Source organism: Corallococcus sp. RDP092CA, assembly GCF_041903675.1.
Taxonomy (GTDB): Bacteria; Myxococcota; Myxococcia; order Myxococcales; family Myxococcaceae; genus Corallococcus.
This window is the reverse complement of record NZ_JAYESI010000014.1, coordinates 114494-172164: the sequence shown is the minus strand read 5'-3', so window position 1 is coordinate 172164 and position 57671 is coordinate 114494. Positions and strand designations below refer to the sequence as shown.

Below are 57671 nucleotides of genomic sequence, written 5' to 3'. Positions count from 1 at the left end.
GCGTGGCCGACCCACGCACCACCGGGAGCCTCGCCATGCCACGCGACAGGCCGCCCACGAGCGCTCCGGGGACCAGGACCGCCGGCCCCGTCACGGCCGGATACACGCCGGCCACGGCGGGTGCACCGCGGACGTCCAGCACGCGAGCCCCCACAGCGGTGCCCACCACCAGCAGCTCTCCGAAGGCACCCGCGCTCACCGCGGGCGCGCCCATCGCCGTCTCCCCCCGAGCGACGAGCGCGTTGCCCGCGCCGAGCTCGAAGCACTTCACGCCAGCGCCCGCCGCGCACACGCCGCCGTCCGCCAGCGCTGCGACAGTCGTGAAGCCCGTGGTCCCCAGCGAGGAGCGGGACAGCTCCCTCGGCGCGTGAGGCTTCGAGACGTCCACCACGATGACGTCCGTGCCCGTGAGCGCGAAGAGCCGGTCCCCCTCAGCGGACACGCCCTTCACCGCGCCCAGGCGCAGACGGCCCGCCAGGCTGCCGTTGGCGCGACGCACCTCCACGCCCTCGTCCGTGCCCAGCGCGAGCCAGCCCCCCGCCTCATCCATCGCCAGCGGGGCGCGCACCAGCGACGTCGACTCCTGCGGCCGCGAGTCCAGCGTGGACAGCGAGAAGCGCTCCAGCGTCCCCGCGCCATTCCGGCTCACGGCCACCACCACCGCATCCCCCACGAAGGCCGCGCCCACCGGCGTTCCGAGGACGTCCTGCGTCGCGAGCTTCGCGCCCGTCTGCCGCGAGCGCAGCTCCACCACACCCGCGCCGCTGCCATCCGAGCGGACCACCAGCACCCGGTCGCCTCGCGACACCAGCGCCACCGGCGTCATCGAATCCGCCGAGTCGTCCACCCGCGCCACCTGACCACTGGACAGGACGGCCAGCGCTCCCGAGTGCTCCACCGACGCCGAAGCACCGCCCGCGACCGTCACCGAGGCCTGCGTCAGCACCTGCGCGCCCTCGGGCCCTTCCGGCAACTGCGCCTCGCCCTGGACTCCGCCGGCACCCAGCCGCACCGGCAGGCTCGCGCTCCCGACCTGCGCGGTCAGGACAGGCGAGACCCCGCCATCCGTGGCACCCGTCAGCACCAGCGTCGAGCCGCCCAGCAGCAACGTCCCGTCCGGCTCCTGCGCCAGCGACACGCCCACCGCCGTCTGGCCGTCGTCCACCACCGTGACCTGCCGGCGGATCACGGTGCTCGTGCCACCCTCGTTGTCCGTGACCTGCGCCTCCAGCGCCAACGGCGCCAAGCCCGCTTCCAGCACGGGCGCGACGAACGTCGTCCGCCAGGGCGCCTTCGTGAGGATCCGCTCCTCCATGCCCGCCCGCACCCGCACCGAGGCCACACCCGCCGAGGCCGCGGCGTCCACCCAGACCTCGAAGGGACGCCCTTCCTGCAATGACGCCCCTTGCGCGGGCACGTTCCACGCCACGTACGGACGGGCGGACGACGGCTCCACCGTGAAGTGGGCAACGGCCTCCGCCGCGTTGCCACGGGCGTCCTTCGCGACCACGGTCACCGCGTGCGATGTGCTGGACGTCACGACCGGCGCCTTCCAGGCCATCGTCCATGGGGCCTTCCGGGCCTCGCCCATCGAGGTGCCATCCACGAAGAACTCCACCGACACCACGCCGTTCGCGTCGGACGCGAGCGCCTCCAGCGCCAGCTCCGCACCACCCACCACCCGGCCTCCCTCCACCGGCGAGCGCAGCACCACCGTGGGCGCCTGCGCGTCGCGCGTCACCGTGATGACGCGCGGCTCCGAGGCCGATACCTGGCCCTCCGTGTCCGTCGCATAGGCGGTCAGCACGCGCTGCGCCTGCAGGTCCGTCCCCGGCACAGGGTCCAGCCTCAGCGTGCGCGTGAGCGTCGCGCTCGTGCCGCTCAAGCCGTCCAGCCGCGCGAAGGGCACGCCATCCAGGTGCAGCTCGACGGACGTCAGCCCGTGGTTGTCGGACGCCACGACGATGATGTCCTGGGTCTCGCCCTCGGTGCGCGTCCCGTCCGCCAGCGGCTGCTGGAAGGAGACGTCCGGAGGCGAGTCCTCCACCACCTCCACCGTCACCGTCAGCGGGTCGCTGACGTTGCCGCTCGCGTCCGTCGCCGTGGCCGTCAGCACGGAGGTCGACCCCTTCGCGGACAGCGGCCACGTGTAACGGTAGATGCCGTTCGTCGCCGTCACCGGCTGACCGTCCACCTTGAGGGTGGTCGTCGTGGAGCCGCCGCTGTCATCGGTGGCCACCACCTGGAACGACCAGGCGACCTCCACCGCGAAGCGCGCCTGATCCACCACCGCTGCGCCACCGGCACGGCGCAGTTGCAGGGTGGGCTTCACCGTGTCCACCGTACGGAACACCTGTGTGAAGGCGGGCGTGATGTTGCCCGCCACGTCCGCCACACCCGTGACGCTCACCGCGTACGACGTGGTGGACGTCAGCGAATCGCTCGGAGTGAAGCGCAGGGTGCGATTGTCGCTCAGCAGACTCGCGGTACCCGGCACGGCCACGCCGGAGGGATGGCGCAGCAACTTCAAGCCCTGCGGGCTGGTGCTCGCCAGCGCCTCGTCGAAGTGGACGTCGAAGACGGCGTCCAGCGGGACGTTCTGGTTGCCCACGGTGGCCATCGGCTCGACGCGCTCCACGGCGGGGGCACGCACGTCACCCCGGTAGACCGCCTGCGCCACCACCACCGGCGTCGCGCCCGCCTGGCTGAGCGTCAACGTCAGGTGTCGCTCGTCTCCACTCGGAACCAGCGCGTCCACGCGGCTGGGGGTCAGGTTCTGGGTGAACGCCTTCACGCCGTCGAAGCGCACCTCCAGGCCACGGTGGAAGCCCGCGCCCGCGATGCGCACCGCCCCTCCCACCAGGTCCACCGCGCGAGGCGTCACGCTCGCGAACGACAACGGCGCGACGTACAGGAAGCGCGAAGCCGCCACGGCCTCGACGCCATCCGAGGCGCGCCGCACGCGCACGTCCGCGGGCCCCGCGACGATGGCCTGCGGCAGGCTCACCTGCAGCTCGGTCTCCTCGAACGGAGCGACGAGCGGCGCGGCGATGCCGCCGATGAACACCTGAGTGCTCGCATCGAAGCCCGTCCCGTGCACGCTCACCGTCACGCCGCCCGCCACCGGGCCCGTGTCCGGGGTCACCGAGGAGATGCTCAGCGACACCGCCGGCCCTCCCGCGCGCAGCGGGTAGTCCCACGTTCCCAGCACCGTGCCGCCGACGACATCCGGCACCGCGCCCAGGCCCAGCCGCGCCGCATAGGAACGCGACGGGTCGAGCGCCGCCCCCGGCGTGAAGACGAGCGCATGGCCCGAGCGCGCGAGCGTGCCCTGCACCTGCAGCGCGCCATCCCACAGCGCCAGCGAGGACGCCAGGGTCACCGAGCTGGACAGCTCCGAGGCCAGGGCCACGGAGACGGACGCTCCCGGCGCCACCCTGTCACCGGGCAGCGGCGACATCCCGTCCACCGTCGGGTACGGCACCCTGAACACGTGCAGGCTGTTGGAGGAGGTGGCGGCCACGGCCACGCCGTTGATCACCGCCACGTCCGACACGAGGCCCAGGCCATCCGCGAACGTACGCTCCTGGAGCCCCTGCGTGGTGTCCAGCCACGACACCCGGCCACCCTGTGCGGCCAGGAGCCACGGGCCCGACAGCGACAGCGTGCCGGAGGTGCCCCCGCTGGGATCCAGCGCGGACGCCACGAAGACCGGCGCCTCCACGTCCGTCAGGTCGAAGAGGTGCAGCTGCCCGCCCACGGAGGCCGCCAGTCGCGCCCCCTCGTGCGTCAGGGCGCCGTCACCGCCGTAGCTCGTACCCGGCAGGGAGACCTCGCGCAGACGCGTGAGGCTCGCGCTCTCCGTGCTGCGCACCTCCAGGCGGGCGCCCATCCCGCCGTCCTGCACCAGCACCACCAGCGCCCCCCGCACCACGTCCAGGTCCAGCACCGTGCCCGAGTCGAGCAGCGTCCGCGCGACCACCGCGTACACGCCGTTCACGGGGGCCAGCAGCGCCAGCTCGTTGCCGCCGGCCACCGCCACGTACGCGCCGGCATCGCCCGCCGCGACCGCGCGGAGCGTGACGCCCGAGCTCGGCGCGAGCGCGACGCGGTCCTGCTCCAGAGGGCCACACGTCGCCAGCGGCTGGGGCGCGCACGCACCAGACGACACGTCGTAGCGGACGACCTCGCCCTGGCCCGCGAGGAACAGCGAGTCGCCATGGAGCGCGAGGTCCACGGGCTGCGTCACGCCCGTCACCGTCCCCACCACTGTCGGGCTCCCCGGGACGGAGAAGTCCAACGCCGTGAGGAACCCATCCCGGGCCACGAACAGCCGATGGTCCTTGCGCGCCACCACCTGGCCCTGTCCGTCCAGCTGGGTGCGCTTCGCCAGCGTGAAGGTAAAGCCTCCGGCGAGCGTGGCCTGCTGGGGCGGCGTGCCCGGCGTGAGGACCGTGAGGTCCACGCGGCCCGTCACGTCATCCGGGACCTCCACGAGCAGCGCCCCGGAATCGGTGAACGTCACCGAGCGGGCGGGCACCGAACCGAACGACACCTGCGAGCCAGGGAAGAGCCCCTGGCCGGTGAGCGTCACCACCTGCCGGCTGCTGTACGGCGCGCGCGCCGGCTGGACCGCCGCCAGCGACGGGGGCGACAGGTACCGGTAGGCGCCCAGCCGCACGTGCGACAGGCCACCCGGGTTGATGACCTCCACCGCCGCGGCGCCCGCCTTGCCCGGCGGCACCGTCACGCGGACGCGCTTGCCGTCCGTCGAGACCTGCGAGACCGCGGCCACCGCGCCGCCCACCTTCACGGTGCAGCTCTGCAGGAAACCCGTGCCCAGCACGTCCACTTCGTTTCCGCCCGCCTCCAGCCCATAGGCCGGCGACACGGAGGCCACCTCCGGCCGCTCTTGCGACGCATTGAGGCTCGTGCGGAAGCGGACGCGGGCCTCGGTGCCCAGCGCAGCGCCCCGGAGATCCTTCAACTCCGCGCCCACGCGGAGCTCATAGCGCGTGTCCAGCGCCAGCGGCGCGGACGGCGTCAGCACCACCTGGCCGCCCTGCGTGTCGGTCTCCACCGAGCGCGACACCGACACCGGCTCGCCGTCGCTCGCGCGCACCAGCGTCACCTGTCCGGCGCTCGCCACGTCGGGCAGGGAGCTCAAGAGGACGCGGACCTGCGCGCCCGGCGCGACGAGGTCCCCTTCCGACGGCTCCGTGCCGCGGATCTCCAGCGTGTCCAGCTCCACGGAGGCCAGCGCGCCCGCGAGCGGCAGCGATGCCTGGGCCGGCTCCGTCAGCGGCAGCTCCACGGCCGTGCCCGCGTCATCCAGCACCAGCGTGCCCACCAGGAGGTAGCGCCCCATGAGCGCCAGCGTGCGCGCGTCACCGACCACCGAGGCCTGGCTCAGCCGCACCGGCGCCATGCCCTCGCGCACGGAGAAGCGCTGCACCTTGCCGCCGCCGGCGGCCACGTACGCCACGCCCGCCGCGACTCGCGTCTGCTCGGCGGACACCCAGCCGAGGCCCAGCGGGTCCTCCACCACCAGAGTCCCCACGGGCGTGGGATTGGCGCTCGACAGCTCGTAGATGGCCACCTGCTTCGCCGCCCCGAGCGACAGGAAGGCTCGCGTCCCCTCGGCGGTGATGTGCACCGCCGGAGCCACGAGCTCCGTCACGCCCTGCTCCGCCAGGTCCCCGGTGCGCGCGTCCAGCACGTACAACTTCGCCGGAGCCTTCGCCGCGCTGGAGACCAGCAGGCGGCTGCCGTGCAACGCCAGGGAGCTCACCCCACCCGGGATGGCCCGCGCGCCGACGCGCAGGGGCTGCGCTTCGGCATTGGCATTGGCCACGTCGAACACCTTGACGCCTTCGGAATCACCGACGAACAGCAACGACCCGCCCAGCGCGATGTCCGCCGCGCCTCCGGAGACCGTGAGGGCCGTGTAGGCCATGGCCGCCCCCGGCTGAGCCACGTTCACCCGCTGCACGCCACCCAAACCCGCCGCGACGTAGACGGTGTTGCCCCGCTTGAGCACGCGGCGGCTGCCCCCCAGCCCGGGGAGGGGGACCTCCTTGATGGGGGTGACGTGCGTGGGCTCGCTGAGGCTGGCCAACAGCAGTCCGCCGTTCTGCGTCTTCCGGTCCGCGGACAGCAAGGTGCCATCCACGCCGTACACGTCGACGGTGGCGCCGAGCGCGGCATATGCCACGCCGTTGTCCACCAGCACGTCGCGCACCGGCGGCGTCGACAGCCGGGCCACCGCGCCCGAGCCATACAGGAACGAGGCCGGCAGCAGCGACGTGTCGCCCTCCAGCGCCACCGCCACGTCGACAACGCCCGCGCCATGGGTCGGCGCGACAGCCTCCGCGACCTGGGTGCTGAGCACCCGCACGCCGAAGGAATCCGTTCCGCCGAAGGACACCTTCATGCCCGGCGCGAAGCCCCGGCCGGACACCAGCACCTTCACCCCACCCTGCTGCGGCGCGCGGTCAGGCGACAGCGCAAGCAGCTTCAGCACGTCGCGGAACACGAAGCCGCCCAGCCTCACGGCGGACAGCCCGCTGGGATCCACCACCTCCACGGACGCCGAGCCCGACACCGGCAGGCCACTGCTGTCCAGCGGCGGCGGGGGGATGGTGAGGGAGAGCGTGTTCGCGTCCACCACCGCCACGGTGACCGGACGGCCGCCCACGCGGACGACGTCACCCGCGCGGAAGCCCGCGCCCGTGAGCTCCACCACCGTCGTGCGGTCCGCCCGGCCCGACGCAGGCTTCAGCGAGTCGATGCGCGGCTGCTGCGCCTGCGCGCCCACCACCGTGAACGTCCCGTGGAACGCCACGGCCTGGGGCTTCAGGCTCATCGACACGAGCCCCTCCACGTCCACCGACACGACGTCTCCGTCCTGGAACGGGGCGTCGGGCGTGAAAACGACGGACGAGCCGCGCACCGCGTACTCCACCTGCCGCGTCCCAGCCACCGACACGGTCGTCCCCGCGCGCAGCGCCTTCACCACGAACGACGACGCGGTGAGGGACTCCTCCTTCACCGGAAGGGTGAAGTCCACCTGCACGGAGGTCGTCGCCTCCGCGAGCGCCCCGGACGCGGGCGTCATGCCCACAGGCAGCAGCTCCACGGGCGGCACGGTCTGCACCGTGTTCGCGCCGTCGGTGGACACGAACAACGTCCCGCCCACCCAGCCCAGGCCGGCCAGGTCCGCGCCCAGGTCGGTGGACTGCAGCCGCTGCGGCGAGGACTCGTCCGTGAGGTCGAACACATGCAGCCGCTTGCCCGCGGTCACGTAGGCGCGCCGCGAGCGCACCACCACGCGGCTGCGCACCAGGTCCTCGAACTGCGTCAACGCGGAGTCCACGCTGATGTGTCCCTGGTGCTGGCCCGCGCGGTCGTAGATGGACAGGACGAGCCCATTGCCCTGCGCGCCCACCACGCTCGACGTCAGCACGTAGAAGCGGTCCGGCCCCAGGTCCAGGGCCAGCGCGTCCGCGGCCGGATTGAGCTCCACCGTCTCCAGGAGCTCCAGGCCGGGCGAAGCGGCGTCGAACACCTGCACCTTGCCGCCCGCCGCCGAGGGGTTCACGGTGGTGACGAAGGCCTGCGAGCCCTCCAGCCGCACGGCCGTGGCGATGCCATCCGTGGACACCCGCCGCACCACGAAGGGCGTCTCCGGGCGCGACACGTCCACCGCCGCGAGCCCCGCCACGTCATTGGCCAGGAGCGCCAGCGCGCCCGAAACGTCCAGCCCCCGCACCGGCGATGCGGTGCTCAAGCCCCCCAGTCGCAGGGGACGCTCTTCCAGGCGGACATCGAAGATCTCCAGGCCGGCCAGGGACGGCGTGGAGACACCCACGTAGAGCCGGTCTCCCGCCAGCTTGATGTCTGACGCCTCCCGCGGGGGGAAGCCGGGCAGGCTCAGCGTCGTGCCAACGGGCAGGTCATAGGAGAAGCTCCCCACGGTGACCGGCACGGAGGCATGCGTGTCCGAATCCTTGTCCTCCGGTCGCGTCAGCGTCACGAGCGCCAGGCCCGCGGCATCACTCATGGGCGTGGTGAACTCCAGCGTGGACAGGTCGAGGACGTCCACGTCCACGCCATCGACTCCGCCCACCTTGACCGTCGTTCCGGGCGCCACGGCCTTGCCGGCCACGCTCACCCGCACGCGCGTTCCGCCGCTCACCGGACCGTGGTTCGGGCTCAGGGTGACGGCCTTGCCGGCCAGCGGCTCCAGGGCGAGCAGGCCCGCCGGGAAGAGGGTCTCCGGCCCCCCCTCATCCACGAGCCGCACGTCCACCGGCCCCGCGGACAGCGCAGGCAGCGTCACGGTCAGCGCCGTGTCCGTCCTGTCGCCGACGGTCCCTTCCACGCCCGAGCCCAGGAACACGCGGGTCACGCCCGCGAGCCCACGGCCGTGCACCGTCACCACTCCGCCCCCGGCCGTGGAGACCGTGGACGGGGAGAACGACGCGATGACCGGCGCGCGCGCCCCGGCCTTCGCCGTCTGGAACGTCGTGCGCAGCGGCACCAGCAGCGCGCCACCCCGCTGATCCGTGACGGAGGTGCCGACCTCCAACGTGTAAGGCGATTCCGCCTGCAGCGGCTCCTGCGGCACCGCGACGATGGCGAAGTCGAGCTGCCCCGGGATGTCGCGCACGGAGAGCGTCAACGGCACGTCCGCGCCCTGCGGCCCCTTCAGCCGCACGTTGGCCGCGGTGACGCTCCCAGGCGATACGGGGCGGTTCATGCGGACCACCAGCTCCTGCAGGGACGGCGGCACGAGCTCGCCCCGCGCGGGCTGCGTTCCCGTCACCAGCATGAACGGCGTCTCCAGCTCGTACAGGCTCGAGCCCCCGGCCAGCATCAGCCGGTCGCTCACGGGCAGCACGTCCATGGCGGTCTCGACGTTGCCACCACTCAGCAGCTCCGGATGGTGGAGGTCGGAGACGTCCACCAGCACGACACCGCCCATGTTCGCCGCCACGAACAGCACGTCGCCCACCAGCCGGAGCCGCTGCGGTTCGCCAGGCGTGTTGGACAGGCCCTCGTCGAAGGGAATGCGGGTGATGACCGAGGGGGACTGCGGGTTCGACACGTCCACGAACGTGAGGCCGAACTCGGCCGAGGCGAGGATCGCCACGCCGTCGCGGACCACCACGTCCGTGAGGTTGCCGTTCTCATGCAGCGTCCCCACCACGGCCGCGTCCGCGCCCGCCGAGGAGTAGATGAGCAGCGCCCCCTTGGGGATGACGTTGTTCTTGTAGATCGTGCGCTGACCGCCCCGGGCACCGCCCTTGAGGGACAGTTCTGGCAGGGGAGGGAGCGGCTGACTCGGATCGCACCGGAAGTAGCGCTCTCCCTGGTGCTGGCCCGTCACCACGTACAGGCGGCCGTCCGCCACGGTCGCGCCGTAGGGCTCGAAGCCCTCGCCTCCCGACTGCGTCACGAGCAGCGGATCCGTCGGCGTGCGGGCATCCACCAGGTAGAGCTTGCCGTCCGTGCCCACCTGGTCCCGCTGGGGCTGGCACGTTCCACCCGGCTGAGAATCCGGAGGATCCATCAGGCCGTTGGCCAGCACCCAGGCGCCCACCGGCGTGGGGACGACGCGCGTAGAGAGCAGCTCCCCGGTGCCTGAAAGCTTCGCCCGGCCCAGCAGGCCCAGCGTCTCCAGCTCGCCGTTGCCGTTCACCTCGAGCGTGCCGGTCCCGTTCAGCACCGTGAGGCCGCTCAGGCCATTGGCCACGTACAGCCGCTGTCCCGACAGCGCGATGTCCAGCGAGTCGGGCATCAGCTCGATGTCCGGCATCGCCGTGCTGGCCGGCACGAAGTGGTTGAGGATGGCCAGCACCAGGTCCACGCTCGCATCCGGCGCGTGGACGATCTGATTTCCCGCGGCGCGCGGGCGGCCAGCGAGCTGCACGTCGTAGGCGACGGCGCGGTAGGACTGCGGCACCGTCCCCTGCCCCGTCAGCGGCCCCAGGTAGGACTGCGGGAACTTGTTGCCGGCCCCCGCCGCACCCGCCGCCGCATAGACATAGAAGGGAGACAGCGGGCTGGGCGACAGCGCCCGGGGCCTCACCGCCAGCGCCAGCTCCTCTCCCAGGAACGGCAGGCCATAGCCGGTGCGGCTGTCGTTCACCACGCTGCGCTCCACACCATCGGAGGACAGCACCATCACCGGCGCATCACCGAACGAGCCCGGTGGCGCGAGGGCCCGCAGCTTCGTGAGTGACAGCACCTCCACCTGCGTGGCGGGGATGCCGCGCACCCGGACCTGCGTGGAGAGGCCAAACGGATCCGCCCATGTCGGCAGGAAGCCCTCGCCCTCCACCTCGATCGTGCTGTGGCCGCGCGGATTCAGGAAGCGCGGCGTCGCGGACTTCGCCAACAGGGGCAGCGTGTAGAAGTAGCCGCCCGGGCGCCGCGCGCTCAGGCCCGTGACCTGGCTGCGCACCACCACGTCCGCGAGGCCCGGAGCCCCCCGGGGCGCAACCACGTCCAGCCGCGTGGACGACCGCGAGCTGACCGTCGCCGGAGCCCCTCCGATGAATACCTCACATGAAGCATCGAAGTTCGACCCCAGGAGCTGGAGCACGCCGCCACCCGCCACCGGGCCCACGCGGGGCACGAGCTGCGAGATCACCGGCGCCGGCCCTGCCGCGAAGGCGGTGCGGAAGTCCACCTGCAGCGGCGCGGCGAGCGACCGCCCGTCGCGGCTGTGCAGCGTGTCCGCGACCATGAGCCGCATCTGCGCATCGGGAGGCAGCGGAGCGGCCAGCGTGAACACCATCGTGCTGAGCGCCTGCTGCGAATCCCCGGCCTGCAGGGTTCCGGACACCGGCTCGCCGTCCGCAGTGAGCTGGAAGGCGGCTTGCGCGGACGCGGGGTCCACCGTCGAAGACAGCACCACCGTGATGGACGGCAGGTCGAGCCGGACGACTTCACCCGGCGCCACGCTGGCGCTGACCACGGACAGGTCCGTGCCGGGGCCGAAGTCCACCGACCACGCCCCCGAACCGTTGCGCTGGCGCAGGCTCACCACCCGGCCGCCAGGCGTCAGCACCGCGGCGTACGTGCTGCCAGGTTGCGCGCCCGTCACGTGGAAGCGCAGCTGGGGAGCCGCCGGGTCGCTGATGTCCACCACCGCGACGCCCGCCGCACCGGCGGACACGTACGCGAGGTCACCCGCGAGCCTCACGTCCGTCGCGAAGCCCTTCACGTCCACGCTGCCCTTGCGCACGAGGTGCCACGGGTCGCTCACGTCGACAAGCACGAGCCCTTCAGCCCCCGCGGCCACCGCCGCCAGGGTTCCGCGCAGCCGCACGCGTTGCACGTTCAGCGCCAGCTCCCCCTGCCCGGTGACGGGGCCCTCCACCGACAGCATCCGCAAGGAGCCATCCTGGACCGTGCCTGCCTTCGTGCGCGTGCCCACGCCCGCCGCGGCCTGCCCGCCTTCGACGGACAGCGACTGGGCGCCCGGATTCGACGAATCGCTCCGGATCGGGAAGGGCGTCTGCGAGATGTCGAAGGTGTGAAAGCCCTGGCTGCCCACGGCGGCCAGCAACCGGTCGCCTCGCGCATCCACGCCATAGGCGCCGTCCCCCGAGATGGGGCGCGCGGACACGACCTTCGGCTCGAAGGGGTTGGAGACGTCGAACTCGTAGACCACGCCCGTCGTCGGGTTTTCATCCCCGTCGCGAGACAGAACACCGCTCGCGAAGATGCGGGTGCCCCCGGTGGACGGATAGGACACGGACCACAGGTCCCCCGCCGCCGCGAAGCCGACGATGCGGTCGTCGCCCCCCGTCTTGTCCTCGTCCACCAGCTCCGCCTGCGCCTGCGGCGGGATGACGTCGCCCGCTTTCGCGCCTCGCGTGTAGAGGCCGGACATGTCCACCACGGAGAGCCCCGTGCTGCCCACCACGTAGGCATAGGAGCCGATCACCACCGCGTCGCGCAGCGTGCCGCCCAGGGCCACCGACGCGCCAGTGGGCTCGTCGAAGGTGAAGGCATTGGGGAGGGTGGCGCGCGTTCCATCCGGGTTCACCACCGAGACGTCCACCGTGCCGCGCGCCCCGTTGGGCGTGGTGGCCTCCAGGGTGTTGAGCCCCAACACCCTGGCGGTCACACAATCCGTCAGCGTCTTGAAGCAGACCTTCACGGTGCCCGTGGGTGAGAACCCATGGCCCGTCAGCACCACACGCGTCCCACCCGCCGTGGGGCCCCGCGCAGGCGCGATGGAAACCAGGGACAGGTCCGCCATGTAGACGAACGCGCCGGGGAGCACGAAGCGGGTGCCCGACGGGTTGCGGATCTCCAGCGTCGCGGCGCCTTCCGTCCCCTCGGGCGTGATCAACGTCAGCGTGGAGCCGGAGAGCGTCACCTGCGAAGGAGGCAGTTCCTGGCCGTTGAGCAGGACCTCCAGGCCCTGCTCGAAGCCGACGCCCTCGACGGTCACTGTCGTGCCGCCGCCCACGGGCCCCTGACGCGGGCTCACCGACGTCACGCTGATGGGCGAGGGATTGGTCACCTTCGCCGTGGTGAACTCCAGCGTGTAGACCCCCGGCATCGCCGCCGACTGGGGACCGACGGAGCGCAGGCCCGACACCGTGAGCCGGTAGCGATTCGACGTCAGCAGCGGGCCACCGGAGGGCTGGAGCGTCACCTCCGTCGTCCCCATCCCCCCCACCGTGACGGGGACGTCGGTGCCATTCGCGGAACCATCCAGCAGGACCAGCCGGAGCTCGGCGGACGGTCCCTGCTCCACGGCCATGTTGAACGTCAGGCGCAGCGCGCTGGACGGGCGCATCGCCCCTTCGCCCGCGGCGGGCACGGAGGCCACGACCACGGGGAACGGCAGCCGCACCACGGCCAGGCCGTCCAGGGCCTTGCCCCGCTCCGTCGCGGAGATGCTCACCACCGCGACGTCCCCTTCGAGGTCCACATCGGACAGCTGGCTCGCCGGGTACAGGTCGATGGCGTCGATGGTGCGCGGCGTGGAGAGGTCCGAGGCCTCCACCAGCTGGAGCGACGCGGGACTGCTCGCCAGCCCAATGGGAGAGGTCACCGCCGCGGCCACCTGCGGCCCCAGCGCGCCGGCGCCGAACAGGCCGCCGCGCACCGTCGGCGGCACCACCGCCTGCGTATACGGCCGCGACGCGGGCACCAGGGACGTCGTGCGCAGCGTGCGCCACGCGGACAGCGCCTGGGTGTCGCGCATCGCCATGTCACCGAACTCACCGGACAGCTCGCCCAGGACCGCGAAGCCCGCCGGGGTCAGGTCGAGCAGCAGGGTGCTGATGGCGTTGCCGCGCTTCACCTCCACCAGCGCGCGGTCGCTCCAGGCAGCCACGCGCTCGACGCTCACGGGCGCGCTGCTGCCCGCCATCAGGAACTGGGTGCGAGCGCCGAGCAGCAGGGGCTGATCGGGATCCACCAGGGAGAAGGTCAACAGGCCCGCGTCACCCGCCGCCACCAGCGCCAGGTCGCCCACGAGCGCGATGGAGCGCGCGGTGCCAGGGAACGCCACGACTCCCCGCGCCTCGGGCCCGGTGCGATTGGAGATGTCGAACGCCAGGAGCGATGGCCCCCCCTCACCCACCATGTCCACGTACGGCAGCGACTGCGCGTTGGCCACCACGTAGGCGTGGTGGCCCCGCACGGCCAGCGCCGCGGGCTCATACGGGGGAAGGATGTTGATGCCGCCCACGACCCCGGCCTGCGCCAGGGACACGTCCACCGCGCCCAGGCCGCCCACCGTGCTCGTGTCGAGCACCTCCGCGGGGGTCAGGCCCTGGGTGTTCACCTCGGCCCCGGACAGCACCCATGCCGTCCCGGCATTCAGCGCGACCGCGAGCGGAGCGCCCTTCGGCAGCCGGTAGGTGGGCCTGGTGCTTCCGTCCATCTGAGGGTCGTAACGCCCGATGCGCGTCGACACGGCCAAGCGGCTGTAGAGGAAGGCCCCCGCGGCGAAGGCCTGCTTCGTGTCCGGGTTCGTCACCACCACGTCCGCCGGACCAAAGGCGCCGGGGGGCGTCACCACCTCCATCCGCCCGGGCGCGAGCACGCGCACGGATGGGGCCAGGACGCCGTTGAACGACACCGTGGCGCCGCGCTGGAAGCCCGCGCCGGACACCTCCACGTGCGTGCCACCCGCAAGCGGCCCCGACGCCGGGGCCACGAAGGAGACCTGCAACAGGGGCAGGTACAGGTAGCCGCCCACGAGCGAACCCTCGCCGCCATCCGGGTTCACCACCGTCACCAGCGCCGGGCCCTCCTCGCGCGCGGGAGTGTTCACGGTGAGGCTCGCGCCGTCCGCCGCCACCTCCACGGCCTGCCCTTCCGCCCCGGCGAAGTACACCTTCGCGCCCGGGACGAAGTGCGCTCCCGTCACCGTCACCCGCGAGCCGCCCCCGAGCGGGCCCGCCGAGGGCACCACCCTCGCCACATGGGGCGCATCCTGGGTCGTGGCCCGGGTGCGGAACCCGGAGATGAAGGGCTTCGCGAGCGCCTTGTCCGCCACGTCATGCAGCCCGGACGTCACGACGACGTAGTACGGCGTGGACACCTTCAGGGGCTCGGTGGAGGAAGGCGTGAGCGTCACCGTCCGGCCGGACACCGCCAGCGCCACGGGCACCCGGCGGCCCAGCGTGGGGTCCGCCTCGCGCAGCATCACCGTGTCCGCGGTGACTTCCCCCGGCTTGGGCGGCGAGGAGAACTCCAGCGCGACCGGGGCGTTCACGGCCACGCCCTGGGTGCCGTCCAGCGGCGTCACGCCGGTGACGACGAAGCGGGGCAGCGTGTAGATGGCGCCGCCCTCGTTCCCGAACTGGGCCACCGGCGTGCCGGACATCAGCGCCAACCCGCCCGCGCTCGGCAGGTTCGCCCGCACGAAGGGCGTCACGGCGCCGTTCGTGTCCAGCACGGAGGCGGTCAGCAGGCCCTTCATGGGCGTGGTGCCCTTCACCAGCGAGGCGGCGACCACCGCGAGGTTGCCCTCCACCACCACGTCCGAAAGGCCGGTGGCCAGCAGGTCCTGGCGCGCCGAACGGTGCGGGACCAGCGCCTGGAGGAGCGGCTCCGCCGGGTTCGACACATCCACCACCGCCAACGTGGCGGCGGAGTCACGGCACGCCACGAAGGCCCGGCTTCCCTGGGCCACCACCCGCACGGCCTCGCCTGGCAGCGCCACGAAGCCGCGCTGCACCAGGGCCGGGCTGCGCAGGTCGAGCACGCGCAGGCCGCCCGTCCCCGCCGCCACCAGCAGCAGGTCTCCGCTCACGGCGACGTCGTACGCCGGGCCCACCACGGTGCGCGTGTTCAACCGCACCGGGGCCTCGGGGTCGCCAATGTCCACCACCGCCACACCCGTCGCGCCGTTGGCCACGAAGGCCAGGTGACCCGCGGCGGCGGCGCCGTGAATGGCCTCCCCGGGCAGGTCCACCGTCCCGAGCTTCTCGGGCACGTTCGGGTTGGCCACGTTGATGACCGCCAGCTGCGGCGGGAACGCGGGCAGGTTGCCACCGGGCGCGTAGGCCCCTGTCGCGATGACGGCGGTGGACCCCATGAAGGCCGCGGCGCGCACGGGACCGTTCAGCTCCACGGTCCCCAGGGACGTGGTGGAGCCCTGGTCGACGCGCGTGAGCGCCACCTGGTGGAGCGGCACTCCGCCGCGCTTGCCCACGAGCACGAGGTGGTCCGGCCCCCCGCGCAGCAGCGTCTGGGTGATGTCCCCCGCGAGCGGGATGAAGCGGCCCGACGGCGCCATGCCCAGCTCCACGGTCTCGAGCGACGACACCCCCTTGTTGTCGGACGGGTCCCACGCGACGGCGTGGAACGTCGCGGTTTCACCCGCGAAGCCCGTGGGCGGCGTCCATGAGCCCTGGAACAGGTCCCGGCTGGCCGGCCCCGTCTGCGGCGTCGTGTCGAAGTCAACGACGCCGCCATCCAGCATGAAGTCGACGCGCGCCACCCTGGCGTTGTCGTCGGCCGCCGCGGACAGCGTCATCGGCTCGCCTTCCGTCACCACGTCGAAGGCGGGTGGATCCACCAGCTCCACCTCGGGCGGCACGGTGTCGCGCACGGTGCCCACCTTGACCTGGGCCGACGTCGTCTCCTGGCCCGCCGAGTCCACGGCCACCGCCGTGAGCACCAGGAAGCGGTTGCCGCTGCCCACGTCCGGCTGGAAGGTGGTGGAGAACACCGTGGGCTTGCCGGCGTAGCCCGCCGGGACGTTCGACGTGGCCACCTTGCGGCCGTCCACGAAGAAGTGCACCGCGCTGACCCGCGCCTCCTGATCCCTCGCGTCGACGTCGATGCGAAGGGGCGTGCTCTCGAAGATGGCGGTCCCGTCCACGGGCTGGATGATGGCCACCGTGGGCTTCGAGTCCGGCTCCACCACCGCGGAGACGGTCTGGCTCCACTTCTCCTGTCCGGCCACGTCCACGGCCCGGGCGCGGAACACCACCGTCTGGCCCTCCTCCTCCGGCTGCGGCGTGTAGACGATCTCGTAGGGCAGCTGGTTGCGCCGCCCGACCTCCATCTCGCTCCCGCCCTCACGCGAGGCGTAGAAGCCCACGCTGGCGATGGCGACGTCGTCCGACGCGGTCGCGCTCAGCGGTGTCGGGCGACCCACCACCAACCGGCCCGCGGGCGCCATCGCGACCTCGGGCAGGGCATCCACCTTCACGTTCACCGTCCGCGTCTTGCTGACGGAGAGGCCGGACGTGTCGGTGGCGATGGCTTCGAGCTTGAGGTCCATGCCCGCCAGGTTCGCGGGCACCCGGTAGGTGAAGGCGTAGGGCGCCGCGGGCATGGTCGCGTACAGCGCGTCGTTGAGCTTGAAGTCCACGCGCACGACGGCCACGTTGTCGTCCGCGGTGGTCTCCACGCGAAGCAACTGCCCGGCGGTGATCTCCGAGTTGTCCGCGGGTGTGAGGAAGCTCAGTGTGGGCGGTGTCGTGTCCGCCACCACCTGCACGGTCACCACCGGCGCCAGGGTCTGCTTCTGCGCCGTGTCACGCGCGCTGGCGCGCAGGGTGAGCGTCCGCCCCGCCGATCCGGGCGGCAACGGCACCCGGAAGCGGTGGGGCGCGCTGGTGCTGACGAAGCGCAGCGCCCCGCCCAGGCCGCCTTCCACGGTGGCCTCCACGGACTGCACGCCCACGTCGTCCTGCGCGGCCACCAGGAAGGCGAAGTCCCGCCCCTCCGTGACCTGGGTGGCGTTCTGCGGCTCTGCGATGGCCACCGTGGGCGGCGCGTCCTGCTTCACCGCCACCACGACGACCTGGCTTCGCACCTCGTGGTCGAAGGAGTCCCTGGCCACCGCCTGCAGCGTCATCGTCGAGGCGCCCACGGGCACGGGGACGTTGAACACATAGGGCGGCGCGCGCAGCACCAGGCCGTAGGGCACGTCGTTGACGGACAGCCACACGCTCGTGACGGCCACGTCGTCCTCGGCCGACACCGTCACCGTGACCGGCGTCGCCTCGACCACGGAGGCACCGTCGCTCGGGGACAGCAGCGACACCGCGGGCGGCTGGTCCCGCACGATGTCCACCAACTGCAGCGCCTCCTCGCTCGTGTTGCCAGCGGAGTCCCGCACGCGCACCACGATGAAGTACGGCGCCGAATCCCCGGCGCCCAGCTCGCTCAGGCGCGGCGCGGTGAACTCCGCGCGCACCACCGGGCTGGAGAGGCCATAGCCCTCCTGGACGACAGCGGTCTCCGGGGTGAAGCCGCCCGCGCGGCGCACGGTCCGCAGGGCGCTCAGGTTCGGCCCCACCAGGATCTCCACCTCCTGGACGAAGACGTTGTCCAGGCCCAGCGCCTCGATGACGACGAGGCTGCCCTCCACCAGGTCCTGCCCGAGCGACGGGCGGAGGACGATGGCCTCGGGCGGCGTGGTGTCCGCCACCACGAGCACGCTGTGCTCGACACCGGTGGTGTGGTTCTCCAGGTCCCGAGCCACCGCGCGGATGGTCAACCGCGTCGGATTCAGCGGATCCCGCTTCACGAAGCCCGGCGGCAGCCAGACGCGGCCCTGGAACTCCTTGAGCCGGGACACGTCGTCGAAGGGCGTGGCCAGGGTCGCCGCCGCGTCCCGCAGCGTGGGGTCGTATGCCCGGGGCAGGCTGTTGGGAGAGCCATCCGCCGGCTCCGCCTGGATGACGCGGGCCTGCGCGCGCGACACCGTCAGCGCGGACTTGCCGTTGATGAAGAACTCCACGCTGCCCACGCCCGTGTCGTCACCCGCCACCGCGGACAGCACCAGCGACACGCTGCCCTCGGTGAGCGTCGCGCCAGGCGTGGGCGACGCGATGGAGATGGCCGGCGCGCGAGGCGCCTGCGGCTCCACCAGGACCCGCGCCTGCTGCTGGAAGCCCTTCGTATCCGTGACGAGCACCCGCAGCAGACCGGGCGCGCCGCCCGCCTTGCGCTGCGGCGTGAACGACACGGTGTGGGTCGCGCTCCTGGTGCCCGCGGAGGGAACGTTCGTCAGGAGATTCGCGTCGTCGTACCAGGCCTCCACCTTCGCGAGGCCCACGTCGTCATCGACCGCGACCTTCACCGAGTGCGGCACGCCCTCCAGCACGCGCACGTAGCCGCTCTGCAGCTCCGTCTCGGAGATGCGGTTGCCCCCTTCGGGCGATCCGTTGGGCAGCGTGTACTCCAGCTGGGACAGGGCCACCGTCGGCGGCGCGTCCGGGCGGATCTCCAGATAGACCGTCGGAGAAACGGACGCATTGCCGGAGCGGTCCTCCGCCAGCGCGACCAACTGGAGCGGCGCGCCAGTGGTGGGGCTCGGGATGCTCAGGGGGAAGGTCACGCTGCCCAGGCGCACGCCCTCGCGCACGCCACGGCTGACGCCGTCCACCAGCAGCTCCACGCGGCGCACGTCCACGTTGTCGGAGGCCTCGATATTGACGGAGAACGACTCCTTCTCCACGCGGGCCGTCCCGCTGACCGGCTGCACGATGCGAACCGCCGGTCCCGCGGTGTCCGGCGCGGCCTGGAACGCGCGGCCCTGGACCGTCACCGCGCCCGCCAGGTCCTTCACCGCCACGGTGAGCCGCACCGGATCCGGGCTCCAGCCCTCCGGCAGCCGGTACTTCGACTGCGCGGTGAAGACCCTGCCGGGCGTCACCGCCATGCTCCAGGGCTGCACGGTCAGCCGCTCCCCCGAGGCCACGGCGCGGACCTGGGCGGAGGCGCCCTCGTAGCGCACGCCCACCTCCGTGACGGCCGGCATCGTCCCGCCCGACTGGGTGGGCCGCAGCGACACCTGGACCTCCTCCATGTCCAGCGCCGCGGGGAACATCAGGTCGACGCAGTAGGGGCCGTCCTGCACGCCCCCGCAGCGCGCCGCGGCGGTGAGGTTCACCTGCCGGCGTCCGCCCGGGTTCGCGGCGAGGAAGGACTGGAGCTGGGCATCGTTCTCCATGCCCGGCGTCACGGTGAAGCGGTAGCGCACCTCGGCGCGCACATCCGCGGCCGCCGAGGGCTCCACGGACAGCACCAGCCGGCGCGGCGCGGCGCCGAGCAGGCCGGTGGCGGGCGCCTCCACGTCCAGTCCGTTCGCGCCGGCCTGGAGCGCGAAGCGCTGGGCCGCGCCGAACTCCAGCGCCACGGAGGCCCCTCGCGGGGTTCCACTCGCGTGGGGCGTGGGCAGCACGAAGTGGCCATTGCCCAAGAAGCTCGCGGGCGCGCGCGTCGAGCCCACCAGCCACGCGGCGGCGATGCCCGTGTCCTCCTCCACCTCCACCTGGACGGACTGAGACGCCTCCTCCAGGAGTGCGCCGTTCGCGGCCGGCTGCGACCAGCGCACCACCGGAGCCACGTCCGCCACCAGCTCGCACGAGAGCGAGGCATGGGTGGTCTTGCCCGCGGCGTCCGTCACCTGGGCCGCGACGGTATAGGTCCGGGGGCCCAGGGAGCCCAGCGCGGGGAGCGTCAGCGGCCACGTGCGCGTCAGGGTGGCCACCTGGCCGAAGGGCTCGACGGAGAGGGCCGCGCCATCCGCCTTGACGGCAAGCGACGCCAGCTTGTCGTCGTCGTGCGCCTGGGCCTTCAGCGTGACGGACGAGCCCGCCACGCACGTCTTGTCGGAGGGCGTCCCCTCCAGCGACAGGGCCAGGACGGGCGCCTCCGTGTCCTGCGCCTCCACGATGTGGAAGGCCAGGGGCGCGGTGGGCGTGGCGTTCCCGGCGGGATCCACGGCCCGGGCCACCAGCGTGTAGCCGGTCCCCAGGGGGAGGTTCTTCAGGCTGAGCGTGCCCTCGAAGCTGGCCAGGTACCGCCGGCTGACGAGGATCTCCCCGGGCGCGAGCGGGTTGGGCGTGCGCGTCTCCTCATAGCGTCCATCCTTGGACACGAGCACGCTGCCGCCGCCGACTCCCGTCACCACGGCGCCGGACTGGCGCACCTCGACGTCCACGCGCGCGACGCGCACGTCGTCCCCCGTCTCCACACGCAGGCCCAGGGCTCCATCGCGCTTCACGGTGAGCGTGTTCCCCTGCGACGACAGCGGGGCCACGAGCACCGCGGAGGGCGCCTCGGTGTCCGCGCGCACGTTCAGGTGCACCTCAGCCTTGCCCGTGTTGCCCCCCGTGTCGCGCGCCTCGATGCCCACGGACGGCTGCGCGCCCTGGCTGATGATGGGCGCCTGGACCACGACGGCCTGCTGTCCGGAGAGGACGAGCGGAGGCCCGGACGCCGGCAGCGTGCCCTGACGCACGCTACCGGACAAGCCCACGAATCCGACGACGCCGTCGTCATCACCCACGGTGGCCAGCAACCGGACGTCCTCACCTTCCTTGTAGGGAGTGCCGACGGCGGGGGCGACCAGGGTGACCACGGGCGGCAGGTCCTTCACCACGGCGACCGGGAGCTCGCGCACGGTGGTGAGGTTGGAGGAGTCCCTGGCCGTGGCCTTCAGGGTGAGCGTCTGGCCTTCGAGGCTGGCCGCCACCGGCACCGTCCAGCGGTACACTTGGTAGAGCCCCTCCGCGCTGCCCGGGGTGGGCGCAAGGCAGTTGCCCTGCGCGCACAGCTCCACCTGCGCCACCTCCACGTCGTCCAGGGCGGCGACCACCACCTCCAGCGCCCGACCCGCGAACACCGGCGCGCCTGGCGCGGGTGAGCGGAAGGTGAGCAGCGGAGGCTCGCTGTCCGCCACGATGTCCAGCTGTGACTGGGCCTCCGTGACATGCGTGCCGTCAGCTGCTCGCGCCACCAACGTTGCCTGGCGCGCGGGCCCCGTCGCCGTGAAGCTGAAGTGGTACGGGGGCACCGTGGCCACGCCCAGGCTCTGCCCGTCCAGCAGCAGCGTCACGGTCGTCACGGCGACGTCGTCGCTGGCCACCACCGACACATCCACCTTCGTCCCCACGGTGGCCGTCGTGGGGGTGAGCAGCGGGAACGACACCGTCGGTGCTGCATCCTCCGTCACCTCGACCTGCACCGGGGGCGCCGCCCCCAGGTTGCCGGACGAATCCCAGGCCCGCGCGGTCAGCACATGATGGCTGCCCTTCACACCCAGCGCGCTCGTCGGCACCACGGCGTGGGTGACGAAGGAGCCCCGCACGCCGCCGTTCTTCCCCGGAGCCTCGTCGAGCAGGACGCGGTTGCCGTCCAGGAGGATCTCCGCCTTGACCACCTCCACATCGTCCAGGCCCGCCACGGAGACCAGCAGGTCCTGCTGCTCCGTCACCTTCGCGGGGCTCTTCGGCACCACGAAGGACACCGAGGGCGGCACGGCGTCCGGAATGACGAACACCTCGGTCGTCTTGCGCGTGGTGAGGCCCGAGACATCGCGCGCCTCGGCGGTGATCTGCAGGAGCGTGGACTGGGTCACGCCCGGTAGCGTGTAGGCCAGGGCATAGGGCGCCTTCGCGGACTGCCCCACCGCCACGTCGCCCACGAACCAGCGCAGCTCCACCTTGTCCGGCTGCTCGTCCTCGACCTGGGCGGTCAGCGTCACGGTGCTGCCGCCGACCAGGTTGGACCGGAAGGCGGGCGTGAGGATGACGAGGTTCTTGGGAGGCGCGTCCGCGACGACGTTGGCGGTGAACACGTAGCGGGAGGGCTGGCCGACGCTGTCGGTCGCCACGACCTCCACCTGCCGCGAACGTCCCAGGTCCCCCGCCACCGGCGTCCAGGACAGGTCGAAGTCCTCACTGCCCGCGGAGGAGCCTCCGCCTCCCGCCTTGGTCAGCCGCGTCGAGGCCACGGTCGTCCCCGCCACGCGCAGGGCGACCTGGGTGCCGAAGGCCATGGCATCGTCGCCGACCGTGCCGGAGACGTGGAACGGGACGCCCACCACCGCGTTGGCGGAGGTGCCGCGGGGCTGCTTCACGGTGAGCAGCGGCGGCGAGTCCCCCACGACGCGAACGAGCAGCGTCTCCGAGCGCACCAGCGCCCCCGCGCGGTCCAGCGCCTCCACGCGCAGCGCCACGCTGGAGCCAGCGGTCCCCTGGCGCGGCGTGAAGGTCAGCTCCCACAGGGGGACCGGGATGGCGGCGCGGTTCTCGGGGTGCTCCCGCACCTCCACGCGAGGCAGGTCCACCGCGCCCGCGAAGGCGTCGTCCAGGTAGAAGCGCACCACCTGGAAGTCCTCGGTGGACAGGGTGCCCGCCTTCCAGTCGCCGCTGGTCACGCGCAGCACCTGGGGCAGCCCCTGCACCAGCATGGCGCCGGGCGTGGGCAGCTCGATGACGACCGGCTGCTGGCTGGGCGCGGGGGTCCCCGCCACCTTCACGCTCTGCGTCGGCCCCACCACCCGCTGCCCCCCGGTGTCCGTCACCGCTGCGGCCAGGGTGAGCGTGGCGCCACCATAGGGGGGCGCCTGGATCCGCAGGGTGTAGGGGGCCTCCGTGTCCTTGCCCGCGGGCACGCCGTTGACCAGGAACTCGACGGATGCCACGCCGACGTCGTCGGTGGCCACGGCCGTGAGGTCGAACGCGGTGCCGGCCGTCACCGTGGAGGGAGCCGTGAGGCGGACCGAGGGAGCGCAGTCCTTGACGTCGACGTCGGCGAAGGCCTGGAACGACTCGTGGGTCGCGAGGATGCGCGCCACGCCAGGGCGAAGGCCGGTCACGCGTCCGTTGCGATCCACCGTGGCGATGTCCGGGTTCGCGGACGTCCATTGCGTCCCCAGCGCTCCCGAGGACAGGTCCACGTGCCGCACGGGCGTCCCGGTGAGGGTGCCCTCCAGGCGCAGCGCTGTCGTTCCCCCCACCCGCTCCACCTGCGGGATGGCGGGCTGCACGGCCACGCTGGCCAGATCCGCGCCCGAGTCCACCATCACCTCGACGGTGCCGGTCAAGCCGCCGAACGTGACGGTGAGCTGGGCGGTGCCGTCCGAGCGCGCCTGGACGCGACCGTCGGAGGACACCACGAACACGGACGGATCGGACGACGCATAGGTGACGCCTTGAAGCGCACCGCTGAGGTCCACGTCGCCCGCGAGCGCGAAGTGTCCCGTCACCCGCACAGGCACGGTGGAGCCGTAGCCTCCGGACAGCAGCAGCGGGCTGGGAGTCACCGTCACGCTGATGAGCGGATCAAAAGCCCGGCCGCTGGTGAACTCCACGGCGGAGCCGTTCACCACCCGCCCATAGGGATCGTGCACGGCGATATCCGCCACGACGACGCCGTCCGCGGGGACCTGGATGTCGCCCAGCAGGGGGACGACGAACTCGACCTGGCTGGAGTCCTGGGACAGGGGGCGGCCCACCTGACGGCGCACGCTGGCGAAGGCCACGGCCTCCGCGTCGCTGAGGCTGCCGTGGACGTTGCGCAGCGCCTCCACGGAAGCGCCCACGAGCGTCAGCTCCGCATGGGACACGGGGCCCGACGCCGTCACCACCACCACCAGGTGGGAGAGGTTCTCGTTGGCGTTCACCCGCACCGCGCCGGTCGGCAGGCTCGGAGGAGGGAGGGAGAGGTCGAAGTGCGCGTGCTGGGGCGCCCCCGTCCCACCGCTGGCCGGGGCGGCGTCGATGTCCACCACGGCGTCAGGGGGGAGCTCGCGCCGCAGCGGCACCCGGACGTGGAAGGGCACGGCGCCGGCCAGGTCCTGCTCCACCACGACGTCCTGGACGTCCACCAGGGTGCCCTGGGTGATGGAGGTCGCCTTCACCGCGACGCGCAGCTGGGTGACGACCCCGGTGGTCGTGAACCCCAGGTCCAGGGCGCTCGCCCCGGGCCGCAGCGGCATCAGCGGGAACACGGTGGCCACGCGCGTCTGCGCCCGGGCGTTCCCCGCGATGATGAGCCCGGCCACCAACGCCAGGAGCGTCAGGCACCGCTTCACGTTTTCAAGGAGCACCGCTCCCCCTCATTCCAACGAAGACCGCTCGACCCGGGCCGCCTGCCAGAAGGCAAGGCCCCACCACCCGCCACGCCCCATCAAGGCTTCACGTCCGGATTCCCCGCCGGGGATCCGGTCCCGTCCGACAGCTGGACGGAGGACGCGGCCCGAAGCCGCGTCAGGAGCTGCTCGAACACGCGCCGCTGGGCTCCTGGCGCCATCTGCCCTGCCACCGCTTCGCGCACCTCCTCGAAGGGCGGCACCCGCGCGAGGCGGCGCTCCTGCAGCACCAGCACGCCCACGCCCGTCGCATCCTGCACCACCGTGGAGACGGCACCGGGGTGGCTCAACGCCAGCGCGGCCTTCTCGAGCTCCGCGTTCCCGAACTCGCCCCGCGCCAGCAGCCCCCACTCACCGCCGCGCGCACGCTCCGGGCCATCGCCGGCGGCCGCGACCTTCGCCACCGGCTCGCCCGCGACCAGCCGCTTTCGCAAGGCTTCGGCGCGCTGGCGTGCCTGCTCCCAGACCGGGCGTCCACTTCCAGGAGGCACCATCACCCATGCCCGGGCCAACCGGAGCCGCTCCGGCTGGGCGAACCGCTCGAGATGGCTCTCATAGAAGGCCCGCGACTCCGCCTCCGTGGGAGCAGGGACGGCCTTCTCTTCCTGGGCGAGGAGGGCCTGGATGCTCAGCCGCTCCTCCAGCTCCCTCACCTGACGGCGGATCTCCGCGTCCTGGGGAATGCCCCGGCGGGTGGCTTCCTGGAACAGCAATCGCTTATCAACCAGGGAACGAATGAATTCCTGACGTCCCGGACCGGTCTCAAAGCGTTCACGGAGGTTGGGAGGGAGCCGCTGGCTTTCGCGCAGGACTTCGTCCTGGGTCACCACGCCTCCATCAAAGCGCGCCACGACGGAAGAAGTGCTGACGGAAGACGTGGGCTCGGTGCCAGCCCGGCCGCCACACGCCAGACCGAGAAGCAACGACGAACCTGCCATCCAAAACCCTGCGCCCCGTCGTTGTCCCATGCCGTCCAGTGTCCGCTTGCCCGAGGCGACTGGAAATACTCCAGATCGACCATTGATCAAAAGCAGCTGTAGGATAGCAGACAGAGTGACATTCAATGGCGGGGGCACTCCGTCCGCGCCCGGGGGCCGATTGACCGTGGAGATTTCGATGGGATGGAAGTTCAGGTGGATGGGGCTGGCAGTGTTGGGGCTGTCCCTGGGAGTAGGCGGCTGTAGCAAGGAGAAGTCAGCCTCGACCCCGATCGTGACGGGCCCTGTCGTCGCCCGCGTGGGGGAGACGAAAATCACCCAGGCGGAGCTGGAGGCGAAGCTGGCGGAACAGCCCGCCTTTGTCAGGGCCCGCTATGGAACTCCGGAAAAGAAAAAGGAATTCCTAGACAACCTTGTTCGCTTTGAATTGCTGGTCCAGGAAGCAAAGCGTCGCGGGCTGGAGTCGGACCCCGAGGTCCGGGCAATGCTCGACAAGGTGATGGTGCAGCAGCTGGTGAAATCCCAGACGGAGTCCGCGGAAGCGGTGGTGAGCGACGCGGACGCGAAAGCCTTCTACGACGCCAACCTCGCGGAGTTCGTGAAGCCAGAGCGCGTGCGCATCAGCCAACTCGTATTGAAGGCGCCGCGAGGGACGCCAGAGCGGCAGAAGGCGCTGACGCAGGCGGTGAAGCTGGCTGCGGAGGTGCGAAAGGCAGGAGACATCCCGCGCGCGTTCGACGCGGCGGTGCGGGCGCATTCCCAGGACACGGCGACGCAGGCCCAGGGAGGGGACCTGGGCTTCCACACGCGTGAGGAATTGACCGCCCTGGGCGGCGAGGCGCTCGCGGAGGCCGCGTGGAACCTGAAAGTGGTGGGCCAGCTGTCCGCGCCTGTTGAAAGCGATACGGGAGTCCATCTCCTGGTGTTGCAGGCACGTCAGGTGGGGCATGAACAGTCATTCGAGCAGGCAAAGCCTCGCATCACGCAACGGCTGGGCGCGGAGCGACGGGCGAAGGCGCTGGAAGCCCTGGTCGAGAAGCTGCGGACGCAGACCCAGGTCGAGATCGACGAAGAAGTGCTCGCGAAGGTGAATCCGGAGGCAGGCCTGAAGCACGCGCCCGGAGCGGGGCAGGTCGAGGCGGCGCCTCGATAGACATCCGCCGAGGCACCGCGCGCCTCACTCCGAGTTGCGTCTCACCAGGCCCGCTCGCGCTGCGCAGGCGCTCAAGCCCGCGCGGCGTCGTCGTATGACACGCGCAGGCCCTCGTGCGTCACGGTGATGAACGGGCGGCCCATCCAGCCGCAGTGCGTGCAGACCGCGTTCGGACCGGTCGCGGTGACCCGCACCGGGAGGTCCGACTCGCACACGGGGCACCCGGCTGGCAGGGTGTACTCACGGGTCTGGGAGTGGACTTCGGTCATGTCTTCAGGGGTAACGCAGCCCTGTGACTCCGCAAGGCGCCCCCCCTTCCCCCGCCCTCGCTGAAACATGCAACGCATGCTCGTCCGTCTGTCTTTCCGCCCCAACGGGCGCCCGTCCCCCTGCCTACCTCCGAACGCCTGATTTCCGGATGAACGTTGAGCCATGAACGGTTGCGCCTGCGTCCCGAATGTCTCGGGCCGGAGGATGCATGGACCGGACGAAGTCTCTTTCGCTCGCCGCCCTGGCTGCCCTGTTCGTCGGGGGCTTTGCCTCGGGTGACGCGCTCGCCCTGCCGCGTGACCCCTATCTGCAGAAGGTGGGACCCGACACCGCCACCGTGGCATTCCGGCTGTCGTCGAACTGCTCCACCGCGCAGGTGCGCTACGGCGTCGGCAATACCAGCCAGGCCGCCCGGTCCTCGGACAGCGCGAAGATCCACGCCGTGGTCCTCACCGGTCTGACTCCCGCCACCACCTATACGTACTCCGTGGATGCTTGCGGCGAGACGACGCCGGCCAAGACGTTCAGCACCGCCCCCGTGCCCGGCACGCGGCGCGTGCACTTCGCCACCGTGGGAGACTTCGGCACCGGCGGCAGTGATCAGAAGAAGGTCGCGGCCGCCATGCTCGCCAACAAGCCGGAGCTCTTCATCGCCCTGGGTGACAACGCCTACGCGTCCGGCACCGAGACCGAGTTCCAGACGAACCTCTTCACCCCCATGGCCGCCCTGCTCTCGCAGGTGCCCATGTTCGCCACGCCCGGCAATCACGAGTACGTCACCAACGAGGCCCAGCCCTACCTGGACAACCTCTACCTGCCCACCAACAACGCGGAGGGCTCGGAGCGCTACTACTCGTTCGACTGGGGGTTCGTGCACTTCGTGTCCATCGACTCCAACTGCGCCGTGGGCCTGGCGTCCGCGTCCAGGTGCACCCTCGCCGCGCAGAAGGCGTTCGTGGAGAAGGACCTGGCCGCCACCACGCAGCCGTGGAAGATCGTCTTCTTCCACCACCCCTCCTGGTCCAGCGGCGAGCACGGCTCGCAGCTCACCATGCGCCGCCAGTTCGGCCCGCTGTTCGAGAAGTACGGCGTGGACCTGGTCCTCACCGGCCACGACCACGACTACGAACGCAGCAAGCCCATGCTCGGCGACGCCGAGGCAGGCAAGAACGAGCAGGGCATCCCCTACCTCGTGGTCGGCGGCGGCGGCGCCACCCTGCGCACGTTCTCCACCTCGCGCCCGTCGTGGAGCGTCATCCGCGACAACGAGGCCCATGGCTTCCTCGACGTGGACGTCGTGGAGGGCACCCTCACCGCGAAGCTGGTGAAGACGGACGGCGGCACCCTGGACACGTTCACCCTCTCCAAGACGCTGGCCGCGCCGCCCGAACAGCCCCAGGGCACGCTGAACGTCGCCGTCGACAGCGCCAGCGGCACGGCGCCCCACGCGGCTTCGTTCACCGCGACGGTCTCCCAGGCCAACGCCACCGTCACCTGGGACTTCGGCGACGGCGCCACCGCCGAGGGCCCCCAGGCCCAGCACGTCTTCGCCCAGGCCGGCACCTACACCGTGACGGCCACGGCCACCGTCCAGGGCGCGGCTCCGCTGACGGCCACCACCGTCGTCACCGTGGCGGCCAGCGGCACCACCGCCCCCGGCACCGACAGCGGAGAAGCCCCCGGCACCACGCCAGCCGACCCCGACCCTCGCCCCGAGGTCCCGACCACGCCCACGACGCCGGGCGTCACGCCGGGGGATGACTCGAACGGGGGCGGTGGCTGCGCCGCCGGCCCGTCCGCCGCCCTGATTCCCGCCGCCGCGGCCCTCATCGCCGGGCTCGTGCGCCGCCGTCGCCGCGACCGCTGAGCCCCCGGAGGCGGGCCGCGGAAACCTGTCCGACCGTCGGACAGGTCTTCGGACCGCCTCGGGCGGCCCCGTGCCTGGGGCCGCTGTCCCTGGCAGAGAACCTGTCCGACCGTCGGACAGGTTCTTGCCCCCTGTGGCGAGCAGGGGGACCGCCCCGGAAAGCCCCCGAAGCGCCTCCCAGACGCCTCCCAGACGCCTCCCAGACGCCTCCCAGACGCCTCCGGCCTACCCCTCCAGGGCCTTCCGGGGGTGGCTTTTGCGTTCCCTGCTTGTCAACGCGGCCCGGGGGATGCGAAGGCCCATGCGACATGGCCACGACTCGCAAGCCTGGACCTTCCCGCGGCGGCGCCCCCAAGTCCGGTGGGCCCCGCCCGTCCCGCCCTGGCGCTCCGAAGCGCAAGGGCGCCGGTGGACGCGCCGACAAACCGAAGCTCAGCCGCGCCCAGCATGAACGCGCGCGCCCCAACCCCAACCGCCCCCTGCGCGAGGACCTCGTCCTCCAGGCCTGCCTGGAGGCCTACGGCGGCGTGCGCCGCGAGGGCCGCCTGTCCGACCGCGCCCTGGAGTTCGTGCTGCGCCGCAAGACGGCCCTGTACTCCACCGAGCGTCGCGCCGTGGCCGAGCGCGTCTACGCGCTCCTGCGCCGCCAGCGCACCGTGGACTTCCTCCTGGACAAGTCGCACCGGAAGTTCGACGCGCTGGACGCCACCCGCCAGGACGTCATGCGGCTCGCCGCGTCCCGCATCCTCCACGGCGAGGACCCCACCTACGTCGCGCGCTCCAGCGGGCTCACGGGCCCGGACCTGCCCGTGCTCGACCGGCTCCCGGACGCCGCCGCGGAGCTGGACGCCCTGCCGGAGGACAAGCGCTTCCCCATCGCCGCGTCGCTGCCGGACTTCCTCGCGGAGCGCTTCCGCGCCGTCTTCGGCAAGGACGCCGCGCGCGCCGCCGAAGCCATGAACGAGCGCGCCCCGCTCATCGTCCGCGCAAACACGCTCAAGGGCGACCGCGCCCAGCTCCAGGAGCGCCTGGCCGCGGAGGACGTGGAGTCCACCAGGCCCACCCCGCTGTCCCCCTTCGGCCTGGTGATGGAGACGCGGCTCAACCTCTTCTCCCTCCAGAGCTTCAAGGACGGCTGGCTCGAAATCCAGGACGAGGGCAGCCAGCTGCTGGGCATGCTCGTGGACGCGCCGCCCACCCGCGTGGTGGACGCGTGCGCGGGCGCGGGCGGCAAGACGCTGCAGTTGGCCGCGCAGATGAAGAACCGCGGCGACCTGCACGCGCTGGACGTGGACGAGGGCCGCATGGAGGACCTGCGCAAGCGCGCGCGCCGCGCCGGCGTCCACAACGTGCGCACGCAGCTCATCCCCCACGAGGGCCCCGAGGCCGACGCCGCGCTCACGCCGCTCAAGGGCCAGGCGGACCGCGTGCTGGTGGACGCGCCTTGCAGCGGCACCGGCACCTTCCGCCGCAAGCCGGACGCGCGCTACCGCCTCACGCCGGAAGACCTGGAGATGCACGTGGGCCGGCAGAAGGCCCTGCTCGCGCGCTTCGCGATGCTGGTGAAGCCCGGCGGCCGGCTCATCTACGGCACGTGCAGCGTGCTGCGCGAGGAGAACGAAGAGGTGGTGGAGGACTTCCTGTCCAAGCACCCCGACTTCAGCGTGCGCCCCGTGGCGGAGGTGCTGGGCGCGGAGCTGGGCGGGAAGCTCGGCCCCGGCCCGTACCTGCGCCTGGCCCCGCACACCCACGGCACCGACGGCTTCTTCGGCGCCGTGCTCGTCAAGGCGAAGTAACCCCGCGGTCCCCCGACGAAGAAAGGCCTCACGTCCATGTCGCTCGCCGTCCACTACCGCGTCGCCATGCCCCGCCCGCATGCGCACCTGTTCGAGGTGGAGGCGACCTTCCCCGCCGGTCCCGACGTGCTGGACGCGGTGATGCCGGTGTGGACGCCGGGCAGCTACCTGGTGCGCGAGTACGCCCGCCAGGTGCAGGACGTCACCGCGCGGGGCCCGGACGGACAGCCCCTGCCGGTCCGCCGCGTGGACAAGCGCACCTGGCGCGTGGACGCGAAGGGGCGGGCCGTCACCCTGCGCTACCGCGTCTACGCGAACGAGCTGTCGGTGCGCACCAGCCACCTGGACGGCAGCCACGCCTACTTCAACGGCGCCACCGTGTTCCTCTACACGGAGGCCACGCGCGCCCTGCCCCACCACGTCACCGTGGACGCGCCGCAGGGCTGGCGCACGTTCTGCGCGCTGGACTCGGACGGGGGTGCGTTCCTCGCGCCGGACTACGACACGCTCGTGGACAGCCCCTTCGAGGTGGGCCCGCACACGCCGCTCACCTTCACGGCCGCGGGCGTGCCGCACGAGGTGGTGGTGTGGGGCGACAGCGTGCCGGACGCGGACCGGCTCCGCGCGGACATGCAGCGCATCTGCGAAGCCCAGGCGCGCATGTACGAGGGCCTGCCGCTGAAGCGCTACCTGTTCCTCGTCTACCTCACCGACAAGGGCCGCGGCGGGCTGGAGCACCAGGCCTCCACCGCGCTGCTCTTCCCGCGCACGGGCCTGTCCTCCAGCCGCGGCTGGGAGGACTTCCTCACGCTGGTGGCGCACGAGTACTTCCACCTGTGGAACATCAAGCGGGTGAAGCCGCGCGCGATGGTGCCGTTCGACTACTCGCAGGAGAACTACACCACGCTCCTGTGGGCCTTCGAGGGCGGCACCGCCTACTACGACAACCTCTTCGTGCGCCGCGCGGGGCTGATGTCCCCCACGCGCTACCTGGCCCGGCTGGGAGAGACGCTCAGCCTGCTGCACTCCACCCCGGGCCGCCGCGTGCAGACGCTCACGGAGGCGTCGCTCGTCAGCTGGGTGAAGCACTACCGCCCGGACGAGCACTCCACCAACAGCGCCATCTCCTACTACCTGAAGGGCGAGGTCGTGTGCGCCCTGCTGGACCTGGAGGTGCGCCGCGCCACCGGGGACGCCAGGTGCCTGGATGATGTCATGCGGTTGCTGTGGCAACGCCATGGCGACGGCTCCGGCGTCCCGGAGGACGGCGTGGAGAAGGCCGCGAGCGAGGTTGCGGGCGTGGACCTGACGCCCTTCTTCGACCGCGCGGTGCGCTCCACGGAGGACCTGGACTACGGCGTCTTCGCGCACGTGGGGCTGGAGGTGTCCTTCCGCGTGCGGGAGGCCCCCAACGACAAGGGCGGCACGCCGCCGCGCCTCAAGGGCGAGCCCAAGCCCAAGGGCTGGCTGGGCGTCACCGTGCGCGGCTCCTCCACGCTCTCCACCGTGCCAGAGGGCACGCCGGCGCTGGAGGCCGGCCTGTACCCGGAGGACGAGGTGGTGGCGCTGGACGGCTGGCGCGTGGACGGCGCGGGGCTCATCGCCCGCTGCGAGGACAAGCGCCCCGGCGACACCGTGCGGGTGACGCTGTTCCGCCGCGACCGCCTGCTGGAGGTGCCGGTGGTGCTGGGCCAGAAGCCCGCGGACGCCGCGTGGCTCCAGCGGGTGGAGCGCCCCACGGACGCGCAGAAGGCCGCGTTCCAGGCGTGGCTGGGGTCCCCCTGGGACGAGACTCCCGGCCCGGCGTAGGCTCCGGCCCCATGGCCGCTCCCACCCCCACCGCCCCGCCCTCCTGCGCAGGACACCCGGACGCCGCCGCGGGCTGGCGCTGCGAGCACTGCGAGGCCCTGCTGTGCCCCGCCTGCGTGGAGACCCGGCGCATGGGCACGGTGGAGTACTCCGTCTGCACCGGGTGCCAGGGCACGGCGAACGTGCTCCTGCGCCACCGCGGCGCGCATCGCTCCCTGAAGGCGCGGCTTCCCGAGGCCCTGCGCTTTCCGTTCACCGGACCGGGGCTCCAGGCGCTCGTGGCCGTCAGCCTGGGGCTGGCCGTGCTGCGCTCGTTCGCGGTGGGCGTCCTGCTCATCGCGGTGCTGCCCCTCACGCTCGCGCTGGGCGTCTTCTGGGCGGCCTTCTTCGCGCTCGTGCGCGGCGCGGCCCGGGGGGATCCGGAGGCGGACACCCCCGGCTTCACCGACCTCGTCCGGGACAACCTCCTGCCGGGCCTCACCGGCCTGGGCGTCACGGTGGGCGTCTTCCTGCCCGCGCTCGTGCGCGCGGGGACCCTGCTGCCGTCCGCGTCCTCGGACGAGACGCTGGCGCGGCTCACGCACCCGGTGGAGACGCTGGGGGCGCCCGCCCTCATGGCGGATCCGCTCTACCTGGGGCTGTGGGTCCTGGGGGCCCTGTGGCTGCCGTGGGCGCTGCTGGTGGCCACGATGACGCGGTCGGCGTTCACCGCGCTCAATCCCTTGCGCGCGCTCGCGTGCATCCGCGCGGTGGGGCGCGACGCGCGCGTCGTGACGGGCGTGTTCCTGCTCCTGGCCTTCGAGCACTCGGTGCTGCACGGGGTCGCGCACGCCGTGCTCCAATTGCCCATCCTCTTCGTGCCCCGGCTGCTCGCGGAGGCGCTCACGTGCCTGGCGCCCTTCGCCGCGGCGAACGTGCTGGGGCTCGTGCTCCACGTGCACGGAGACGCGCTGGGCTACCTGCCCGCGCGCGACCTCCTGGAGCCCGTGCTGGGGAACACCGCGCCCGCGCATGCGCCCCCGGAGCTGCGCGGGCCCGTGCCGTTGGACGCCTCCGCGCCCACGCCCGACGCCGTCCAGGCCGAGCAGGCGGCGGAGCTCGCCGCGGCGGTGGAGGCGCGCGACGTGGCGAAGGCGCTGGCGCTGTATCGCGGGCTCCCCGTTCCGCCGCGCCTGAAGCTTTCGCCGTCACACCACCTGTTCGTCGGACAGGCCTCGGCGGTGGAAGGAGATTTCCCACTGTCGGTCAAGGCGTTGGAAGCCGCGGCGGACACGGCGCCGGATGAGCCCACCGCGCCCCGCGCGCTGGTGCTGCTCGCGCGCGTGCAGGGGGAGAAGTTGGGAAACACGGCGCGCGCGGAGGAAATCTACCGGTACATCCTGCACCGTTATCCGGACACGGAGGCCGCACGTTTTGCCCACGCGCGGCTGTCTCCCGCCGCCTGATACATGCATTGCAGCCCCCGTCCCCCGGTACCAGATTCCCTGCATGCAACGGGTTGGGGGCGTGGGGATGGGGAAGCGGCTGAAGACGTATGGGGGATTGGGGCTCCTCGTGAGCGCGCTGGTGACGGGCTGTGATGAAGCCCCCAGCGCGAACCGGCACGAGGACACCTGCGCGGAGCCGATGTCGCTGCGCGTGGAGGTCATGTCGTCGGACGGCGCGTACATCCAGGGCGCGTCCGTGACGGCCACCAACCTGGAGAGCAACGTCAGCATCACTGGCGTCACGGATGACCGGGGCGTCACCACGGCCATCAACGAGACGCTCGCGCCCAGCCCCATCCGCGTGGTGGCCACCGCGGGCTCGCACGTGACACGCGCGGAGCGCGTGGAGTGGACGTGCGACGAGTGCCACTGCACGCCTGTTCCCGAATCGGTGACGCTCAAGCTTCAGGATTGAGCGGAAGACCCACCCGCGCGGCCCGGGGCACGCGAAAAATCCACCGCTCCGGGCCGTCGGGCGGTTGTGCACACCCGGCCGCACGCGATACCACTTACGCCATGCGTCAAACCCGCATGCGCGCGTCCGCGTCGGTCCGGCTCTCCCCCAGCCTCTCCGCACGCCCGTCTGGCCTGACGGCGTGCGTGCGGGCGTGTTGTCGCGGCACTGGCGTCCCCCCGCTCCAGTAAGCCGTGCAACCGCGCTACCCGCAGGGTAGGCAATCCCGAAGGTTCCCCTCATGTCCGCGGAAAATGTGCAGGCCCTGCTCGCATGCTCGGTCACCGAGCTGACCGGGCGGTTCGTCACCCAGGCGCAGCCCCTCCCCCAGGGCTTGCTGGAGGCGCTGGAAGCAGACCCGCGCCAGGGCGCGCAGGCGCTCGCGAAGAGGCTCCGCGCCCGCCAGGAGCGGAACCGGGCGGAGGGGCAGCGGCTGCGGCACCTGCTGAAGTTCGAGACGGAGCTGTGGGAGCAGGGCTTGTTGAAGGTGGCGGGCGTGGACGAGGCGGGCATGGCGCCGCTCGCGGGCCCCGTCGTCGCGGCGGCGGCCATCCTGCCCAGGGGCTACAAGCTCAAGGGGCTGGACGACTCGAAGAAGATCCTGGACCCGGACAAGCGCGAGGCGCTGGCGGAGGCCCTCAAGCGCGACGTGGTGGCGTGGGCGGTGGGCCGGGCGGAGGTGGAGGAGATTGATCAGCTGAACATCTACCACGCGGGGCTCCTGGCCATGCGGCGCGCGGTGGAGGGGCTGGGGCTGACGCCGGACTACGTGCTGGTGGACGCGCGCACGATTCCCCAGTGCCCGGCGCCGCAGCGAGGGATCATCAAGGGGGACTCCCTGTCGTTGAGCATCGCGGCGGCGTCCGTGCTGGCGAAGACGACGCGCGACCGGCTGATGGCGGAGCTGGACGCGCGGTATCCCGGCTACGGCCTGGCGGCGCACAAGGGCTACCCCACCGCGCAGCACGTGCAGGCCATCCAGGCCCTGGGCGTGCTGCCCATCCACCGCCGGAGCTTCGGTCCGGTGCGCGAGGCGCTCGGACTGGCGCAGCCCTCCGGGCCCGTCCCGATGCAGTCGGAGCTGTTCGCCGCTACTCCTGCCCCAATGGCGAAGCGATGAGCGCGGACCGGGACATCGACGGGTGGTTGGCCGAGCGGGGCGTCACCCTGATGGACGCCCGTGCGCGAGCGCGGGGCGTGCTGGAGGAGGCAGGCCTCACGCGGCCGGGCAAGGCGCGGATGAGCGAGCCCAAGCTCCTGAAAGCGGCCGAGGTGCTGGCCGAGCGCTTCTTCCAGGTGTGCGCGGATCCCGCCTGCCTCCAGGTGGCGACGGCGAGCGGCCGGGAGCCCCTGCGGGTGGAGCCCCGGAGCCACTGCGCGCGATGCGGCGGCAGCGCCAACCGGCGCGCGGAGGTGGCCTTCCTGGAGATGTGCCACCAGCGCGGCGTGCAGCGCGTGGTGGTGGTCGGTGGCTCGCCCGCGGTGCGCGAGGAGCTGGAGACGAAGCTGGGCGGCCACATCTCCCTGCGCATGGTGGACGGCACGGAGCGCCGCACGGCGGACCGCGCGAGGAGCGACCTGGAGTGGGCGGACCTGGTGCTGGTGTGGGGCGCCACGGAGCTGCACCACAAGGTGTCCAGCCACTACACGCACCTGGCCTCCGCGCACCATCGCAAGGTCGTGCACGTGGTGCGGCGAGGGGTGGCCGCGCTGCTGGATGAGGCGATGATTCATTTGCAGCGCTCGCGTTGAGCGGAAGCGGGCACGCGGCGACGGCGTGGTAGCGTCCCCGCATGAGACTGACGGATTGCGTGGAGTTGCTCCCTCGGCGCGGGCCAGCGGCCCCCCGCGCGGCGTCCACGGTCATCGCGAAGGACACCGTCCCCTCTGTCGAGTTCCTCGCCTTCGAGCCAGGGGGGGCGCTCCTGGTCATCGAGGCGCCGGGGAGCGCCAGCAAGACGGGGCGACTGCTGCGCCGGAGCGCCACCAGCTTCGAGGTCGAGGCCGAGCTGACGGGTGTGCGCGGCCCCGGCGCGCTCTCTCCCAGCGGGCGCTGGCTCCTCGCGGGAGGCGCGTTGCTCGCGGGTCAGGCAGCCTCCTGCCAGGTCATCGACCTGAACACCTTCCAGGTCGTTCACACCCTGCCCGTCATGCGGCCCTTCGCATGGATGGATGATGAGCAGTTCATCGCCCAGTCCCCGAACTGGAGGACAGCGCTTGGCGACGGAGGCCTTGTCCCAGCGGAGACGCGCCGGGTGGACCCGGCGATCGCCGCCGCCGCGCCCGCCCTGGTCACGCCAGAGCCATCCCTGGTGCGGGTCTCGTTGCGCACGCTCCGCTGCCAGTCATTGCTGCCGATCCGGTGGCTCGACGAGGAAGTGTGCGCGGTGCTCTCGCCTGACCGCCGCGTCCTCTATGCAGCCACTTCGTTTGCCCGCATCTCCGCCGTGCGGATCGCCGACGGCCGCCTGCTCTGGCAGCGAGCGCCCTCGCGGCTCGTCACCGAAGGGACCATCACGGACATGGCCCTCGACCCCACGTCGAACCGCTTGATGACCGTCGGCGGAGGTGTGAGCCATGACCTGCTCGTGCTGGATGCCGCGAGCGGCGACGAGCTCGCGCGTCACTCGCTGGGAATGCTCGCGCGCGGCATGGCACGCGGCACGTCGACGCGCGGCGACGCGATCCACTTCCGCCCGGATGGGCTGGGCATCATTGGCACCAGCAGCGGGCTGATCATCGAGATTGGAAGGGATGGGCGCTGGAGCGCGTTCAAGGCTGGCGGCCGCTCGCATCGGGCCATTGCGTTCTCCCGGGACGGCGCATCCATGGTCGTTGGCGGCGCGGAGAAGAACCTGCGCGCCGTCTCGCTCCTCCAGGGGTGATGCCGGGCGTGCTCAGCGGACCGACGTATGCGTCCGCGAAGCCGCGCGACGCCACCTGCGCGGAGGAGCCGCGCAGTGCGCGGCCCGCGCGACGATCGCCCGGCCTCCCCCCGCGTTCATTCAATAGAAGAGCAGCTCTGGCTGGGAGGTCACCGTCTTGATGATCTGCCCCTGCGCTCCTGCCTCGGCCGCGCCGCTCCCGGACGTGGAGGAGGTGCCGCTGCCGCCGCTTCCTCCGCTCGCCCCTCCCCCGCCACCGGCCTGCACCAGGGTCGTGGGTGTGCCGGAGACGTTGGCCAGCCCCTTCGCGCCGGCCGCGACGTTGACATTGTCGGCCCCTCCAATGACAGGCGGGGTCGAGGGAAGGAATTGGACGATGCCGCCACCGCCACCCCCACCTCCTCCATACATGTTTCCCGCGACCGGATTGGAGCCCGCCCAGCCGTTGGCGCCGTTGCCCCCGTTGGCGGAGATCTTCCCATCGCCATCCACCGTGATGGTGCCACGCGAGACGAGGCTGACGACGCCACCGCCGCCGCCTCCTCCTCCTCCTCCTCCCGCCACCGGGTCGCCGGGTTGGTCGACGGATGGTTGTTGACGGCGGGACGGCCGGCGACGTCGACCGTTCCGCGGATGATGATGTTGCCTTTGGCGGCGAGGATGAGCCGAGGGCCCCCCACCCCGGCGTTGACGTAGTTGTTCGTCGTCGGGCTGTAGCCGCTGCCGCCCCCTGACAGGTCGGCGCGGCTGAGAATCCCGGAGCGCCCCACGGACAGCCCCCTTCCCCCCTGGCTGCCCGAGGCGCCTTCCTGGAACCGCCTCCCGCTCAGAACACGCGCAGGCCGAGCGCGTACGCGGAGATGGACGCCGGGGACGCGTCCTCGTGGTCCTTCGACGCCACCGCGCAGCCCGAGTTCACCGGCCGGATGCGCCACAGCATGTTGCCCGCGCCGCTCCAGTTCACGAACGCGCCACAGCCGCTGAGCGCATAGCCGCTGCTCAGCCCCGCGGTGTAGCTGGGGTGCGAGGCCACCGACGACGTGCCGCTGTTGATGACGTTGCCAAGGGTGCCCACGCCCGGGATGGTGCTGTTGATGCCAATGGCATACGCCGTCGCCGTCGCGGGCGCCGAGCTGGTGTGGTCCTTCGAGCGCACGCGCCAGGAGGTCGACGTGGAGGGCGCCGAGGCCGTGGCCAGGTTGCCCGCGCCCGACCAGTTCACCCGGATGCCGCCGCCCGCCAGCACGTAGCCCGCCGGCAGGGACGCGGTGACGTCCGGGTGCGCGACCGTGCCGCTCGTCGCCGTGCTGACGGTCAGGTAGCCGCGCAGCTGCGTCGGGGTCAGCCCCGCGACCTTCAGGCCGATGGCCCACGCCCGCACCTGCACCGGATCCGCGATCAGGTGCTCCTTGGTGGAGACCAGCCACGAGGTCAGCCCCGTGTCGGGATACGAAGCGGTCAGCAGGTTGCCCGACGGAGCCTCCTTGCCCTCACCGCCGCCGCCAATCACCACGAAGTCGCTGGGGACCGTCACCGCGAAGTTGGTGTTCACCCCCGCGCTCGTCGTCGCGTAGCGCTCGAACACCGCGATGGTGAGCTTGCCGCTGGTGTCCGTCTGCCGGAACAGCTCCACCGCGTTGCCGCAGCTCACGCCCACCGACGCAAAGGCAGACACGACGTCGGAGACGCTGAAGCCGTAGTCCTGCGCCGCGGTCTGCACGCCGCACGCCCCCTGGTTGAAGTCCGTGCTCGGGCTCCAATACAAATCATTGGCGCGGGCGAAGACCTGGAAGGCCTTCACCGTGCCCCAGCCCGGCTTGGTGGCCAGCAGGTAGAAGGCCTTGTTGTAGACGCCGGACGAGTAGTGCACGTCCAGGCCGTTGTAATAGTTGGAGGCATGGCCGATGGACCGGCCGTCCTGCGGCGGGTTGGCCATGTAGCGCAGCGCCCCGCTGCTCTTGAAGATCTCCGCGCCGACGAGGAAGTCATTGGTGCCGCGCATGTAGTACTCGGCGGCCTCGCCCGCGATGTCCGAGTAGGCCTCGTTGATGCCGCCGGACTGGCCGGAATAGATCAGCCCGGAGTTCTGCTCGGTGAAGCCGTGCGACACCTCGTGCGCGCCGACGTCCAGGCTCACCAGCGGGTAGAACGTCGTGTACCCGTCGCCGAACGTCATCGCCGAGCCGTTCCAGAACGCGTTCTCGTAGTTGGTGGCGTAGTGCACCCGCATCGTGAGCTGGAAGGTCAGCGGCGGCTTGCCCACGTAGGCCTGATACATGTTGAAGATGACGCTGCCGAAGAAGTGCGCGTCATTGAGCGGCGAGTACGCCCCATTGATGTTCTTCACCGTGTTGCGGGGGCACGTATAGGAGAACGGGGTGGAGCCGCTGGTGCCGCCGTTGAGGTTGACGGTCTGGACGTTGGTGTTGCTCATCGTGCACGTGGTGCCCGACTGCGCGACGTCCATGTAGCCGTAGTTCGTGCCGTACTCATACTGGCCCGTCTTGGCGTTGCCGCCAGGGCCCGTGCCGATGAGCACATGTTGCAGGTTCTCCCACTGCTTGAGCACCCGGCCATCCTCCGCGTCGACGATGACCATGGGCCGCGTGGGCGCCCCGCCACCGACGAGGTCCGCGAAGTAGCTGACGACGTAGGCCTTGTGCGCGCGGCCGTCGTCATCGACGTAGATCATCAGCTCGGAGCGCTCGTTCTCGATGGACATGGCGCGCACGCGGTCGCCCAGGCTCGCCGCCTTGGCGAACTCCAGCGCCTCCGCGGCGGACAGCCGGGGCGCCCCCTCCGGAATGTCGCGCTCCAGGCCGGTGACCTTGCGCCCGAACAGCGTGCGCAGCGCTCCGTGGTCATCCTCGTTGATGATGACGTGCTCGCCGAAGATGGGCAGCCCCCGGAAGGTCTGCTGATAGCGGTGGTTGCGCACGCCGTGGTCGTTGACGCTGTCGAGCAGGGTCAGCCCCGAGCCCGCTTCGAGGCCCAGCGCCTGCACATGGCGCGCGGATTCACTGATGACGCTCCCGGCCCCGGCGAGCGTGGCGCTCCGCAGGCGGATCGCTCCCAGGTCCTGCTGATGCAGGTCGACCCGGCTCGCCGCGGAGGCGGAGCCCGCGGCCAGCAGGGACGTCAGGGCCGCCGCAAGGGTGGGGTTCTGGCGAAGAAGCTTCACGTCGCTCACTCCTGGAGCTCGGGGACGCGACCGCCGCGGGATGCAGCGCGCAATAACCGTTCTCCAAGAACAACCATAAAAAGCAGAAACACCAGGAGTCAATCTCCAGCCCACACTCCAGGTGCACCAACGGCTGTCGTATGACACGCATGTCATGTTGATGACACCAGGGCACGGCTCGCGAGCCCCGGGTCCCTCTGGGAGTGCGTGGCATTGAGCTTGCTGTGTGTCGCGCCGCCCGGGCGTCCCCCGCACGTCCGGAGCCTTCACGACCGCCCGAGAAAGCCATGCGCCGAGCCCGTCCCTCCCTCTCCGAGCGAATCCCCACCGCGACACGCGCCTGGGCCTCTCGCGCGGTGCTGCTGCTCGCCTGCGCCAGTGTCGTCGCCACGTCGCAGCCCCAGTCCGACGACGTGGCGTCCACGCCCCTCACCGGCACGCCCATCCGACTGACTACGGCCAACGCCAGGGTCACTCGGACCTTCGTCGTCCGGGTCACCGCGGCGGAGAACGCTTCGGATCCGGTGGCGGGCGAGCTGCGACTCCAGACCCAGGCGAAGTGGACGCCGGACGACCCAGCCCAGACGACACAGCCGTGGCTGAACATCAGCCACTTCAATGACACGTTCGCCCTGGGAGGCCAGAGCGGCGTCCTGGAGTCCGGCGTCACCGTGACGCTGGAGAGCCTCTCGCGCCTCGGCGAGGAGTGCCCCCTGAATCGTGGCTGTGAATGGACCGTGCAGGTCGCCTTTGAAGTCCAGGCGAACGCGCTCCCTGGCACCGTCGACATGGAGTGGACGGCCCAGGCCTTCGCGCACGTGCTGAATGACACCAGCATCCCGAAGGGCTTCACCGTGACCCTGTCCGAACGCTGACATCCCCAGGAAAGACAACCATGCCCGTTTCCATGATGGCGCCCCTGGCTCGCGCACGGGGTCTGCTGCCCCTCGGGTTCGCCCTGCTGGCGTGCGCCTGCGACACGTCTGGGTTCGTGGAGGCTTCCACGGAGGAGCACCCCCTGACGCTGGACGCGGCCCAGCCCCATGTCGTCAAACGCCTGCGGCTTCGAGGCGGGACTCGCGACAAGGCCCGCGCGAAGTTCACCGGGGTCTCGCTCGTCGTGAGCACCTCCGTGAGGTGGTGGCCGGGGGAAGAGACCCGCACGGACGTGCTGCCCTGGTATCGCCTCCGTGTGGTCAGCGACCCGGACGGCGAGGTCCAGGACGAGCTCACCCTCGTGATGAAGCCCTTCTCCCACTTTGACTCCCTGTACCTCGGCGCGAGCACGGAGCTGGCGGCTCCCACCGACTCGGTCGACACCACGTTCCGGCTGGAGTTCGACCGCCAGGGAGCGCCCTCCGAGGGCGCTCTCGACGTGAAGTGGAAGGCCTATGCGACCCTCTACAAGGACGCCGGGGACCCAGAAGACCTCCAGCTCACCCTCACGGAGGAGCCGGAGTAGCGCGGCCCCGCCTCACGGCGCGGCGTCCGGCGTCTTGATGAAGTCGATGAACGCCCGCAGCGGCGCGGGTACGAGCCGTCGCCCGGGGTAATAGAGGAACGGCCCCGGGTACGGCTGCCACCAGGACTCGAGGACGGGCACCAGAACTCCGCTGTCCAGGTGCGGGCGCAGCCAGTCCTCGAAGAGGTGCACGATGCCGGTGCCCGCGAGCGCGGCGTCGACGGCGAGGTCCGTGGCCCCGCCCACCCGAACGATGAGCGGGCCCGTGGGCTCGACGGTCACCACCTCGCCGTCTCGCTCGAACTCCCAGGACGTCATCGCGCCGCTCGCGAAGCGGCCGCGCAGGCAGGCATGCCGCAGCAGGTCCCGGGGGTGCTCCGGCCGCCCATGCCGCGCCAGGTACGCCGGAGCCGCGGCCGTGGCGTTGCGCTGGACCCGAGGCCCGATGGGCACGGCGATCATGTCCTGCTCCAGCCGCTCGTCGTAGCGGATGCCCGCGTCGCAGCCGGCCGCGATGACGTCCACGAAGCTGTCCTCGGTGATGACCTCCAGGCGGATGTCGGGGTAGGCGGCGAGGAACGGCGGGACGATGCGCGGCAGCACCAGCCGCGACGCGCTGATGGGCACGTTGAGGCGCAGCACGCCCGCGGGCCGGTTGCGGAAGCCGTTCACCACGTCGAGCGCGGCCTCCATCTCCGTCAGCGCGGGCGCCAGTCGCTCCAGCAGGCCCTCGCCGGCTTCGGTGGGGACGACACTGCGCGTCGTCCGGTTGAGCAGGCGGACGCCCAGCCGCTCCTCCAGCCGCCGGACCGCGTCGCTCAGCGAGGACGCGCTGCTCCCGCTCAGGCGCGCCCCCTCGCGAAAGCTCCGGGCCCGCGCCACCACCACGAAGGCGTTCAAGTCACCCAGGTCGACCTTCACTGTTCGCCGCTCCGCACAGCCTGTTCGGGTCAAGCCCCGTTATCCTGAGAGTCCACGGTGGCTATGCATGTCCCATCTCGAAAGGAGATGAGCATGCCCGGTATCGACTCCTCCAGCACCTTCCCCCTCGGGGGCCGCCCCGTGAAGCGCCTCGGCTATGGGGCCATGCAGCTCGCGGGGCCTGGCGTCTTCGGCCCGCCCAAGGACCCGGACGCCGCCCGCGCCGTGCTGCGCGAGGTCGTGGCCCGCGGGGTGAACCACATCGACACCAGCGACTATTACGGCCCGCACGTCACCAACCAGCTGATCCGCGAGGCGCTCGCGCCCTACCCGGACGGGCTCGTCATCGTCACCAAGATTGGCGGCCGGCGCGGCAACGACGGCTCCTGGCTCCCTGCCTTCTCGCGGGAGGAGCTGACCCAGGCCGTGCACGACAACCTGCGCAACCTGGGGCTCGACGTGCTGGACGTGGTCAACCTGCGCTTCATGTTCGACACGCACGGGCCCGCCGAAGGGCCCATCGAGGAGCCCCTCACCGTCCTCGCGGACCTCCAGCGCCAGGGCCTGGTGCGCCACATCGGGCTGAGCAACGTCACCGCGAAGCAGGTCGCCGACGGGCGGCGCATCGCGGACATCGTCTGCGTGCAGAACCACTACAACCTGGCGCACCGGGGCGACGACGCGCTCATCGATTCGCTCGCGCGCGACCGGATCGCCTACGTGCCGTTCTTCCCGCTGGGAGGCTTCAGCCCGCTTCAGTCCTCCACCCTGTCCGCCGTCGCGGCCCGGCTCGGCGCGACGCCCATGCAGACCGCGCTCGCGTGGCTGCTGCACCGCTCGCCCAACATCCTCCTCATCCCTGGCACGTCGTCCGTCGCGCACCTGAGGGAAAACCTCGCCGCGGGCGAGCTCCAGCTGCCGGACGACGCACTCAAGGAGCTGGACTCCGTGGCGCGCGCCCAGCCCGCCTGAGCTCCACCCGCAGCTCCGCGACGACGAGCCTGACCGGGGCCTGGGCGTGTCGCACGGCATCCACTGTGTTGCCTCGGCTCACCACGCCCGGGCCTCGTCTACTCGGAAGGCCACTCGCGCTCCGGCCCCGCGCCCCAGCTCAAGCCTCGGGGTCGTGGAAGAACGACGCCTGCTGGAAGCGCAGGCCCGCGAGGACCTGTTCGACCCGCGCGTCGGAGAGCGCCCCGATGTGCTCGCCGAGCCGCGTCTTCTCCACCGAGGACACCTGGGACACGACCACGACGCTCCGCTTCGCCAGGTGGCCCTCGCCCGCGTCGAGCAGCACGTTGCCGGGCTCATCCGCCTTTCTCAGGTTGGAGGTCAGGGCGCAGACGATGACGGTGTGGATGCGGGAGCGGTTGAAGACGTCCTCCTGGATGACGAGGTAGGGGTGGGCGATGGGCGGAACGGAGCCCCGGGCCTCGTCCGGCTCGCACCAGAACAGGTCGCCCCGGCGGATCATCTTCGGGACCGTGCGCATGCGCCGGGTTGTCCCACGCGCGAAGCGGGGGAGCAATCCTTCCCCTGCCCCCGCGTTGGTTGTAGGCAGGACCGCCCAATCACGCCGCGAGGTCGAGCACCATGAAGGCAGTTTTCCGGGACGCCGAAGGGCACCTGCGCAACGGCTGGAAGGGCCTCGGCTTCGTCGTGACGGCCACCCTCCTGGCGGGCATCCTGATGGCGCTCCAGCGGGTGTTGCCGGACGTCGTGAGGCCCTTCGCGCCGCCCCCGCTCTTCGGCTTCGTGGGCGTGCTGCTCGTGAGCCTCGACTTCCTCTATCTCGAAAAGCAGCCCGTGGCCCTGGCGCCGCTCGGCATGTCGCTGGACTGGCGGGCGGGCCGTGAGCTGGGAGCCGGGGTGGTGGTGGGTGCAATCCTCGTGGGGCTGGTGGCGCTCGGCGGCTGGGCGGCCGGCGGCTACCACCTGGAGCGGGCCGCGAACGCCCAGGTGGCCGCGGTCGTGAAGGGGGCCTGCCTGATGCTGGGCGTGGGCCTCTTCGAGGAGGCGCTGTTCCACGGCTACCTCTTCCAGCGCGCCATCCGGGGCCTGGGCGAGCGCTGGGCGCAGGGGGTCATCTCCCTCGTCTTCTGCCTCGCGCACCCGTTCAGCACGGACATGGAGGTCCCCACGCGCGTCGTGGCGATGCTCTCCACCTTCATGGCGGGCTGGCTGCTGGGCCTGTGCTACCTGCGCACCCGGCACCTCGCGCTGTCGGTGGGCGTGCACATGGGCTGGAACTGGCTCCTGGGCACGATGGGCTTCGGCGTGAGCGGCAAGGAGTCCCATGGCTGGTGGACGCCTGTCTTCCACGGCCGCCCGGAGTGGCTCACGGGCGGCGCCTACGGCCTGGAGGCGTCTGTCTTCAGCGTCGTCGTCCTGGGCCTGGCGATCGCCGCCCTGACGCGCTTCTCCTCCGTTCATCCAAGACATCTCGCTCGCACTCCGGGGTGATGCGGACTCGCGGGCTCATCAGCGACGCTCCCGTGGGCACACGCAGCACCGCCGGGAGAGCCACATGCCCAACGTCTTGGTGGTGGGAGGGGGCATCGCGGGGCTGACGGCCGCGCACGAGCTGGCGGAGCGCGGCTTCGAGGTCCACGTCTACGACACGCGGACGACCTGGGGCGGCAAGGCGCGCTCGCAGCCGGTGGCCGGCACCGGGACGGGCGGACGGCGCGACCTGCCGGGCGAGCACGGCTTCCGCTTCTACCCGCGCTTCTACCGCCACGTCATCGACATGATGCAGCGCACGCCCGCCGCCCCCGGCGCGGCCACGCCCACCGTGGACCAGCACCTCCAGGCGACCACGGAGAGCGCCATCGCGCCCATCGACGCGGACACGTGGTATCGCTTCTCCCGCCGCCGGCTGGACAAGCCCTATGACCTCCTGGAGGCCCTGGAGCTGTTCTTCCAGCGGCTGGACTTCGACGAGGCCGACGCCAGCCTCTACGGGCTCAAGACCCTCCAATTCCTCTCATCCAGTGAAGACCGCCGGCTGGGCCAGTACGAGAAGCTGTCCTGGTGGGACTTCATGCAGGGGGATGCGTACTCGCCGAAGTTCCAGCGGCAGCTGCGGGCCGTGCCCCGCACGATGGTGGCCATGGATCCACGGCGCGGGTCCACGCGGACGCTGGGCGTCATCACCCTGCAGCTCCTGCTCGACTATGCCCAGAGCGGGGTGAACAACGACCGGACGATGGGCGGCCCCACGAGCCAGATGTGGTTGGAGCCGTGGGTGGCGCACCTGCGCGGGCTGGGCGCGCAGCTCCACCCGGGCGTGCGCTGCACCGGCCTGGACGTCGCGGACGGGCGCATCACCGGGGCCCGCTTCGCCAACGGCGAATCCCGCTCCGCGGACCACTACGTGCTCGCGGTGCCGCTGGAGGCGGCGCAGGCCCTCATCACGCCGGAGCTGGCCGCGTTGGACCCGGCGCTGGCGCGGCTGCGCGCGGCGGACGTGGAGGGGCTGGTGGCCTGGATGACGGGGATCCAGTTCTTCCTCTACGAGGACGTGCCGCTGGTCCGCGGCCACACCTTCTACCCAGACTCGCCGTGGGCGCTGACGTCCATCTCGCAGCCGCAGTTCTGGCGCGAGCTGGGGCTGTTCCGGCGCCAGTTCGGCGATGGGCAGGTGGGCGGGCTGCTGTCCGTCGATGTCTCGGATTGGGACACGCCCGGCACGTTCGTGCCCAAGCGCGCGAAGGACTGCACGCCGGAGGAGATCAAGACGGAGGTCTGGGCCCAGCTCAAGGCGGCGCTCAACGGGCTCGACCCCGACGAGCAGGTGCTGACGGACGAGCTCCTGCACTCCTTCCACCTCGACGACGACCTGGACTACGGCGGCGGGCTGCCGCCCCTCAACGCGTCCGGCCTGCTCATCCACCCGCCCGGCTCCTGGGAGGTGCGCCCCGAGGCCGCGAGCGCCATTCCCAACCTCTGTCTGGCGGGGGACTACGTCCGCACGTACACGAACCTGGCCACCATGGAGGGGGCGTGCGAGGCGGGCCGCCGCGCCGCCAACGCCATCCTCGACCGGACGCGCTCCCAGACGGCCCGCGCGACCCTCTGGCCCCTGGAGGAGCCGGCGTGGGCGGATCCCTGGAAGCGCCTGGACGCGGCGCTGTATCAGCGGGGGCGCCCGCACCTGTTCGAGCTGCTCGGCATCCGCACCGCCGCCCAGGCGGCGGACGTGCTGCGCCGCCTCTCGGCCCTCACCGGCCTCTCCAAGGTGGATGACTGGCTGGACCGGTTCCGCGTCTCCGGCGTGGTCGACGCGCTGCTCGCGCGGATGGGCATCCGTTGAAGCCGCGCGCCCGGCGCGAGGGCTACTGGAGCGGCGGCGGCTCCGCCCTGCCCGCCCCGGACTGGGCATAGTCCTCAGCGCCCGTGAAGTCGACGACGCGGAAGGGCTCATCCCCCACGCCCCAGCAGGCGTCGTGCCCGGGCGGAATGAAGGCGATGTCGCCCGGCGCCAGGGCCAGCGCCTGGCCGTCCCGCATCTGGATGCGCAGCCGTCCGGACAGGACGCTGAGGGTGTGGGTCCCACGGAAGAGCTGGGGGGCACGCCCGCCGGAGGAAAGGGTCCGGGTCCGGACGCGGGCAGTGGACCGGGGCACGGGCTGTAGCGCCCGTTCCCACCTCCGTACCTTCGTGCCGCCAAACCGCCCCGGTCCCGAGGGAGTCAAGCCATGCGCCTACCATCGCGCCTCGCCCTGTGGGCATGTCTGGTCATCGCGCAGGGCTGCCGCACGCACCACGAGCCGCCTCCCGCGCCCCCGACCCCGCCGCCCGTCACCACCGCCCGGCCGCTCCACCAGGCGAGCCCCGACGCCATCGAGTTCGAGTTCGGCCGGCCCCAGGCCACCGCCTGCAACTGCTTCACCGGCGGCTGCGATACGCCGCAAGCGGGCGTGTGCGCCGCGCCGCGCTTTGGCACGTACCTGCTGGCGCTGACGTGGGCGCCCACCTTCTGCCGCACCCACCCGGACAAGGAGGAGTGCGAGCACCTGGAAGACACCTTCGGCGCGACGCACCTCACCCTCCACGGGCTGTGGCCCCAGTTCAACGACGAGGAGGCCCAGCAGCAGCACTGCACCTATCCCGCGTACTGCGGCGGGCTCTGCGAGTGTCAGGGCAGCGACGCGCCCCCGGGGTGCTTCCCCGACCCCGCCACGATTCCGCACGCCATGGGCACCTACGGCCCGGGCTTCGTCACGGACAACTCCTTCCTCGCGAACCACGAGTGGCCCAAGCACGGCAGCTGCACGGGGCTGGATGCCCGGACCTTCTTCCAGAGCACCATCGACGCGCTGCTGTCATTGCCGGGCGAGCGGGGGACGCCCGCCGCGATTGGCGGCAACGTCGGCGGCAGCGTGGCGCTGGAGGAGCTGCGCGCCGCGTTCGGCCCGGGCGACAGCGGGGTCTTCAGCTGCGACGCGGACTGCAACCTCGCGGAGGTGGGCGTCTGCTTCTCGGTGGATGGGCAGCGGCGGCCCGCCGCGCCCATGACGTGTCCGCGGAACGTCACCGGCAGCAGCTCCAACAGCTGCGTGGGCCCTGCCGCTCAGCCGCGCTGCCCCACCGTGAACATCCAGGCCGCGAAGCCCTTCGACGGCGGAGGCGGCCCGTCCTCCACCTGCGGGCAGCCGGGCCAGGGGCCCGCGTGCACGAATGATCAGCGCTGCCAGGACCAGGGCTGGGTCCGCTGCGCGCGCTCCGGGTGCTGCACCACCGTCCCGAAGCGCTGACGTCAGGCCACGGCCTGGAGGTCCGCGTCGCGCGGCACCTTCGCGGCGGCGGCGCGCAGCACCTCCGGGCCCGCGCCGTCCTTGTGGGCGTTCTCGCTCAGGTGCCGCCGCCAGGCGCGCGCGCCGGGCAGCCCCTGGAAGAGGCCCAGCATGTGCCGGGTGATGGCGCCCAGCGGCGCCCCCTGGCTCAGCTGCGCCTCGATGTACGGCAGCATCGCGTCCACCACCGCGTGGCGCGAGAGGGGCGGCTGCGTGCTTCCGAAGAAGCGCCGGTCCGCGTCCGCCAGGAGGTAGGGGGACTCGTAGGGCGCGCGGCCCATCATCACGCCGTCCACGCGGCCCAGGTGCTCGGCCGCCGCGTCCAGCGTCTTGATGCCGCCGTTGAGGGTGATGTCCAGGTGCGGGAGCTCGGCCTTCAGCCGGTGCACCAGCTCGTAGCGCAGGGGCGGCACGTCCCGGTTCTCCTTGGGGGACAGGCCCTGCAACCACGCCTTGCGCGCGTGCACGATGAAGCGCGTGCAGCCCGCCGCGGAGACGCGCCGCACGAAGTCCTCCAGCGTGGGCCACTCCTCCAGGTCGTCGATGGCGATGCGCGACTTCACCGTCACCGGGATGCGCACCGCCTCGCGCATGGCGGCCACGCCGCGCGCCACCAGGTCCGGCTCCGCCATCAGGCACGCGCCGAAGCGGCCGGACTGCACGCGGTCGCTGGGGCAGCCCACGTTGAGGTTGATCTCGTCGTAGCCCCACGCCTCGCCGATGCGCGCGGCGGCGGCCAGCTCCGCGGGCTCCGAGCCGCCCAGCTGGAGGGCCACCGGGTGCTCGGCGGGCGAGAAGCCCAGCAGGCGGTCGCGCTTGCCGTGCAGCACCGCGCCCGTGGTCACCATCTCCGTGTAGAGCAGCGTGTGGCGGGAGATGAGCCGGAAGAAGTACCGGCAGTGCCGGTCCGTCCAGTCCATCATCGGCGCGACACACAGCGGCATGGGGTAGGCCAGGGCAGTCATCGCCCTACCCATATCCGGACTCCCGCCGTCCGCCCAGGGTCTCCCGAGGCCCCCTCCGAAGGCAGGCGGCCCGCCGGGCGCCGCATCAGGCGGGAGGGTTGAGCTCCACGCCCTGCTCCGCGAGCCACGCGTCCACCAGCCGCTGGCCGGCGTCCGTCAGCGTGAAGCCCAGCCCGGCCCACTGCTGGGCGTTGAGCATCACCACCTGCCCCAGCGCGCGGGCGAAGGCCACCTCCGGCGAAGCGCGCTTGAGCAGCGCGCCCGCGTAGTGGTGCAGGAACAGGTCGAAGTTCTTCGCGAAGTCCGGGTGCCCGGGCAGCGAGTCGCTGCGCGTGTCCGCCGTCATGTCATACGCCTGGATGAGCGCGCCGAAGCCCAGCACGTCCAGGAGGAACGCATGCATCCGGTCCTTCCCGCGCACCCGGCCCGGCAGCCACCGCTCCGGCCCCGCCGGCGTCTGGAACGTCCACAGCCCGCGCTGACGCGTCGCAGCGAAGGGCGGGCCCCCCGCGACGCCCTTCCGCTCCGCCTGGAGCGCCCGGCGCTGCACCCGCAGGGGCGAGGCCTCCGAACGCGCGGGGAAGTAGACGATGACCGCCGGGGCCGAGCGGGCGCAGTTCATGGGAGACGACTCCAGAGGAGAACACCTGCACGGGAATTATCCCGCTCCGGCGACCGGGAGTTGCTTCCCGGGCAACGCTTTTCAGGCGCCGCCCGGCAGGGGCCCGGCGAGCGCCTCCACGGCCTCCGGGAGCGAGCCCCGTTCGAGCGCGGCGTGGAGGGTGTCGAGCTGGGCCGTCACCACCGCGCGCGACACCTTGGCGCCCGCGCCGTCGCGCACCAGCAGCTCCAGGGTGGCCTGGGCCAGCATCAGCGGCAGCGTGGTGAAGGCGAGCACGTCCCGGGGCGCCCCCGCCAGGAACAGCGAGCGCACATAGCGCGCGGCGGCGATCAGATCCTGCCCCGCGAGCCGCTCCACGTCCTGGAGCTGGACGCCCTCCGGCAGCCACACGCGGCCCTCCTTCCGGTCCTGCCGCGCGTCCTTGAGGATGTTGACCAGCTGGAGCCCCTCGCCGAACAGCGGCGCCAGCGAGCGCAGGTTGGGCGCGAACGGCGCGAGGCGCGGGTCCAGGACGAACAGCTCCGTGAGCAGCTCGCCCACCAGCCCCGCCACGATGTAGCAATAGTCACGCAGGGACTGGAGCGACCCGAGCCTCAACACGCCCTCTTCCGACGCGCCGGCCAGCACCTGCCCCATGCCCTGCACCGTCTTCAGCACGAAGTGGCGCAGGATGGCGCCGGCCTCCGGGCGCAGCGGGTCCAGGCTCGCCAGCAGCTCGGGGGTGCGCGCGAGCAGGTCCAGGTAGCCGGCGTTCTCGCTGGGCCGGCGCGCCAGCCACTCGCGGGCCAGCGCCCCGGCGTCCACGCCCGGCGCCTCCTGGAGCAGCGACGCGAAGGCGGCCAGCGCGTCGCGGCGCGCGTCGCGCGTCCAGGGGGCGGCGTCCTCCAGCGTGTCGGCGACGCGCAGGAGCAGGTAGCCCAGGCCCACCTCGCGGCGCAGCGGCTCGCCGAGCAGCGGGATGGCGAGCGCGAACGTGCGGCTGGTCCGCGCGAGGAAGTCCGCCAGCTCGTCATCCCGGAACGGCAGCGCCATTGCGGTGGGGGCGTCACTCAAGGAACCGTCCTCCGGGAACGGGCGCGCGCACCTCCCGCCCGGGGCTCTCACTGCCACAAGCCGTCCACCGACACACGCAAGAACGCGCGGCCCCGGCGCGCGGCGTCCCTCCGGCGGACGCCGCGCGCCGGGAATTCCGGAGGCATCAGGGCGCCGGAGCGACCGTGGGCTTCGAGCCCGGCTGCGCGGGGGCCGCGGGCTGGGCCGGCTGCGCGGGGGCCGCGGGCTGGGCCGGCTGCGTGGGGGCCGCGGGCTTCGGCTCCGGCTTCTCGCGCGACTCCAGCATCTTGCCGTTGTCGGCGGCGATGCGGCGGTACCACGCGTCCGGGTAGCGCGGGTGGCCCACCGTGCCCGTGGCGTCGCGCACGTTGCCGTCGATGTACTTCACGAGCAGCTGCTCGCCCAGCTTGCGCCAGCGCGCGTGCACCTTGTCGCCCTGCTGGAGGGAGTACTCGGTGAGGTACTGGCGGGCCTGCTCCGGCGTCCGCTTGTAGAGCACCTGCGCGATGCTCTCGATGTTGGCCTGGTCCGCCAGGAACTGGCCCTCCAGGTCGCCCTGGGCCTTCTGCACGTCCACGATCATGTCGCTCCAGCGCCCGTAGGCCTGGTTCGACACCCAGTTGAAGACCCAGAAGGACGAGTCCCAGGAGAACTCACCGCGGCTGGCCACGCCCTGGGCGAAGTTCCTCGGCACCTGCCGGATGCCCGCGTACATGGGCGTGTAGACGGTGGTGAAGGTGTCGTCCACGCCGAACCAGAGCACGCCGCCGATGGCGTCCGGCAGCGTGGAGCGCATCTGCGCGACGAAGGAGAAGCCCGTCTGCTGCGTGGAGATGGCGCGCTCGTGCACGTAGCTCTTGCCGTCCACGTCCCACGTCATGGGGCGCCAGCGGTAGGGCACCGCGTAGGGCCCCGCGCCCACGTCCTTGGACATGTCCAGCGGCGTGCCCTCGAAGTGGTCGCGCATGAGGGCCATGGCGTCCTGCACGGAGACCTTCTTGTCCGGCTTGACCCACAGCGGCAGCCGCTTGGTGGTGTCCGCGCCGTCCGCGTACTCCACGCCCAGCTTCAGGGACGGGGCCGCGCGGCGGAAGATGCTCCACACGCGCGCCTCGCTGAAGCGCTGCCCGCCGAAGTCCAGCGGGTGGTACGTGTCCGCGAAGCTGAAGTCCTTGTCCGCGCCCTTGAACCAGCCCTTCGCGCGCGCGAAGGAGATGACGTCCGCCGAGTACAGCGTGGTGGCGCTGTCGTTGAGCGGGAACTGGCGGATGCGCGACTGGTTGGCGTGCGCGGAGAGGTAGCCGTCCGGCAGCTTGCGGGCCACCCACACCGCGCCCTTCTGCCCCGCGCCCTTGCCGATCATCTCCAGGATCCACGCCTCCTTCGGGTCGGCGATGGAGAACGTCTCACCGGTGGACGCGTAGCCGTACTGGGCCACCAGGTCCGTCATCACCTGGATGGCCTCGCGCGCCGTCTTCGCGCGCTCCAGCGCGATGTAGATGAGCGAGCCGTAGTCGATGATGCCCGCCGGGCCCTCCAGCTCCTTGCGCCCCGTGAAGGTGGACTCGCTGATGGAGAGCTGGTGCTCGTTCATGTTGCCCACCACCGAGTAGGTGGCGGCCGGCTGCGGGATGCGGCCCAGGAACTTGCCGGTGTCCCACTCCACGACGTCGCGCATGGCCCCGGCCGCGTGGCGGCGCGCGGGCGTGTAGTACAGCTCGCCGTACAGCTCGTGCGAGTCCGCCGCGTAGGTGATGAACGTGGAGCCGTCCGTCGTGGCGCCCTTCGTCACCAGCATGCTGGTGCAGGCGTCCGCGACGACGGGGGCGACGAGCACCGCCGTCAGGGGCAGCGCGGTGAAGAGGGTCGAAGGGAATCGGTTCATGGCGGCGCAATCTAGCAGGACCTTCGCCCGCTGCCCGCCCGTGCAGGTTGCCCGGCCGTCCGGCCCCCGGGCCCGCGAGCCCTGGCGCACGCCGCCATGCGTGAAGCCGATGGCCCCCGAGCGCCGGGCTACTTCCCGGCCCTCACGCTGGATGGCACCGCCCACGCGGGGACGCTAGGGTTGCGCTTTGCCTGCCCGGGGCCTTCCGAGCCCCGGACGCCCCTTTGGAGGAAGCCGTGACGGAGATCGTGGTGGGCCTGGTGGTGTTCTTCGTCCTCACCGTCGTGCTGGGGCCCGCCCTCTGGAGCTCCCGCATCTGGTGGAGCAAGGCGGACCGCGAGAAGGTCAAGGACAAGTACGGCCGCCCCACCAAGGACGCGGAGGACGCGTAGGGGGCGGCCGCTCGCCGGGCCTGGCGGCTACTCGTCGCCCTGGCGCAGCGCCGCCAGCACGTTGAGGTCCTCCAGGGTGGAGGTGTCCTGGGAGGACTGCTTGTCCGCGGCCACGTCGCGCAAGAGCCGGCGCATGATCTTCCCGGAGCGCGTCTTGGGCAGCCCCTCCGCGAAGCGGATGACGTCCGGCCGCGCGATGGCGCCAATCTCCCGGCCCACGTGCGTGGCCAGCTCCTTCTTGAGCGCGTCCGAGGGAGCGTTGCCCTGCTTGAGCGTCACGAAGGCCACGAGCGCCGTGCCCTTCAGGTCATCCGGGCGGCCCACCACGGCGGCCTCGGAGACCTTCGGGTGCGCCACGAGCGCGCTCTCCACCTCCGCGGTGCCCAGGCGGTGGCCCGCCACGTTCACCACGTCGTCCACGCGCCCCAGCAGCCACACGTAGCCGTCCGCGTCCGTGCGCGCGCCGTCGCCGGTGAAGTACATGCCGGGCAGCTCGCTGAAGTACGTGCTCTCATACCGCTGCGGGTCCCCGTACACGGTGCGCAGCATGGACGGCCAGGGCTTCGTCACGAAGAGCAGGCCGCCCTGCCCCCGGGCCACGCGGTTGCCGTCGCGGTCCAGGATCTCCGCGTGGATGCCGGGCAGCGGGAAGGTGGCCGAGCCGGGCTTGGTGGGCGTGGCGCCGGGCAGCGGGGAGATCATGATGCTGCCCGTCTCCGTCTGCCACCACGTGTCCACGACGGGGCACCGGCCTCCGCCAATGACGTCGCGGTACCACATCCACGCCTCGGGGTTGATGGGCTCGCCCACGCTGCCCAGCAGGCGCAGCGAGGACAGGTCGTGCTTCTTCACCGGCTCCTCGCCCAGGCGCATGAAGGCGCGGATGGCGGTGGGCGCGGTGTAGAGGAGCGTGACCTTGTAGCGCTCGATGATGTCCCAGAAGCGGTCCGGCCCCGGCTGCGTGGGCGCGCCCTCGTAGATGAGGGTGGTGACGCCGTTCATCAGCGGGCCGTAGACGACGTAGGTGTGGCCCGTCACCCAGCCCACGTCCGCGGTGCACCAATAGACGTCGTCGTCGCGCAGGTCGAACACCCAGCGCGTGGTGAGGGACGCGTTCACCGCGTAGCCGGCGGTGGTGTGCAGCACGCCCTTGGGCTTCCCGGTGGAGCCGGACGTGTAGAGGATGAACAGCGGGTGCTCGCTCTCCACCCACTCCGGCTCGCAGACGTCGGACTGGCCCTTCACCAGCGCGTCCCACGCCAGGAACCTCGGGCCCTCCGGCAGCTTGCCGTCGCCGGTGCGGGCGAGGACGACGACCTTCTCGATGCTGGGGGCGTTGGGGAGCGCGGCCTCCACGTTCTTCATCAGCGGCACCACCGCGCCCTTGCGCCAGCCGCCGTCCGCGGTGAGCAGCACCTTCGCGCCCGCGTCCTTCATGCGGTCCTGGAGCGCCTCCGCGGAGAAGCCGCCGAACACCACCGAGTGCACCGCGCCCAGCCGCGCGCACGCCAGCATCGCGACGGCGGCTTCCGGCACCATGGGCAGGTAGATGCCCACGCGGTCGCCCTTCTTCACGCCCAGCGACTTGAGGCCGTTGGCCAGCCGGTTCACCTGCTGGGACAGCTCCCCGTAGGTGAGGGCGCGGCGGTCGCCCGGCTCGCCCTCGAAGAGGATGGCGGGCTTGTCCTTCAGCTTCGGCAGGTGCCGGTCCAGACAGTTGTAGGCGAGGTTGGTCTTCCCCTCGACGAACCAGCGCGCGTGGGGCGGCTTCCAGTCCAGCACCGTCTGGAAGGGCTCCTTCCAGTAGAGCTCCTCGCGGGCGCGGTCGCCCCAGTACTTGTCCGGATCCTTCGCGGCTTCGTCCCACAGCCGCTGGTAGTCCTGCATGCTGCGGATGTGAGCCCGCCGGGAGAAGTCCTCGGGCGGGGGGAAGACGCGGGACTCGGTCAGGAGCGAGTCGATTCCCTGCGGGGCGGACATGGGCGTCCCTCCAATCGGTGCGTGGGAACAGCCCTCCTGTTGTAGGAAGCCCCTCTCACTATCTCAAGGGCTCCCTTCACAGCGGGTGTTCCCCTGAACGCCGTCGAAGCGGAACCACAGCTCGCAGGTGCAGCCGGGGTTGTTGTTGGCGTCGTAGGCGAGCCGCAGTTGGCCACTGAACTCGGTGGAGCACTGCGTGGTCGCGTCCAGGTGCACGCGGACCTGGTCCAGCAGGCACTCATTGGTCCCGTCGACGGTGGTGCTGACGTTGGCCACGCTGCCGTCGGCGGTGAAGGCCTCGCCGTCCTCCAGGAAGTAGCCGAGGAGCTGCATGTTCTGCACGCCGAAGTCCGCGCGCACCACGCGTCCGGAGATCTGGAGGCTCAGCTGCAGGTTGCCCTCGAACCGCTCCAGGAGGTCGCAGTCATCGCGCAGGGTCTCCGTGGGGACGAGCTCGTACTCGCCCTCGTTCTGGCTGTAGGGCAGGCAGCCCGTCAGGGCGGAGGCCAGGACGGCGGTGAGGCTGAGGCGTCGCAGGGTAGACACGGCACGCACCATCGCCCCTGGGAGGCATCCGGAACGGGCGCTCGCCCGGGGGCTTTGGGTAGAGTGCGACGCCATGCCTGAATACCGCAACCCCAAACCCACCGTGGACTGCATCATCGAGTTGTCCGGAGAGCGCATCGTGCTCATCCGCCGCGCGAACCCGCCGGTGGGCTGGGCGCTGCCGGGCGGCTTCGTGGACGAGGGCGAGCCGCTGGACAAGGCCGCCATCCGCGAGGCCAAGGAGGAGACGGGGCTGGACGTGACGCTGGAGGAGCAGTTCTTCACCTATTCGGATCCGAAGCGGGATCCGCGCCAGCACACGCTCTCGACGGTCTTCATCGCGAAGGCGACGGGCGAGCCGGTGGGCGCGGACGACGCGGCGGAGGCGAAGACGTTCACCGTGGACGCGCTGCCGAAGGACCTGTGCTTCGACCACGGGACCATCCTGTCCGACTACCTGACGTACAAGCGCACCGGGAAGCGCCGCAAGCTGTAGGCGGCGACGGGCCTTTCGAGGATGCATTACCTCTTCGTCCTGCTGGCGCTCGGAGCGCTGCTCATCGTCCATGAGCTGGGGCACCTGGTGGCCGCGCGCCTGCTGGGCGTGCGGGTGCCGCGCTTCACCGTGGGCTTCGGGCCGCCGCTCCTGTCGTTCCGGCTGGGCGGGACGCAGTTCGTGCTGGGCGCGGTGCCGCTGGGCGCGTCCGCGAACCTGCGGGGGATGAACCCGCACCGCGCCGCGGAGGAGGACACGTCGGGGTTCGGCACGCTGGGCCCGCTCAAGCGGATGGCCATCATCCTGGCGGGGCCGCTGGCGAACTACGCCGTCGCGCTGGGGCTGCTGCTCGCGCTGTACTCGTCGGGGACGCACGTGGTGGTGCCGCTGACGGTGGGCACGGTGCAGCCGGGCTCGGAGGCGGCACGGGCGCAGCTGCTCCCCGGGGACCGGCTGGTGGCGGTGGACGGCAAGCCGCTGGGGAGCTGGTCGGACTTCGTCGCGCGGGTGGCGGACGGCGTGGGCGGGCCGTTGGAGCTGTCGGTGGACCGGCACGGCGAGCCGCGCAAGGTGACGGTGCGCCCCCGGGCGGACGAGCGCGGCGCGGGGCGCATCGGCGTGAGCCAGCAGTACGTGTTCCGCACGCACGCGCCCGGCGAGGCCTTCACGCAGTCGCTGGTGCACACCGGGCGCGTGGCGTCCGAGACGCTGTCCACCCTGGTGGCGATGATCCGGGGGCCGGAGGTCGCGGGCAAGGCCGGGCCGGGCGCGATGGTGCGCCAGGAGTCGTCCGACGTCGCGTCCTCCACGGCGTCCGGGGTGGATGCGCTGGTGCGCGCGCTGGTGGCGGCCTCCGTGGCGCTGGCGATGCTGACGCTGGTGCCGGTGCCGGGCCTGGATGGTGGCCGGGTGCTGCTGCTCGCCATCGAGGCGGTGAGCGGACGGCGCATCCCGCCGCGCGTGGAGACGGTGGCGCAGACGGCCGGGTTCCTCTTCCTGTCCATCGGCATCGTGGCCACCGCAGGCGCGGAGATCGTCCGCGCGCTGCCGTCATCAGCGACGCCGCCGGAGCCGGTGAAGGCTCCCGTCGCCACGTCGGTCCCTGCCGCACCGGACGCGGGCGTGCTCCCCGCGGCGAGCGTCGCGCAGGTGGCGCCGAAGCCGGCGGTGCAGGACGCGGGGGCGAACGGGGTCGTCGCGCCAGCGGTCGCGAGCCCTGCTGCGGGGGCCCTCGTGAGCACGGCCGCGCGGGTCGCCACGGATGCCGGCACGGCCGCGACAGCCAGCGTCCCTCCGAAGCAGGATGGGGGCACCGTGGCCTCTGCG

General features: G+C 71.9%; 32 protein-coding genes (2 of these 32 running past the window's edge). 18 read left to right on the top strand and 14 right to left on the bottom strand.

Features of this window, described 5'->3' with window-relative positions:
- On the bottom strand, positions 1 to 24343 hold the 5' portion of the coding sequence (locus U8525_RS17550) for an Ig-like domain-containing protein (RefSeq protein WP_374267104.1). The gene continues 9179 nt to the left of window position 1, outside the view; only the first 24343 of its 33522 coding nucleotides appear in the window; the start codon lies at positions 24341 to 24343; the stop codon falls past the left edge of the window.
- Positions 24344 to 24423: 80 nt separating this feature from the next.
- A complete protein-coding gene (locus U8525_RS17545) occupies positions 24424 to 25098 on the bottom strand; it encodes a peptidylprolyl isomerase (protein WP_374267102.1) in 675 nt (224 codons plus the stop codon).
- A 403-nt stretch (positions 25099 to 25501) separates the two neighbouring features.
- On the opposite strand from U8525_RS17545, the gene U8525_RS17540 reads away from it, so the two are divergent.
- Positions 25502 to 26476, top strand: coding sequence for a peptidyl-prolyl cis-trans isomerase (locus U8525_RS17540; RefSeq protein WP_374267100.1), 975 nt, complete (start codon positions 25502 to 25504; stop codon positions 26474 to 26476).
- 71 nt (positions 26477 to 26547) lie between these two features.
- On the opposite strand, the gene U8525_RS17535 is transcribed toward U8525_RS17540, so the two are convergent.
- Positions 26548 to 26745, bottom strand: coding sequence for a hypothetical protein (locus U8525_RS17535; protein WP_374267097.1), 198 nt, complete (start codon positions 26743 to 26745; stop codon positions 26548 to 26550).
- Between the two features lie 209 nt (positions 26746 to 26954).
- Here U8525_RS17535 and U8525_RS17530 point away from each other — a divergent pair, with 209 nt between their 5' ends.
- The 8 genes from U8525_RS17530 to U8525_RS17495 all read left to right on the top strand — a co-directional run bounded on the left by U8525_RS17530 (position 26955) and on the right by U8525_RS17495 (position 37044).
- A complete protein-coding gene (locus U8525_RS17530; RefSeq protein WP_374267095.1) occupies positions 26955 to 28613 on the top strand; it encodes a metallophosphoesterase in 1659 nt (552 codons plus the stop codon).
- 308 nt (positions 28614 to 28921) lie between these two features.
- Positions 28922 to 30409 (top strand): RsmB/NOP family class I SAM-dependent RNA methyltransferase, encoded by a 1488-nt coding sequence (locus U8525_RS17525; protein ID WP_374267092.1) that lies wholly within the window; start codon positions 28922 to 28924, stop codon positions 30407 to 30409.
- 36 nt (positions 30410 to 30445) lie between these two features.
- A complete protein-coding gene (locus U8525_RS17520; protein ID WP_374267090.1) occupies positions 30446 to 32218 on the top strand; it encodes a M61 family metallopeptidase in 1773 nt (590 codons plus the stop codon).
- An 11-nt stretch (positions 32219 to 32229) separates the two neighbouring features.
- Positions 32230 to 33663 carry a tol-pal system YbgF family protein gene (locus U8525_RS17515; protein WP_374267088.1) on the top strand — a complete coding sequence of 478 codons (1434 nt, stop codon included), beginning with the start codon at positions 32230 to 32232 and terminating at the stop codon, positions 33661 to 33663.
- A 67-nt stretch (positions 33664 to 33730) separates the two neighbouring features.
- Positions 33731 to 34120: a carboxypeptidase-like regulatory domain-containing protein gene (locus tag U8525_RS17510; protein WP_374267086.1), complete on the top strand. Its 390-nt coding sequence runs from the start codon at positions 33731 to 33733 to the stop codon at positions 34118 to 34120.
- A gap of 280 nt (positions 34121 to 34400) precedes the next feature.
- Complete coding sequence (locus U8525_RS17505; RefSeq protein WP_374267084.1) at positions 34401 to 35279, top strand: ribonuclease HII; 879 nt, start codon at positions 34401 to 34403, stop codon at positions 35277 to 35279.
- The gene (locus tag U8525_RS17500; protein ID WP_374267082.1) at positions 35276 to 35911 is read left to right on the top strand and encodes a hypothetical protein; all 636 of its coding nucleotides are present in this window, start codon (positions 35276 to 35278) and stop codon (positions 35909 to 35911) included. Before U8525_RS17505 ends, U8525_RS17500 begins: the two co-directional genes overlap by 4 nt.
- Positions 35912 to 36234: 323 nt before the next feature.
- Positions 36235 to 37044, top strand: a complete 810-nt coding sequence (locus tag U8525_RS17495) for a hypothetical protein (protein ID WP_374267080.1) — start codon at positions 36235 to 36237, stop codon at positions 37042 to 37044.
- 120 nt (positions 37045 to 37164) lie between these two features.
- Here U8525_RS17495 and U8525_RS17490 read toward each other — a convergent pair whose 3' ends face one another.
- On the bottom strand, positions 37165 to 37608 hold the full coding sequence (locus tag U8525_RS17490) for a hypothetical protein (protein ID WP_374267078.1): 444 nt from the start codon (positions 37606 to 37608) through the stop codon (positions 37165 to 37167).
- A 262-nt stretch (positions 37609 to 37870) separates the two neighbouring features.
- Positions 37871 to 40225: a M4 family metallopeptidase gene (locus U8525_RS17485; RefSeq protein WP_374267076.1), complete on the bottom strand. Its 2355-nt coding sequence runs from the start codon at positions 40223 to 40225 to the stop codon at positions 37871 to 37873.
- A gap of 287 nt (positions 40226 to 40512) precedes the next feature.
- On the opposite strand from U8525_RS17485, the gene U8525_RS17480 reads away from it, so the two are divergent.
- Both U8525_RS17480 and U8525_RS17475 read left to right on the top strand, forming a co-directional pair.
- Entirely contained in the window at positions 40513 to 41100 is a 588-nt protein-coding gene (locus U8525_RS17480) for a hypothetical protein (RefSeq protein WP_374267074.1), read from the top strand.
- A 20-nt stretch (positions 41101 to 41120) separates the two neighbouring features.
- Positions 41121 to 41687 carry a hypothetical protein gene (locus tag U8525_RS17475; protein ID WP_374267072.1) on the top strand — a complete coding sequence of 189 codons (567 nt, stop codon included), beginning with the start codon at positions 41121 to 41123 and terminating at the stop codon, positions 41685 to 41687.
- 12 nt (positions 41688 to 41699) lie between these two features.
- Here the strand turns inward: U8525_RS17475 and U8525_RS17470 are convergent, their stop codons facing one another.
- Positions 41700 to 42608, bottom strand: a complete 909-nt coding sequence (locus U8525_RS17470) for a LysR substrate-binding domain-containing protein (RefSeq protein WP_374267070.1) — start codon at positions 42606 to 42608, stop codon at positions 41700 to 41702.
- Between the two features lie 93 nt (positions 42609 to 42701).
- Between U8525_RS17470 and U8525_RS17465 the strand changes: the two genes are divergently transcribed.
- Entirely contained in the window at positions 42702 to 43580 is an 879-nt protein-coding gene (locus tag U8525_RS17465) for an aldo/keto reductase family oxidoreductase (RefSeq protein ID WP_374267068.1), read from the top strand.
- 139 nt (positions 43581 to 43719) lie between these two features.
- Here the strand turns inward: U8525_RS17465 and U8525_RS17460 are convergent, their stop codons facing one another.
- A complete protein-coding gene (locus tag U8525_RS17460; protein ID WP_374267066.1) occupies positions 43720 to 44100 on the bottom strand; it encodes a type II toxin-antitoxin system PemK/MazF family toxin in 381 nt (126 codons plus the stop codon).
- A gap of 101 nt (positions 44101 to 44201) precedes the next feature.
- Here U8525_RS17460 and U8525_RS17455 point away from each other — a divergent pair, with 101 nt between their 5' ends.
- A complete protein-coding gene (locus U8525_RS17455; protein WP_374267064.1) occupies positions 44202 to 45071 on the top strand; it encodes a CPBP family intramembrane glutamic endopeptidase in 870 nt (289 codons plus the stop codon).
- A gap of 64 nt (positions 45072 to 45135) precedes the next feature.
- On the top strand, positions 45136 to 46923 hold the full coding sequence (locus tag U8525_RS17450; protein WP_374267062.1) for an FAD-dependent oxidoreductase: 1788 nt from the start codon (positions 45136 to 45138) through the stop codon (positions 46921 to 46923).
- A 22-nt stretch (positions 46924 to 46945) separates the two neighbouring features.
- On the opposite strand, the gene U8525_RS17445 is transcribed toward U8525_RS17450, so the two are convergent.
- Positions 46946 to 47236, bottom strand: coding sequence for a cupin domain-containing protein (locus U8525_RS17445; protein ID WP_374267060.1), 291 nt, complete (start codon positions 47234 to 47236; stop codon positions 46946 to 46948).
- Between the two features lie 72 nt (positions 47237 to 47308).
- Here U8525_RS17445 and U8525_RS17440 point away from each other — a divergent pair, with 72 nt between their 5' ends.
- Positions 47309 to 48367 carry a hypothetical protein gene (locus U8525_RS17440; RefSeq protein WP_374267058.1) on the top strand — a complete coding sequence of 353 codons (1059 nt, stop codon included), beginning with the start codon at positions 47309 to 47311 and terminating at the stop codon, positions 48365 to 48367.
- 2 nt (positions 48368 to 48369) lie between these two features.
- Here the strand turns inward: U8525_RS17440 and dusA are convergent, their stop codons facing one another.
- The 4 genes from dusA to U8525_RS17420 all read right to left on the bottom strand — a co-directional run bounded on the left by dusA (position 48370) and on the right by U8525_RS17420 (position 52931).
- On the bottom strand, positions 48370 to 49371 hold the full coding sequence (gene dusA, locus U8525_RS17435) for a tRNA dihydrouridine(20/20a) synthase DusA (RefSeq protein WP_374267056.1): 1002 nt from the start codon (positions 49369 to 49371) through the stop codon (positions 48370 to 48372).
- Between the two features lie 85 nt (positions 49372 to 49456).
- Positions 49457 to 49993 (bottom strand): hypothetical protein, encoded by a 537-nt coding sequence (locus U8525_RS17430; RefSeq protein ID WP_374267054.1) that lies wholly within the window; start codon positions 49991 to 49993, stop codon positions 49457 to 49459.
- Between the two features lie 81 nt (positions 49994 to 50074).
- The gene (locus U8525_RS17425; protein WP_374267052.1) at positions 50075 to 51046 is read right to left on the bottom strand and encodes a squalene/phytoene synthase family protein; all 972 of its coding nucleotides are present in this window, start codon (positions 51044 to 51046) and stop codon (positions 50075 to 50077) included.
- Positions 51047 to 51191: 145 nt separating this feature from the next.
- Positions 51192 to 52931, bottom strand: coding sequence for a dipeptidase (locus tag U8525_RS17420; RefSeq protein ID WP_374267050.1), 1740 nt, complete (start codon positions 52929 to 52931; stop codon positions 51192 to 51194).
- A gap of 236 nt (positions 52932 to 53167) precedes the next feature.
- Between U8525_RS17420 and U8525_RS17415 the strand changes: the two genes are divergently transcribed.
- On the top strand, positions 53168 to 53323 hold the full coding sequence (locus tag U8525_RS17415) for a hypothetical protein (RefSeq protein ID WP_374267049.1): 156 nt from the start codon (positions 53168 to 53170) through the stop codon (positions 53321 to 53323).
- A gap of 27 nt (positions 53324 to 53350) precedes the next feature.
- Here the strand turns inward: U8525_RS17415 and acs are convergent, their stop codons facing one another.
- Both acs and U8525_RS17405 read right to left on the bottom strand, forming a co-directional pair.
- The gene (gene acs / locus U8525_RS17410; protein ID WP_374267047.1) at positions 53351 to 55303 is read right to left on the bottom strand and encodes an acetate--CoA ligase; all 1953 of its coding nucleotides are present in this window, start codon (positions 55301 to 55303) and stop codon (positions 53351 to 53353) included.
- 63 nt (positions 55304 to 55366) lie between these two features.
- Positions 55367 to 55849, bottom strand: a complete 483-nt coding sequence (locus U8525_RS17405; protein ID WP_374267045.1) for a hypothetical protein — start codon at positions 55847 to 55849, stop codon at positions 55367 to 55369.
- Positions 55850 to 55922: 73 nt separating this feature from the next.
- Between U8525_RS17405 and U8525_RS17400 the strand changes: the two genes are divergently transcribed.
- Together U8525_RS17400 and U8525_RS17395 are read left to right on the top strand one after the other, a co-directional pair.
- On the top strand, positions 55923 to 56345 hold the full coding sequence (locus U8525_RS17400) for an NUDIX domain-containing protein (protein ID WP_374267043.1): 423 nt from the start codon (positions 55923 to 55925) through the stop codon (positions 56343 to 56345).
- Positions 56346 to 56366: 21 nt separating this feature from the next.
- A protein-coding gene (locus U8525_RS17395; RefSeq protein WP_374267041.1) for a site-2 protease family protein crosses the window boundary here: on the top strand, positions 56367 to 57671 show its 5' portion. It continues 264 nt past the right edge of the window; the window shows 1305 of its 1569 coding nt (coding positions 1-1305); the start codon lies at positions 56367 to 56369; the stop codon falls past the right edge of the window.

Excerpts from the sequence above, each read along its gene's own strand:
- U8525_RS17450 (WP_374267062.1), top strand. The coding sequence starts at position 45,136 with ATGCCCAACGTCTTGGTGGTGGGAGGGGGCATCGCGGGGCTGACGGCC.
- U8525_RS17535 (WP_374267097.1), bottom strand. The coding sequence starts at position 26,745 with ATGACCGAAGTCCACTCCCAGACCCGTGAGTACACCCTGCCAGCCGGG.
- U8525_RS17505 (WP_374267084.1), top strand. The coding sequence starts at position 34,401 with ATGTCCGCGGAAAATGTGCAGGCCCTGCTCGCATGCTCGGTCACCGAG.
- U8525_RS17540 (WP_374267100.1), top strand. The coding sequence starts at position 25,502 with ATGGGATGGAAGTTCAGGTGGATGGGGCTGGCAGTGTTGGGGCTGTCC.
- U8525_RS17475 (WP_374267072.1), top strand. The coding sequence starts at position 41,121 with ATGCCCGTTTCCATGATGGCGCCCCTGGCTCGCGCACGGGGTCTGCTG.
- U8525_RS17455 (WP_374267064.1), top strand. The coding sequence starts at position 44,202 with ATGAAGGCAGTTTTCCGGGACGCCGAAGGGCACCTGCGCAACGGCTGG.
- dusA (WP_374267056.1), bottom strand. The coding sequence starts at position 49,371 with ATGACTGCCCTGGCCTACCCCATGCCGCTGTGTGTCGCGCCGATGATG.
- U8525_RS17530 (WP_374267095.1), top strand. The coding sequence starts at position 26,955 with ATGGACCGGACGAAGTCTCTTTCGCTCGCCGCCCTGGCTGCCCTGTTC.
- U8525_RS17430 (WP_374267054.1), bottom strand. The coding sequence starts at position 49,993 with ATGAACTGCGCCCGCTCGGCCCCGGCGGTCATCGTCTACTTCCCCGCG.
- U8525_RS17510 (WP_374267086.1), top strand. The coding sequence starts at position 33,731 with ATGGGGAAGCGGCTGAAGACGTATGGGGGATTGGGGCTCCTCGTGAGC.
- U8525_RS17460 (WP_374267066.1), bottom strand. The coding sequence starts at position 44,100 with ATGCGCACGGTCCCGAAGATGATCCGCCGGGGCGACCTGTTCTGGTGC.
- acs (WP_374267047.1), bottom strand. The coding sequence starts at position 55,303 with ATGTCCGCCCCGCAGGGAATCGACTCGCTCCTGACCGAGTCCCGCGTC.
- U8525_RS17420 (WP_374267050.1), bottom strand. The coding sequence starts at position 52,931 with ATGAACCGATTCCCTTCGACCCTCTTCACCGCGCTGCCCCTGACGGCG.
- U8525_RS17520 (WP_374267090.1), top strand. The coding sequence starts at position 30,446 with ATGTCGCTCGCCGTCCACTACCGCGTCGCCATGCCCCGCCCGCATGCG.
- U8525_RS17480 (WP_374267074.1), top strand. The coding sequence starts at position 40,513 with ATGCGCCGAGCCCGTCCCTCCCTCTCCGAGCGAATCCCCACCGCGACA.
- U8525_RS17465 (WP_374267068.1), top strand. The coding sequence starts at position 42,702 with ATGCCCGGTATCGACTCCTCCAGCACCTTCCCCCTCGGGGGCCGCCCC.
- U8525_RS17440 (WP_374267058.1), top strand. The coding sequence starts at position 47,309 with ATGCGCCTACCATCGCGCCTCGCCCTGTGGGCATGTCTGGTCATCGCG.
- U8525_RS17500 (WP_374267082.1), top strand. The coding sequence starts at position 35,276 with ATGAGCGCGGACCGGGACATCGACGGGTGGTTGGCCGAGCGGGGCGTC.
- U8525_RS17525 (WP_374267092.1), top strand. The coding sequence starts at position 28,922 with ATGGCCACGACTCGCAAGCCTGGACCTTCCCGCGGCGGCGCCCCCAAG.
- U8525_RS17515 (WP_374267088.1), top strand. The coding sequence starts at position 32,230 with ATGGCCGCTCCCACCCCCACCGCCCCGCCCTCCTGCGCAGGACACCCG.
- U8525_RS17400 (WP_374267043.1), top strand. The coding sequence starts at position 55,923 with ATGCCTGAATACCGCAACCCCAAACCCACCGTGGACTGCATCATCGAG.